The 43,356-nt window shown below is 46.7% G+C and carries 32 protein-coding genes and 1 tRNA gene; 10 read left to right on the top strand and 23 right to left on the bottom strand.

Going from position 1 to position 43,356, the window contains the following annotated elements; genetic code table 11:
• Positions 1-223 precede the first annotated feature (223 nt).
• From M2133_RS15205 to M2133_RS15145, 12 genes are all read right to left on the bottom strand, one after another.
• Entirely contained in the window at positions 224-2,074 is a 1,851-nt protein-coding gene (locus M2133_RS15205) for a glycoside hydrolase family 2 TIM barrel-domain containing protein (RefSeq protein ID WP_277467050.1), read from the bottom strand.
• A 133-nt stretch (positions 2,075-2,207) separates the two neighbouring features.
• Positions 2,208-4,016, bottom strand: a complete 1,809-nt coding sequence (locus tag M2133_RS15200) for a sugar-binding domain-containing protein (protein WP_277467049.1) — start codon at positions 4,014-4,016, stop codon at positions 2,208-2,210.
• A gap of 40 nt (positions 4,017-4,056) precedes the next feature.
• Positions 4,057-5,073, bottom strand: coding sequence for a family 43 glycosylhydrolase (locus tag M2133_RS15195; protein ID WP_277467048.1), 1,017 nt, complete (start codon positions 5,071-5,073; stop codon positions 4,057-4,059).
• A gap of 12 nt (positions 5,074-5,085) precedes the next feature.
• Positions 5,086-5,994 (bottom strand): aryl-sulfate sulfotransferase, encoded by a 909-nt coding sequence (locus tag M2133_RS15190; RefSeq protein WP_277467047.1) that lies wholly within the window; start codon positions 5,992-5,994, stop codon positions 5,086-5,088.
• A 12-nt stretch (positions 5,995-6,006) separates the two neighbouring features.
• The gene (locus tag M2133_RS15185) at positions 6,007-7,806 is read right to left on the bottom strand and encodes a c-type cytochrome (protein ID WP_277467046.1); all 1,800 of its coding nucleotides are present in this window, start codon (positions 7,804-7,806) and stop codon (positions 6,007-6,009) included.
• Positions 7,807-7,823: 17 nt separating this feature from the next.
• Positions 7,824-10,238 (bottom strand): hypothetical protein, encoded by a 2,415-nt coding sequence (locus M2133_RS15180; RefSeq protein WP_277467045.1) that lies wholly within the window; start codon positions 10,236-10,238, stop codon positions 7,824-7,826.
• A 128-nt stretch (positions 10,239-10,366) separates the two neighbouring features.
• Positions 10,367-11,068, bottom strand: a complete 702-nt coding sequence (gene deoC / locus M2133_RS15175; protein WP_277467044.1) for a deoxyribose-phosphate aldolase — start codon at positions 11,066-11,068, stop codon at positions 10,367-10,369.
• 12 nt (positions 11,069-11,080) lie between these two features.
• A complete protein-coding gene (locus tag M2133_RS15170; RefSeq protein WP_277467043.1) occupies positions 11,081-12,115 on the bottom strand; it encodes a zinc-binding dehydrogenase in 1,035 nt (344 codons plus the stop codon).
• A gap of 20 nt (positions 12,116-12,135) precedes the next feature.
• A complete protein-coding gene (gene xylB / locus M2133_RS15165; protein ID WP_277467042.1) occupies positions 12,136-13,656 on the bottom strand; it encodes a xylulokinase in 1,521 nt (506 codons plus the stop codon).
• Positions 13,657-13,734: 78 nt separating this feature from the next.
• A complete protein-coding gene (locus M2133_RS15160) occupies positions 13,735-14,214 on the bottom strand; it encodes a hypothetical protein (protein ID WP_277467041.1) in 480 nt (159 codons plus the stop codon).
• Positions 14,211-14,594, bottom strand: coding sequence for an electron transporter RnfD (locus tag M2133_RS15155; RefSeq protein WP_277467040.1), 384 nt, complete (start codon positions 14,592-14,594; stop codon positions 14,211-14,213). The genes M2133_RS15160 and M2133_RS15155 overlap by 4 nt, the downstream gene beginning before the upstream one ends.
• 69 nt (positions 14,595-14,663) lie before the next feature.
• Entirely contained in the window at positions 14,664-18,215 is a 3,552-nt protein-coding gene (locus M2133_RS15145; RefSeq protein WP_346843248.1) for a DUF4965 domain-containing protein, read from the bottom strand.
• Positions 18,216-18,441: 226 nt separating this feature from the next.
• Here M2133_RS15145 and M2133_RS15140 point away from each other — a divergent pair, with 226 nt between their 5' ends.
• Entirely contained in the window at positions 18,442-22,416 is a 3,975-nt protein-coding gene (locus M2133_RS15140; protein WP_277467039.1) for a hybrid sensor histidine kinase/response regulator transcription factor, read from the top strand.
• Positions 22,417-22,946: 530 nt separating this feature from the next.
• Here the strand turns inward: M2133_RS15140 and M2133_RS15135 are convergent.
• The 8 genes from M2133_RS15135 to M2133_RS15100 all read right to left on the bottom strand — a co-directional run bounded on the left by M2133_RS15135 (position 22,947) and on the right by M2133_RS15100 (position 35,365).
• Positions 22,947-23,630, bottom strand: coding sequence for a DUF3823 domain-containing protein (locus tag M2133_RS15135; RefSeq protein ID WP_277467038.1), 684 nt, complete (start codon positions 23,628-23,630; stop codon positions 22,947-22,949).
• 9 nt (positions 23,631-23,639) lie between these two features.
• Positions 23,640-25,493, bottom strand: coding sequence for a RagB/SusD family nutrient uptake outer membrane protein (locus M2133_RS15130; protein WP_277467037.1), 1,854 nt, complete (start codon positions 25,491-25,493; stop codon positions 23,640-23,642).
• Positions 25,494-25,498: 5 nt separating this feature from the next.
• Entirely contained in the window at positions 25,499-28,732 is a 3,234-nt protein-coding gene (locus M2133_RS15125) for a TonB-dependent receptor (protein WP_277467036.1), read from the bottom strand.
• Positions 28,733-28,857: 125 nt separating this feature from the next.
• Entirely contained in the window at positions 28,858-30,330 is a 1,473-nt protein-coding gene (locus M2133_RS15120) for a hypothetical protein (RefSeq protein ID WP_277467035.1), read from the bottom strand.
• A gap of 17 nt (positions 30,331-30,347) precedes the next feature.
• On the bottom strand, positions 30,348-32,099 hold the full coding sequence (locus M2133_RS15115) for a DUF6057 family protein (RefSeq protein ID WP_277467034.1): 1,752 nt from the start codon (positions 32,097-32,099) through the stop codon (positions 30,348-30,350).
• Positions 32,100-32,553: 454 nt separating this feature from the next.
• Entirely contained in the window at positions 32,554-33,549 is a 996-nt protein-coding gene (locus M2133_RS15110; protein ID WP_277467033.1) for a glycoside hydrolase family 43 protein, read from the bottom strand.
• A 258-nt stretch (positions 33,550-33,807) separates the two neighbouring features.
• Positions 33,808-34,695, bottom strand: coding sequence for an NAD kinase (locus M2133_RS15105; RefSeq protein WP_277467032.1), 888 nt, complete (start codon positions 34,693-34,695; stop codon positions 33,808-33,810).
• Between the two features lie 16 nt (positions 34,696-34,711).
• A complete protein-coding gene (locus M2133_RS15100) occupies positions 34,712-35,365 on the bottom strand; it encodes a CBS domain-containing protein (RefSeq protein WP_346843247.1) in 654 nt (217 codons plus the stop codon).
• 112 nt (positions 35,366-35,477) lie between these two features.
• Between M2133_RS15100 and M2133_RS15095 the strand changes: the two genes are divergently transcribed.
• The 5 genes from M2133_RS15095 (at position 35,478) to M2133_RS15075 (ending at position 38,810) form a co-directional block, all read left to right on the top strand.
• Positions 35,478-36,194, top strand: a complete 717-nt coding sequence (locus tag M2133_RS15095; RefSeq protein ID WP_277467030.1) for a pyridoxine 5'-phosphate synthase — start codon at positions 35,478-35,480, stop codon at positions 36,192-36,194.
• A 146-nt stretch (positions 36,195-36,340) separates the two neighbouring features.
• Entirely contained in the window at positions 36,341-37,000 is a 660-nt protein-coding gene (locus M2133_RS15090; protein WP_277467051.1) for a MotA/TolQ/ExbB proton channel family protein, read from the top strand.
• 1 nt (position 37,001) lies between these two features.
• Complete coding sequence (locus M2133_RS15085; RefSeq protein ID WP_277467029.1) at positions 37,002-37,412, top strand: biopolymer transporter ExbD; 411 nt, start codon at positions 37,002-37,004, stop codon at positions 37,410-37,412.
• Positions 37,413-37,415: 3 nt separating this feature from the next.
• The gene (locus M2133_RS15080; protein WP_277467028.1) at positions 37,416-38,252 is read left to right on the top strand and encodes an energy transducer TonB; all 837 of its coding nucleotides are present in this window, start codon (positions 37,416-37,418) and stop codon (positions 38,250-38,252) included.
• A 12-nt stretch (positions 38,253-38,264) separates the two neighbouring features.
• Positions 38,265-38,810: a DJ-1 family glyoxalase III gene (locus M2133_RS15075; protein WP_277467027.1), complete on the top strand. Its 546-nt coding sequence runs from the start codon at positions 38,265-38,267 to the stop codon at positions 38,808-38,810.
• An 87-nt stretch (positions 38,811-38,897) separates the two neighbouring features.
• Here M2133_RS15075 and menA read toward each other — a convergent pair whose 3' ends face one another.
• Entirely contained in the window at positions 38,898-39,782 is an 885-nt protein-coding gene (gene menA, locus M2133_RS15070; protein WP_277467026.1) for a 1,4-dihydroxy-2-naphthoate octaprenyltransferase, read from the bottom strand.
• Positions 39,783-39,854: 72 nt separating this feature from the next.
• Between menA and M2133_RS15065 the strand changes: the two genes are divergently transcribed.
• The 4 genes from M2133_RS15065 to M2133_RS15050 all read left to right on the top strand — a co-directional run bounded on the left by M2133_RS15065 (position 39,855) and on the right by M2133_RS15050 (position 41,149).
• Positions 39,855-40,259, top strand: coding sequence for a hypothetical protein (locus M2133_RS15065; RefSeq protein ID WP_277467025.1), 405 nt, complete (start codon positions 39,855-39,857; stop codon positions 40,257-40,259).
• Positions 40,260-40,380: 121 nt separating this feature from the next.
• Positions 40,381-40,578: a hypothetical protein gene (locus M2133_RS15060; protein ID WP_277467024.1), complete on the top strand. Its 198-nt coding sequence runs from the start codon at positions 40,381-40,383 to the stop codon at positions 40,576-40,578.
• Positions 40,579-40,602: 24 nt separating this feature from the next.
• Positions 40,603-40,800: a hypothetical protein gene (locus M2133_RS15055; RefSeq protein WP_277467023.1), complete on the top strand. Its 198-nt coding sequence runs from the start codon at positions 40,603-40,605 to the stop codon at positions 40,798-40,800.
• Positions 40,801-41,075: 275 nt separating this feature from the next.
• A tRNA-Thr gene (locus M2133_RS15050) sits at positions 41,076-41,149 on the top strand.
• 612 nt (positions 41,150-41,761) lie between these two features.
• Here M2133_RS15050 and istB read toward each other — a convergent pair.
• Together istB and M2133_RS15040 are read right to left on the bottom strand one after the other, a co-directional pair.
• Positions 41,762-42,502 carry an IS21-like element helper ATPase IstB gene (istB, locus tag M2133_RS15045; RefSeq protein ID WP_277467022.1) on the bottom strand — a complete coding sequence of 247 codons (741 nt, stop codon included), beginning with the start codon at positions 42,500-42,502 and terminating at the stop codon, positions 41,762-41,764.
• Between the two features lie 29 nt (positions 42,503-42,531).
• A complete protein-coding gene (locus M2133_RS15040; RefSeq protein WP_277467021.1) occupies positions 42,532-43,209 on the bottom strand; it encodes a hypothetical protein in 678 nt (225 codons plus the stop codon).
• Positions 43,210-43,356 lie beyond the last annotated feature (147 nt).

Here is a 43,356-nt window from a genome sequence, read left to right as displayed (position 1 = left end):
GGGCTGATGTATTACGCGCTTTCAGCGCTCATTGTCCTTTCAGGACGATCGTACACAAATCCTGACTCATAGTAAATCATTTAATCAGTAGAATCTGAGTTCGGAAATCTTCAAATTCTCTTCGATCCGAAGAAATAAAACTCGAGATCCCTTCTAATCCAAAAAAAATCCCGGTAACCGCCTTGAGGCAGTACCGGGATTTTCCCTTTTAATCGTTTATCATTTACTTTTCCGGTGTTTTACTGAAGATCGCGCGGATCCGTTCCATATCAAACTTCGAACTGCGGTCGTAATAGTAGATACCGTTTTGTTCCTGCTCGACATCGGTCAATTGGGTGTAGCAATAGCCCCAGATATCAGCCGATAAAGAAAGAACGACATCGACCTGGCCTTCCAGACGCTTATAGAATTCTTCCAACGAACGGGGCGGTTCACCGTACCCCCAGGAAGTATTCTGCGCACTTTCCAACTGTTGGGCCGGATTCCACTTGATACCACCGAATTCATCCACCAGATAAGGCATATCCTTTTTGTACTCTGGGAATTTATACTGGTTGGTGTATTTCAATCCGTTGAAACCGATATTGCGGGGAGCCAGTTCGATCGTCCAGATCGGTGTGCCGGCCAGTTTGCCTCCGTTGTAAAGCTTCTCTTTCAGTTTCGCGGGATCCTGTTCGTAGTCGTGTACGGTCCAGATATCGGTCGCGATATGCGTACCGCCGCTGGCGCCGTGGAACGGACGGGTCGGGTCGATCATCTTGGTGAGCTTATACAGATCGGTCATAAATCGGGGATACTGCGTGCGGTCGGGCCAGAACTCTTCGTTGGTCGGCGTCCAGATCAATAACGAAGGATGGTTGCGGTCGCGTTCAACGATCTCACACCATTCGGTGATGAAGTTGCGCGCCACGATCGGATCGTTACAGTCCATCCCCCAGCTCGAAGCTTCGCCCCAGGTGAGATACCCCATTTTGTCAGCCCAATAATAGAACCGTTCTTCAAAAACCTTCTGATGCAGGCGGGCACCGTTGAAACCGGCAGCCATCGAGAGTTCGATATCGCGTTTCAAAGCTTCATCGCTCGGTGCGGTCCAGATGCCATCGGGATAGAAACCCTGATCCAGTACCAGGCGTTGGTAATACGGCTGATTGTTCAGGTAGATCTTATTGCCTTCGATATGGATCTTACGCATACCCAGGTAGGCATCGATCCGATCGACTTCTTTCCCATTTTTATCCAATACCTTATACTCCACATCGTAGAGGAAAGGACTTTCCGGGCTCCAGGTCTTCATCTTCTTGACGGGCAAGACAGCCGTCGCATGGGCGTTGGCGGGAATGGTCTGTTGCGCCACCACCTTGCCGTTATCCTTCAGCGTGACTTGTAGTTTTCCGCCCAATTCTTTATAGAAGCGGGGACGGACAATCACCTGCTGCTGATCGATATCGGTAATCACCTGAGCGGAATGTAAGCCTTCCGGATGAACCGCTTCCATCCATACCGTCTGCCAGATACCGGTCGTACGGGTATAGTTACAGGCATACGATTCGAACTGCAGGTTCTGCTTGCCACCGGCTTGTTGCCCGCTGCGCAGGTCGCTTTCGGCATAAACCACCAGGTTATGGCTACCACCGGCTTTCACCAGCGAAGTAATATCCACGGAGAACGAAGAGGTACCCCCGAAATGACGACCGGCCAGTACACCGTCGATATAGATCTCCGATTGATAATAAACGGCGCCAAAGTTCAATAGGATGTTCTTTCCGTCCCACTCCTGCGGAATATCGAGGGTACGGTGATACCAGAAGTGTTCGATAAAATCTTTGTATCCGATGCCCGACAGCTCGCTCTCGGGGCAGAAAGGTACCGTGATCTTATCTTTGAAACCGGTCGATTTGAAAAACTCACGCTCCAACCCGGTACCGCTGAAGTCGAAAGAACAGGTCCATTCTCCATTGAGGTTGACCCATGCCGCCCGCTGAAACTGCGGACGGGGATACTCCGCGCGGGGCACAGCCGATAAGGTCGCCACACCCAACAACAGGGAGACTAATACTAAAGTTATTTGTTTCATAATATATATATTAGTAGTTGGTAGTTGGTAGTTGGTAGTTGGTAGTTGGTAGTTGGTAGTCGCAATGCAGTATTTTCTACTAACTACTAACTTCCAACTACTAACTACTGTAAGTATGAGGTTTTCCTCATACTTACTTTAACGCTTTAATCACCTCCTGATTGGCTTTGCGCACAGCCGCTTCGTTGATCTTGATCTCCTTGCGGTCGTAAGTCATCAAACCGTTCACTTCACCTTCCACATCGGTGGTCTGGGTATAGACAGCAGCGGAGAAGCCACGGTCGACCATGCCTTGCAGTTCTTTGGCGTACTTCACGTATTCAGCCGTTACCTCGTCGGCATTCTTGAACTGGATATATCCCCAGTTACGGTCGGTTTGCCACAAGTGGTTTTGCAACGGAAGACCGATACCGCCATACTCGCCCAATACATTCACGCGGGCAGCATCGTAGAGGAACATACTCGGTCCGGGATAGTTATGCAGGTCGAGGATATCGCCTGTCGCGCGGTGGTTACCTCCACTGGCGGGGTTCACCAGACGGGAAGGATCGTACGCTTTGGTCCAGTCGGATACGCGTTCGGTATCGAACTGTCCCCACGCCTCATTGAAAGGCACCCAAACGACAACCGACGGGTTGGAAACGCAAAGGTCCATAATCTCTTTCCACTCCTGGTCGTAGTTGGCGATAGAAGCCGGTGTACGTTTCTTGTCTGTTCCGCCGTTGTAGGTATGCGGTTGCCATTGGTTGCCCATATCGCCGCTCGGCATATCCTGCCAAACGAGCATACCTTCGCGGTCGCAATGGTAGTACCAACGTGCAGGTTCCACCTTCACATGCTTGCGGATCATATTGAAGCCCCATTCTTTGGTTTTCACTACGTCGTACAACAACGCTTCGTCGGTCGGAGCGGTGTACAATCCGTCAGGCCACCAACCTTGATCCAACGGACCATAGTGGAACAGGTTCTTGTTATTCAATTGCATACGCCAGATGCCGTTATCGTCTTTCTTCATCGAGATCTTACGGAAAGCGGTGTACGACTTCACATCGTCCAATACTTTACCGGCTTTGGCCAGCGATACCTGCATATCATACAGATAAGGATTCTCCGTATCCCAAAGCGTCGGGTTCTGAACACCCAGGCGGATTTCTTTACCTACTATACCTTTGGCAGTAGCCACGACGCGGCCTTTGTCCATCAGTTTCACTTCGATGATATTCGTCGGGCAAGCGCAAGTAGCATCAACCGTTACCGTAAGCGCGCCATTGTCGATATCAGGAATAGCCTTGATATGCGTGATATGTTCGGTCGCTACCGGCTCGATCCATACCGTCTGCCAGATACCGGTCACCGGTGTGTACCAGATACCGTTCGGACGGTTCACCTGTTTTCCGCGTGGCTGATAACCTTTGTCTGTCGGGTCCCAAACACGCACCACCAGTTTATGCTTTGTCTTTCCCGCCAGGTACGGAGTGATATTGAAAGAGAACGGCGTGTAGCCCCCTTGGTGCGAACCGATCATAATATCATTGATAAACACGTCGGCCTTCCAGTCTACCGCACCGAAGTTCAAGACGACGTCTTTGTTTTTCCAATTTGCAGGAACAGTGAACTCACGTTTGTACCACAATTCGTTCTGATCGCCTACCTCTTTCTGTACACCCGAAAGAGCAGACTCGATAGCAAAAGGAACCAGGATCTTGCCGTCGAAAGCGGTCGGCTCGATCTGCCCTTGGGGTTTGATGGCATAATCCCAAAGCCCGTTCAGGTTCACCCAGTCTTTACGTTCCATCTGCGGACGCGGATATTCCGGCAATACATTCTCCGGATTGATCTCAGTCGCCCACTTGGTTTTGAGCTTATCACCCACAGGCTGCCACTGCGCCTGCACACTTACCGCTGCGATCAGGGCGCAGCACATCAAAAACTTTTTTCTCATGATAGTAATTAATTAAAATGATAAATATATAATTCATAATTCATAATTTAAATATTGGAGCTTTTGCTCTGAGCGAAGGAGTCGATCCTTTAACTACCGGCCAGTCCTGTTCCCAGCGTACATGATCCATCAACAGGACACGTCCAGTGGGGTTATATAAATCCACAGCATGATAGAAAATCCAATCGTTGCCTTCATCGTCGGTCACGATCTCCGAGTTATGCCCCGTTCCCACAAAGCGCTCATTCTTCCCGATCAGGATCTCGTGGTGGTTTTCCATCATCGAACGGCCCGCCTTATCCAGGTAAGGGCCAAAGAGGTTATCCGATCGACCAACAACGGTGGTATAGGTACTTTTGGCTCCTTCACAACAAGAGCCGATCGAAGCAAACATATAATAGAAATCACCGTGGCGATGGATATATACCCCTTCGTAAGCCGTGCCGGCTACCTGGAGCTTCGCAGCACCTTCCCGGATCGACAAACCATCATCCGACAGCTCGATCGCATAAAGTCCGCGGAAGCTACCCCAAAAAAGATATTTCTTTCCGTCCTCTTCGATATAATACTGGTCGATTGAGTTTTGCACATCGATCTCATTGCTTCGGAAAAGCTTACCCTGATCCGTAAAAGGCCCTTCGGGTTGATCGGCAACGGCGACACCGATACCGCAAGTCCACTCCCCTCCCCAGACCGACATGGAATAGTACAACACATATTTCCCATTGATATAATTGATATCGGGCGCCCAAAGCCCTCCTTTGGGTTCGAAGGTGGGGCGTGTCTCAGCCGTAAAAGCCGTACCGATCTCCTCCCAATCGACCAAATTCTTCGAACGATGAATGGGCGTATTACGGATATCTTCGGTAGCATAAAGATAAAAGTAACCATCTTGTGCCTTGATAATCGTAGGATCGGGTAGACTATAAGCAATCACCGGGTTCTTATAGGTTCCTTCCGGTTGCTCCACAATTGGGGGGAGTGGTTCTTCGGCAGCATTCGTCGTGCTGCACGAAAAGAGAATGATAGCGGATAATAATAGACTTGTTATTCTCATATATTTATTTTATTAATGGAAAGAGTTTTCCTTTGTTACTCTTTCTTTATATCCTGTACAATACACAGACGACATCGTTTGCAAAGCCGGATGGTCTTTCAAGGTATAAACCACTTCTTTTTCTTTATTAATCATCAACAGATGGACTCTTTTATCCGGTTCCTTTTCGTGGCCGACCCAATTGGCGAACAACAGGTTTCCATCGGGCAACAAATGCATTCCTCCAAGAAATTTCAACGGAGCACCTTCGATATCCCGATTAGAGAATTGCCAAACGACATTCCCTTCTTTATCCAACTCGACAATGCGCGGATCACGAGTGATATCGGCTACGGCAACCAGTGTATTCCCATTTGACAAACGGATCACCGAATGAGGCCCGCCCGACACATCGGCACTCCAGACGACCTTTCCTGCCGGATCATATTCCTTCACTGTTTGCCCGCCATAATGGGCTACTAAATAATTCCCGTTGTCCAACCGGCGCGCATTACGCATAAAAGGGAAACCGGCATCAGCGGTTCCTTCCGGCAAAATGGAGACTTCTTTAACAATCTTCCCATCGGGTGCCACTTCGAGCAAACGCCCGGAACGACACTCCCCAATAAAGGTATTGCCATTGTTTTTCAACCGTTGACAAGCAAAGATAGGACTTTCTGACTGATAATGAAACACCGTATCATTTTGTCGGGTCATTTCCAATACGCCCCGGCCGGTTGTAAAAAGAATATTCCCATTCTCCAACACCCAGATATCGTTGGTTTCTTTCGCCGGATGCTGCCAAACAAGCTCATCATTCTCCATCACAAAAACAATGCCTTGCGAATAGTCACATCCCGCAAAAGAAAAGCCCTGTGCCTGCAGGCTGGACACCCACAGGCAAAGGACCGTTACACTTAGATAAAACAAGTATTTATACATTTACCATTCCGTTTATAAGGATAATACATACTCCGTCAGATCATCCAATTCTTTGGTCGACAGATCGGTGGTCGCGCCATGAATATCCAGCATCTCCCGCATGGAATAAACACGGCCATCGTAGAGATACGGAGCGGTTCGCCACACTTCAATCAGGGTTGGCACATCCATCTTCACCTCTTTTTCGCCTTCTGTCGCCCAAGACACATAATATTGTTTCATATCCGTATAGTTCGGACCGGAGTGGCAGTCCGCACAATTCTTCGCGAAAACCTCCTTCCCTCGCTTAGCCGTTTCCGACAATTCGCCATTCACCAGATAAGGACTGGGAAGCGGCCGTAACGATCGCAACCAAACGTCCATCGCATGGGTAATTTCTTCATTATCGGCTGCGAAAAGGATATGTTTGTATCCGGCACGAACGGCAGTTTCCGCATTCTTCCGGATACCGGTCACCATCGAAGGAGGTGTTTCATGAGAAAGCAATAACGACTTGGTATTCTTTGGATTCCCCAAGCCATCGTTCTTTTGATCCCAGTTCAAACCATCCATACGGGCATCGTTCGGATGACAAGAGATACAGCTTTGCCAGCCTTGAAAACACAAGGAAGCGTCATAGAAATACATTTCGCCCCGTCCTTCGATCGTTGCCGTCAGTGAGTTTGCCGAGGAAGGAACCCGGGTTTTCTCCTGGGTTTTCCAATCCAACGCGATCAGTTCACCGGTATAATAGTTTGCCGTATAAGCTTTGTTACCACCGATCACTATTTCACGCGGACCTTTTCCATCGGTCCCGATAAAAGAGACCAGGCCGTAAAGGAATCCGGCGTCATTCGGTATATCTTCCGGCCGATGAGTCGACGGAACTGTTTTCTCTCCACGCATGACCTTTTGAATACGTTCATGCATGCCTTCACGATCGATGCAAACAATCTCATGAGTTCCGGAAGCAACAGCCAGGATTTGTTTATCATCCGGTGTTACAACCACTCCCCAAGGGTTTGCCGCTCCTTTCTGAGGGGTATCGAGCAATACGGTAGTCAATCTGTCCTGCGTATCGAGGTCGATGATCGACAGAGCATTCGTACTCATCCATCCGCGATCGACCTGGTTGGTAGGCAATTGATAACGGGCAATCAGATGAGTTACATACGCATATTTCTGATCGGCCGATAAAGCGACCGCTTTGACATCGGTCGAGCCATTCGGTAGATAGATTCGTTTGACAACAGTTTTCGCTTCCGTATCAACCACCGTGAGCAAAGCCGTTACCGGGAAATCGGTCGAAGCCATTTCCGGCAGGTTGTTCACCACCAACAGATGTTTTCCCTGATTGAATGTCACCAAATCAACAGGTTCCCGTCCTATTTCCAGTCGGGTAAGTACCTGTTTCGATTGGGGATCGACTTCCCATAATGCATTATGAAATCGTTGAGTCACCCACAAGGATTGGCTCGCCGGATTATAAACCACAGCAGAAGGGCAAGCTCCCATCTCCGTCTCCGACAAAATGGAAAGATCATTCGCATTCAATTCATATAAAGAGCCGTTCGAGCCGTCGCAGACCACCCAAAGACGGTCGGCTGTCACTTCGATATCGTTTACCGGTTGTTCGAACGTCACCTTCTTTTCGATATTTTTCAGATCCGGTTGAAAGAGCATCAGCGTGTTCTCACTGCGATTATTCACCCAGATACGCCCCGACGCATCGGGTTGAAACACCCGGTCAGGAGCAAAGGTTCCTGTTGACAGATCGCAACCGGTCAAGAATAGGCAAAACATCGTTATATAGAGAATTCCTATCTTATTCATCTTCATCATTTCATTCCTCATTTTGCTTTACTCTGAAGCGATTCGACATACAACCGGATATTCTCTTCGTTCTGCCGGAGCGCCCGTTCCCGTTTTTCCTCGTAATAGGTATAGTACTTCTTTTCTTCTTCCGTCCAGTTGTTTGCTTCCCGGTAATCACCGATAAAAGGCACCAACAGGTCGATCCATAAAGCAACTGTTTCGATTTCATCTTTCGACAGTTTCACACCGCCATGCCCCTTTTCCAAACGTTTGATCAGGTTACTGGTTGCTGAACCGGCAAAATAAGGCGGTAAGAGGTTCGGTGTCGACAAAGCACTAATCCAGTTCACTTCCGGATGATGCGCATTTCCCTGCCAGGAATCATTCCCATCGGTCAACTTCTTTGCATGAGTCAGGTTCAGATAAGAGTCTGAAAATTTACGTTTCGTTTGTTGATCAACCACCTTCAGATCGCCTTTCAGGCTCATCTTGTGTTTTACTCCATCGTGACAAGAGATACAATTCGCATCCCAGATCGGTTGCACTTCCGCTATATAGCTGAAGTTACGCACTCCGATTCCTTCGGGTTTGATTCGCTGCACTCCGGTATCCACCGCCATCGAAACCGGATGGCCGTACACCGGCACCGTATTTTTATGTTCGTGACAGCCGACACAGCTTTGCGTCTCGCCCGGCTGAAGTGTCGACCAGCTACGCATGGTCTGTACTACCCGGTTGTTTTCGTCCAATGCCTGGAAGTAAACCGGCGTACGCGAAGGCACAGTAAAAAATGCCGATCCGTCGGGTTGCACATCGACTGTTCCGAGTATGCGTTTCACATCCCAGCTGGTATTGCCCACACCGACAGGGGTATTGGCATGTCCACCACCACCATCGTCCCAGCCATAAGCCGCTCCGATACTGGCTACGCGGTAGATGATCTCTACAATGCGCAGTTTCTTCACCGTTCCGGGTTCAATTCCTTCCAGTCCTCCCCCTTCATAGATATTCTGCATATAATAGACGCCTTCGTTCTTTGTGTAATCCACCATATTGGCTCGTTGGAATGGACGTTCCCGCTCGACCAGCATCACCGGCTGGTTGCAGGAGTTCGAGGGATCGGAAGCCAACAATTCACGTTCGCCATTGGCCGTCATCCAATAGATTCCAAAACGGATCGGCCGGCCGATATGATATCCCAACGGGGAATAAGAGATCAGGAATTCCTCTTCCGACAGCGGATAAGGGTGTTGAAACTGATCGCCATACTGTCCGTAGGCATCGATCTTCACCGCTTCCGCTTTGCGCATAGGCGCCAACATCGTGACACCATCGTTCTCATCGCGTCCGGCTTCAGGGTCGATAATTCCTAATTTCCCATGTTGGGGGGTATGATGTCCCAGGATGGTTGCCATGATCTTTCGTGTACCGGGGATCTGGCGCGCATGGGTGACGGTAGTCGGGAAGAAACTGTTCAATCCATAGTATTCGGCCTGTCCCGTACCGTCAGGGTTCATCTGGAATAATGGTTGAGTGAATACCTGGGCCCGGTCGTTGTATTCCCAGCGGGTATAAACGACCCGCCCGTCGTCGAGTAATGTCGGGTTTACGGTATGCACCTGGTCGTAACCGACCTGACGCATATATCGTCCGTCGCGGTCGCAGAGGAACAGGTTACTCACTTCTGTCGTATGACAATCCACCGCATTCCCGTTACGAGTCGAGTTGAATAAAATATTCTCATCGGGCAGGTAAATGCCTTCGATATCGGCAAATCCCAATTGATCGGTTATTTGTTTCACCTTACGCGAAGGCATCTCCATCTCATAAAGGTGGAAATCATCTTCTTTTAAGGATTTCTTCCAGGAGAACAACAGATGCTTCCCATCGAAATGCACATCCGGATCACGGATCACGCCTTCCGGTGTGTCGATCAAAGTCTCCTCTTCCGCCCAGATACCGTTCATACGAATGAGCGACAAAGCACCTCCGGCAAAGAAATTACATTCCGCCCGGGCATCCGACAGTCCTTCCGTATAAGCGAAGAAAGAAGGTTGAAGCACATCAAACTTGGTAAAAGCAATCTCCGGTCTGTCTTTTATAAATGCAGCCAATCGTTGCTCCCGCCGTTGTGTACAAGCATCGATATAAGCCTGAAACGCTTTAAGCCGACTTTCCGGCGAGTCGGTCAACTCGATGGTAAGATTCAATTTTTGTAACCGCTTAATCAGTTCCTCGTTGAAATCGCCAGCAAACCAATGAGCCTCATCGCCATCCTGCAACCACCAGTCGTAATAGACCGGATAATTGTCCAACAGATTCAGATGGGCTGCCCGAAGTTTTTCCATCCATTCATTACGCCGCATTCTTCCCCGAGGTTGCGACATCCTATCCAACAGGATTTTCAATGAATCTCCCGTTTGTTGTACCGAAATATGAGTCTCCCACATTTCTTGTACAAAACCCGCCACTTCGGGTGGCTGGTGTTGTTTCTTTTCCGGTTCATCTGTCGACTGACAACCAGCCAGTAAGAGAAGAAGCAGACTTATACATGGTATTAAACAGTGTCTGAACATTCTTATTTCCCTTCTTTCATTTTCATATATGCTTCCACAATAGCTACCCCACTGGAGGTACCGATACGGGTAGCTCCCGCTTTAATCATCGCCAATGCCGATTCCAGGTCGCGTACGCCACCGGAGGCTTTTACTCCAAGATCCGGGCCGACAACCCGGCGCATCAATGCGATATCGTGCACTGTTGCACCGCTTGTACCGAAGCCGGTTGATGTTTTCACGAAATCGACTCCTGCCTCTTTAGCGATGCGGCAAACTGTTTCTTTCTCTTCATCTGTCAGGTAACAGGTTTCAAGGATCACTTTACAGATCACACCGGCCGGCCGGCAGATAGAAACCATATCTTCAATTTCTCTTTTCACAATATCCAATTGTCCTTTCTGCAAGGCACGGATATTGATAACAGTATCAATCTCTGTAGCCCCTTTTTCAATGGAATCGCGTGTTTCGAACGCTTTACATTCGGTCGTTGTCTGCCCTAAGGGGAAACCAATAGCGGCTCCCACCCGGACAGCAGAACTCTTCAATAGAGAAGCACAAGTGGTTACTTCAGCCGGATTGATAGCGACCATAGCGAAACCATACTGATCGGCTTCGGCGCATAGTTTTTCAATGTCGGCAGCCGTACCATACGGTTTCAGAAAGGTATGGTCGATCATTCCGGCTAAATCTTTTACTGATAAATTTGCTACTACTTGTTCCATGTTGTTTTCTTTTTAAAATGTCATTACAGTTTTGATTACTTCACCTCTTTTAATCGCGTCGAACGCATCCAGAATCTGCTCCATCTTAAACCGATGGGAGATAAATTCGGATGCGGATAATTTACCTTCCCGGATCCATTGGGAGAGAGTCGTCATTGCAGCCTTCTCTTCCGAGCGAGTTGGCCATTGATGGATATGTAATTCAAAGTTCAAAGGTGCTTTCGTCAAGTCGATCAACGGGCTTTTAGTCATCACACCATAGACACACAGATCGCCCGCCATCTTCAATAATGCCAATCCGCTATTGACAATCGATTCCAACCCGACGGCATCGATCACCGCATCATACGAACGATTGGTAGCGGCTATAAATTCAGCACTTGCCACCTGATCGGGTGTATAGGTATTATCGGCTCCCATCCGCTTGGCTATGGCCAACTTCTCGGGCAACATATCAACAATATCGACCTGCCCTAATCCAAAGAGCTTGCCTAACTTCACAAAACTAAGTCCCACAGGGCCGGAGCCAAAAATTAACACCTTCTTTCCCGGTTCCAGGCGGAAATCCTTGAAAGCACCCAATACCTCACGCCATGTACAGGCAATCACGCCTTCTTCGGCAGGGATATCGGCAGGAATCCGATTCTGGATTTCGAAGCTATCCCAACAGCCCTGCTCGGGTGTTGCCAAACCTTCTTCTTTCAAGACCTCAAAGTCGTTCACCACGACATACTCGCTGAAGCCACCCCAGGCACTATGCGGCCCGTTTTCACCAAACGAGGAGATAAGGCCACCGATCACACGGTCGCCCACGGCGAAGTTTTTCACTTTACTGCCTATTTTTTCGACAATGCCTACATTTTCATGGCCCAATGCCATCGGATAGGTTTCTTCACCGGGGAATTTACCGGCGATCAATTTGCTGTCAGTGGCATTACAGAAAGCGACCATCTCGGTCTTTACCAATGCCTGGTAAGGGGATATTTCAGGAATAGCGACTTCCTGGATTTCTATATGGCCGGGGGTTGTTACAATTACAGTTTTCATTTTATTTCATAATTCATTATTCATAATTTAAGAGCAGCAAGCTCTGTATAAACGCCTGTCAGTGCCTGATAGGTTTGATCGAAGACCGGCATCAGCCATTTGTATTTCTCTACGTTTTCCGCAATAGGCGTCACTCGCTTTTGGATATGGATAAAGCGGTCGATCACGCTGAAGTCCTTAAATAGGCCGGAGCCAATGCCTGCCAATACAGCAGCACCCATCGAAGTGGCTTCCTCCAGATAATTAGGGATCAGGATTTCTGACTGATAGATATCCGCCATCATCTGCTGCCAGATCGGATTCTTCGCACCACCACCAATCACCGTCATTGTATCGATCGGCACATGGTTACGGAAGATGTTTACGATAAGCCCCAGGTTCATCGTGATGCCTTCCATCACCGCCCGTAACATATCGCCATGGGTATGTCCCAGTGTCAGACCGACAAAAGCACCTTTCGCATCCACATTCCAGCGTGGCGTACGTTCACCTAATAAATAAGGAAGAAATACTAACTTATTAGCACCCAAAGGAGACTTCCGGATTTGCTCGTCGATCACTTCATACACATCCAATCCGATGGTTTTCGCCTGTTGTTGCTCGAAGGCGCAGAGCTGGTTTACCATCCAGTTGTAGGAAGCACCTGCCGTTTGCATCGTACCCGAGGGATGTAACATCCCGGGCACCACATGCGCCCAGTTCATCGTGCGTCGTTGTTCGTCGACAATGGGTTTTTCCACTGTCAATGCCACCCAAGACGAAGAACCCAGGTAATTATAAGAACTACCCGGAGAGACACAACCGACACCCACACCGGCACAACTACCGTCACCTCCTCCACAAATCACAGGCGTACCGACTTTCAACCCGGTCTCTTTAGCCGCCCCGGCTCCTACCTCTCCAATCACGTCGATCGAAGAGCGTACTTCGGGAAATAATGACAGGTCTAAACCCGCCTGTTCGATAATTTCTTCACTCCATTGCCAGCGATTCAGATCGTAGGCATTCGTGCCCGACGCATCCGAAGGATCGGTAGCCATCACACCACACAAACGATAATTGATATAATCCTTGGCGTTGAGCATCTTATAGGTTTTTCGGAAAATATCCGGTTCGTTTTCTTTGATCCACATCAATTTCTCGATCGAATAGGAAGCACTGATTCGGTGTCCGGTAATCTCATAAAAGCGCAACGGATCGATCTTCGCAGCCATCTCCGCTTCCTGCTTTACCGAACGCTGGTCGCAATAGAGCATATGCGGACGAAGAGGATTCCCTTCTTTATCTACACAAAGGCACCCCATCATCTGCCCGCTCAGGGCAATTCCCGCGATATCATTCGGAGAAACAATACGCAAAAGCGACTGGGTGGTCTCCACAATGGCGCGCCACCAATCGTGCGGATCCTGTTCGGCCCGATTGCCCTCCTTATATACCGTATCGTAGGCCGCCACATGCGAACAGACCAACCGGCCTTCTTCATCAAAAAGGGTTGCTTTGTTGCCACTCGTGCCCAGATCGTGAGCAATTATATATTTCATTTTTGGACTATTACTTTATTTCTTACTAAATCCTTTTCAACAAAAGACCAGTGTGTTATTTGCAAAAGACTAATGTTTTTACAAGGCGGCATTCGTATAGCCGGTCAGCCCGACCAATACACCACCGACAATACCTCCGATAACAATCACCACCCAGCGAGGAAATGCCTCTTTCGTCAATGCCCAGCGTGTTCCTTTCGGGGCACACAATAGGTCGGCAAATACAAATCCCGTAGCAATGGCAAATCCCATATCGACCCAAGGTGCGGAGCCACGCGCTCCCTGATGGATCAGGCTGAATTGCATCGGCAGATTCTCGGCATCCAACAGCAATCCTGTTGAGAAACCATATCCCGGCAGTTTATGATTGATCACCCAGAAAGTACCAATAATAAGCGCGGCAGCAATAAAACCACCGATCGGCCCGAAGTCTTTTACTAATTTAGGCCAGCACATCAACACGGTAAACGTCACGGCAAAAGCGCCGAAGATGCTGGTTATAATCCCGGCATTATACATGCCCCATAACTCATTGTATGTTTGTAACCATTCACTCATATTTTACTCTCCTCCTTATCTAAACGGGTTTGACAAGAACGAATAACCCACACGGTAACTCCGGCCAATGCCCCACCGATCATACAGCAGATCAGCGTGGGAGCCGCTAAAAAGAAAGCAGAGATATCCCCCTGAAACCGCACGATGCCCCAGGCAATCCCGGCAGCGCCGATACACCATCCCTGGTCGAGCCAAACTTTCCCTTCCGGGTTTCGGATCGCTCCGTTGTAATGATTCAGATACCACATGATCCCAATGATCAATGTCGCGGCCAACCAACCGCCCATCAAGCCGTAGCTTTTCCATAATTCAGGCCAGATCCCAAAGGCAGCGCCTCCACAGATGGCGGACCCGGCGAATGTCGATAAATACTTTTTCATATAATTGTTAATTGTAAATTATTAATTATAAAACACATAACACGATCGTCTCTGATTACAATTGATAATTTATAATTCTATCTGTGCTATCGTAAAAGGCTTGTCATGTCCCGTATTCGTTTTGTCCGGGCCGGTGACGATATCGAAACAGGTGACAATCAGTTTGCCGTTCCAGACAATCGGTTCACCTGGCTGATCGAGGCCACCGTTACTTCCGTCGCAGTCGGGACTTTGGGCAATCCGTTGGATCTTACCTTGCTTGTCGACTTTGGCAACCGCGTTTTCTGAGAAATCGGCAATCCAGATATTTCCGTCGTCGTCGATACAGATCCCGTCGGTCGTACGCAACTGTGTCGGGTCTTGTGCCCAAACTTCGCTGGAGATCACTTTACCGGAAGCGTCCATCACCATCTTATGCAAAGCACCGTCACCGAAGTTACCGACATATAAATTGCCTTGCGGATCGAAAACAATCCCGTCCAGGCCGTATTGCACATCTTTGTTTTTAGTGATCACCGTAGTCAACAGGTTTTTATCTTCCAACGTATTATTCACTTTGATATTCCGATCGTTCGCATCGAAACAATACACACCGCTCACCAAAAGTCCGGAAGGATCCTTGATCTTCGACAGTGAGCTTTGCGTCACATACAATTTACCCTCACGGATACGAATACCATTGGGATGCTCCATGCCTGAAGCAACCACAATGGTTTCTGTCAACCTGTCATTCTCAAATCTCAGACGTAAAACACGTCCTTTATTCTGTGCTTTCTCCGCGCCGCTCCATCCCTGGTTGTCGCAGATATATAAATCGCCATTTTCATGGAAAGCAATTCCCATCGGGGAAGCCCAACCTGTTTCCGGCAACACAGGCACTTCCGTCCATTTCGTTACTTTTCCTTCTTTATTGATGCGTATCAGACAAGCCGGCTGGGAGATATCGGCAAAGTTCGGACAGGCAACCACCAAATCGCCATTCGGTGCAATCGCCATTCCGTCGGGGGTCGGGCAATAATCGGGCAGTTCCACAAACAACTTGCTCGTCTGTAACGGCTGTTCCACATCTGCCAGACGAGGAGCACTCATCGCTTTCTTCGGCTTCATCTTGTCTTCCAACATCTTCATAAAATATCCACCGACTACGGAACGCGCCCGGAACCCAACCGAATTGCCATTCGTCGTTTCATGCCAGTCGCTCAGCGGCATACGGGTAGTTGTTTCGTTGGCATATTTATAAATGAGTGAAACCAGTTGATCGAACTCCGTCAGATCATCCGTCAGGCAAGCCGACCACATGATCCAATCGGATTTGGTATAAGTCTTCCGGCTATCCAATGGCAGGCCATATTTGTTCTGATGGGTCAGGTAATAAGCCATTTCTTTCTGAGCCACTTCCGGCGGGAAGATGCCCAATCCGAAAAACTTATCCCAGATCAGGTTGTATTTCTGGCTCCAGGTATTCGGCTGATCGAATGTCAGACGGTAATGATCCCACGCATTTGCCATCAATACCCATTTGCGAGCCATCTCTTTGGCCTCATTCATATATTTATTGGCTGTTCCCTGATCGCCCAACATCTCCGCGAGCTTTCCATAACCGGCAATCCCCATGATCGCTTTGATCGACAGGTTGGTGTTATGCGCGAAATGGCCGGCAAAGTCATCCGTACACAACTGATTCTCCGGATCCAATCCTTCTTTCACGAGGTAATTTGCCCAGGTAGTCAATACCTCCCAATGTTTCTTCGCATAATTGGCATTTCCTTCCCGCATCGCCAGGATCGTAGTCAGGATCAACATATTACCTGACTCTTCCACCGGCATATCACCACCGTAGGTCTGCCCGTTCGCCTGGGGATAGGTACCCACATCGTGTGCCGCGAAAGGTTTGTTCCATTTTCCGCTTTCACTGTAATAGAAGATAGGATTCATCATTCCTTTCAGTAATTCGGGATTATAGATCAAGTACAAAGGAGACGAAGGATAGGTAATATCTACCGTTCCGATCGAACCGTTACTGAAATTTTCTTTCGACAGGAACAGAAGATTCCCGTTCTTATCGGTCACCAGTTTATGGGCAGCAACCGACTGGCGATAGGCCAAAGCGCAAAGTTCGGCATATTGTTTATTCCCGGCCTTCTCGGCATCTCGCATCAATTGCGCGTCGAACTTCCGGCAACGCTCCATCACGTTGGCATAGTTCGCATTCGCCTTTTCCAATGCCTGGACCATATCCACCTTGCCGTCCTGCTTCCAATAAGCCATCCGGTCGTCACCGAAATACTGGATCGCATAGAGATCGTCATAACCGATCATCATAAAACCGGCAGCCGAAGAAGATACTTTACCCAGATTTTCACTGAATGCCAACACATTGCCACCCAGGTTTTCTTTCTGAACAGGGACACCGAGCATCGACACTGTTCCGTCTTCCAGGAATTGTTTCTTCTTTCTGAAATAATTCCCGCTACTGACATCTACCTGATTCGTTTTTTCGGCAGCTATATAAAAATACCCCCAATCGATTCGTATATCATCTCCTTTTTTCTTCAATACAGGTTGTTCGACCGTTCCGGTACGGCTGTAAGCGATTTTGCTCGGGCCGCCTCCCAAGTAGCTGGTATCCTCCATTTCCTGATCCGCTGTATGTTGCGCCCATTGCGGCGTGGCATCCATATACATTTGTATGTCATGTGCCTTTCCGTCAGTCATCCGTACTTGGTAAGAGATATAATTGATCGGAGTAGACATCAATTCCAAATCATCCATCAATAAAGGAGAGGTAAATACCAGATCCAGCTCCACCGGTCCACATTCAAAGGTATAATAGGTTTGTGTTGGCATCACCGTGGCCGATTTCTGAACGGCTTTCGTTGTGAACACATCGCCTATATTTTCTTTCTTAAACAAACCAAAATCCACCAAACCGCCACCGGTCCGGTTATGACAATGCGCCGCGATGATATTCTTTCCAGGTTTCAGGGTTGCTTTGGCTTCATCCGAAAGTTCCAATAAGACATTGTCATTCCAGCAGTAATCCGTAGCCACCACCTGCACACCATTGACATAGAGTTCAAAGATATCATCATGTGAATATTCCAGATAGACCTTTTCTTTCGAATAATCTTCCATCAATTCGAAAGTGCGGCGCACCCAGATATCTTTACTCTTCCATATAGTCGACAGGTTTTTCATCTCAGGCGTACCAAATGCCGCCTTTCCCTTTTCCCAGGCTGATTCATTAAAATCAAGACCTATCCAATTGCCGACAGGAGACTTCTCCGTATATGCCGCATCCCATTTCTCGGCAGCAGCCGTAGGCAGGAAGGTCGTCAAAGGAATATCTTCAACGCCCATAAAGCGATACACCTTGCCATCGACTCGCAAAGCACCAACCAGCTGATGAGGTTTACCCGTCCAATGCCGGACCGGATCTTCATTCAATTGATCGGTAAACGACCAGGCACAGGTATAAGGGTCGATAGTAACCAAAGGGTATGCCGGAGCACGTAAGTTATTTTCTGCCGCCGGAGAAAAAAGATCTCCTTTCGGCCCACATCCAGTTAAGATACCCCAAACTGACAAACAAGAGATGATTAGTAAAACATGTGTTTTCATATCCGTAGATTTTTATGTTAACAAAGTAAACACCCTGCGTATAGAGATACATTCAATAATCGTTCAAATACTTTCATGAATCATGCAGACTAAATAGGAGTGCTACTATGTAACCCTCCTATTCACAGAAGTTAGAAGTTGCCATAAACATTTTCTATTTTTTTATCGCATCTATAAGGGTTATTTTATAGTTTTGCTCTTTGTACTTACTTTTACATAGTCATCCATGAAATTTCACACTCTACTTATCTCCCTGTTTTTCCTCTTTCCGGCGAACAGTATAGCCCAAAGTTCAGAAAGTTTCAACTTCAGGCACTATACGAATAAAGACGGATTATCGCACAATACCGTTTATCATTCGATCCAGGATCGGAGAGGATTTATGTGGTTTGCCACCGACGACGGGCTGAACCGCTTCGACGGGCAGGCTTTCACCGTCTACCGGAATAATTCATGGTTGCAGGATAACGACGGTCTGTTGCACGATCATATCCTTTCACTCTTCGAAGATTCAACGGGTCGGATCTGGATCTGTACGGAAGCGGGAACCTGCTATTATGATTATGAAACCAATACATTCTATTCCCTGCGCTTATTAACCGGAGGGTCTTCGGAGGAGTACTTTGACCGGGTCATCGAAGACAATCGAAAAAACCTCTGGTTTTCCAATTATACAAGAGTATTCAGATACAATATAGAAACCCATGAAATGAACAACTACCTGTCGTTCAACCCCATATCAGTAACCATTAGCGAAGATGGTTCTCCGGCTTTTGCCACCGTATACGACATTTATCAATACAATCCGGACGCGGATAACTTCACGGTCATCCCTATCCTCACGGAAGAAGAGAGAGTATCGGATTGCCATATTCAGAAAATTCAGGTGGTCGAACATGGCGGGTACCTGATCGGCACCGACCGTGTCGGATTGAAAATGTATTATCAGCGCAACGGTAAAATAGAAACCATCATTCCCGATGTGCATGTAAGGAACATTATGCAGTACCGGACGAATATTTACTGGATTGCAACCGAGTCGGGTCTTTACATCTATAATATGATTGATAAGACCATTACCAACCTGCGTAAATCGCTTACCAACGAATATACCATTTCCGACAATGCCGTGTATTCGCTGACGCAAGACCGGGAGGGCGGTGTATGGCTGGGTACTTTCTTTGGAGGGATCGACTATCTGCCGAGCAATCAACAAAACTTCAAGCATTATATCGGTGGCCGTACTCATCCCGAAATGTTGGGTAATACCGTCAGGGAAATCCACCGTGATAAATACGGCAACCTGTGGTTAGCGACAGAAGACAATGGCATCAATCGCTTCAATCCTCACACGGGTGAGATGGTCAACTTCTCGGCTAACAACCCTCTGCGGAAACTATCGGCCACCAATATCCACGGTATTTATCCCAAAGGCGACACACTTTGGGTCGGGACATTTAATACCGGGATCGACTTATTACATATTCCCACCGGGAAACTAATCAAACGATACGATCAGACAAGTACCCACGGAGGCATCAATAACTTTATACTCTGCTTTGCCGAGACATCCCGTAATGAGTTTCTGATCGGCACTTCTGTCGGTGTACGGATATACGATCCGAAAAAAGATAATTTTACCAGCTGGCATGATGTGGACGGAATGGTCCGGCAAATATTCGAAGACTCACAGAAACGGGTCTGGGTGGCAACCAATATCGGATTGCGCAAATACGATCCGTCAAAAAAAGATCCTATCACCTATTACGGTGCGACAGAGATCTCCGCCACGAATGGCTTGGGTAGTAACAATACCACTTCTGTATTCGAAGACTCCAAAGGAAGAGTATGGGTAACAACAGCTTATGGGCTTTCTTTATATAACGAACATACCGACTCGTTCAACCGGATCACCACACAAAACGGACTGCCGAGCAACTTTGTCTACCGCATCGTAGAAGATGATCATTCGAACTTCTGGATATCCACGGCGAACGGATTGGTAAAATTCAATCCGGAAACCCACCAAATACGAACCTTCACGCATAAAGACGGGCTGCACGAATCGCAGTTCAACTACAGTTCGTCCTACAAAGCCGAAGACGGTACGATCTATATGGGAACCATCGACGGGATGATATCGTTCAATCCGCGCACATTCAAGGAAGACACCTACTCTCCCCCACTCTATATCACCCGGGTGTATGTGCCCGACAATCCCCAAAAGAATATGCATATCCAGGCTTCCACCACGGATACAACCTATACACTGAAATTACCTTATAATACACCGACCTTCGCCCTTTCTTACATTGCGCCCAGCTTCACCTCCCCGCAATCCATCCGCTACTCGTATATGCTGGAAGGCTTCGATAAAGACTGGGTAGAGATGGGCACTACCAAAGAGGTTACTTTTGCCAATCTGTCGCCCGGCAATTATACCTTCCGGGTACGTTCCACCAACAGCAGCCAGGTATGGCAGGACAATGAACAACGGATGCAGATCATCATCACCCCTCCCTGGTGGCTGACGATCTGGGCTTATCTGTTCTACCTATTGTTATTGATCTCACTCGCTATCGTTTTTTACAAATACAAAAAACGTCAATTGATCAGAAGGCAACAGCACAACCAGCATATCTTTGAAACGGAAAAAGAGAAAGAACTCTACAATGCGAAAATACAGTTCTTTACCTTTATCACCCACGAGATACGCACCCCGCTGACGCTGATCAGCGCTCCTCTGGAACGGATCATCCGTTCGGAAGACGGAACGGAGCAAACCAAAAAGAACCTACAGATCATCCAGAAAAACACGTACCGCCTGCTCGATCTGAGTAATCAGTTACTCGATTTCCGGAAAACAGAAAGCAAAGGCTTCCGGTTAAACTTCGTGCAGACCGATGTGGCCTTGTGGATGGAAACCACCCTGCAACGTTTCGCTCCTGTTTATACCCAGGAAGGCAAAAATGTGAATATCCATATTCCGAACACGCATTTCCTGGCCTATATCGACCGGGAAGCATTCGTCAAGATCCTGAGTAACCTATTGACCAATGCCATGAAATATTCCCATAAGGATATCTCTATCACCCTGAATCCTCCTGTGGATAGTGAAAAACGCTTCTCCGTGGTGATCACCAACGACGGCCCATTGATCCCGGAAGACGAAAAAGACCATATATTCACCCCGTTCTATCGGGCGGGTGAAAACGAAACAAAACCGGGAAGTGGTATCGGGCTCTCTTTATGCCTTTCCCTAACGGAATTCCACAAAGGGACACTGCATTATCAGTATAGTACCGAAGGGCTCAATCAGTTCACACTCGCTTTACCCACCGAACAGGAAGAACATTGTTTCGAAACAGCTACCGAGAGCCTGGAAGATATGGCGATCGAGGTAGTCGCCCCGCCAACGAATAGTGGCAAGCCGGTGGTCTTGATCGTAGAAGATCAGAAAGATATGCGCCAGTTTATCCTGGACGAATTGGTCGACAGATACGACCTATTGGAAGCTGAAAACGGGAAAATAGCACTCGAGATATTGGAAAGTCATACGGTCAACCTGATCATCAGTGACATCGTGATGCCGGTGATGGATGGGTATGAACTCTGCAACGAAGTGAAAAACAACGTCCAGTACTCACATATCCCCCTGATCTTATTGACCGCGCAGCACAACCTGCAATCGCGCTTGAAAGGCCTCAATCAGGGTGCCGACGCCTATATGGAGAAACCTTTCTCCCTCGATCACCTGGCTGCCCAGATAGAAAACCTGTTCAAAAACCGGAAGACTCTCTATAAGTCGTACCTCGAAAAGCCCTATACCCCGCCAACGACATTAGCCATGTCGCCTGTCGATGATCTTTTTCTGCAAAAACTGAACACGTACATCGAAGAGAACCTGACCAACCAGTCGTTGAACGTAGAAATGATCGCCAACGAAGTGGGCATGAGTAACTCCAGCCTCTACCGCAAAGTAAAAGGCCTGTCCGACCTCTCTCCCATCGATTTTATCCGTATCGCCCGCCTGAAAAAAGCCGTGCAGATGATGCAATCCGGTGAAAAACAAGTAAGCGAAATCGCCTACCAGGTAGGATTCTCTTCCCCCGCTTACTTCTCCACCTGTTTCCAGAAACAATACGGTAAATCCCCCTCGGAATTTATCCGGGAGATGAAAGATGGAGGGGCAAGCCACTAATAATCTTCTCGCGAACCCCCAAAATAACCTCCGAACAGTGTTTTTCGTTTTTTTACTTACATCATACAGGATTTTTTCACACCGCTGTATATCAACCAGATAACTATTCCAAGCAGCAAAAAAAGCAGTAAATTTCCTGTAAGTAACCCCCGACACCTATGGGGAGAGCCCCGTCCGTGATCCGTTTAACAGGGTTGCCTGTTCCGGCTGTATGATGGTAGTAAAAAAACGAAAAACACTGTTCGGGATGATAGGTTTACCACCATTGGCAATTTATATTTGTTAACATTATCCATTTGACTACAAAAGCTGCCTCCTCCACTGAAAAGGCCGCCGGAGTTTGCCAAAGGGCCGCCGGAGTTTGCCAAAGGGCTGCCGGAGTTTTGTAAAAGGCCGGCAGGGTTTTTGCATACAGGGATCTCGGCAGATGGTGAGGTGAAAAGGGGGAAGGGGGGATGATCGGGTACAATGACATAAAAAAGAGTGAGCCCTTAGGGAGCCCACTCTTCTTACTTCGTATCGAAATGTATTTATTTCAATTTGACTACCGGTGAATAAATCGCCTGGTCGGCACCTTTGGCATAAACACCTACCCGACCATACAATGCTTTGGCATTGGCCACGTCATTGTTACCACTGATATCGGCTGATAAACTAACCGAACCGGCTGATACGTCCGAGAAATCCTGACGGAAGATGTTATTTACATCATCCGCAAACTGTGTTTTACTCAGAATCAACATCGCTCTGTCAATTCCTGCTGTAGAAACAATCTGATTAACTGTAAACGAAGCGTTCATTGTAGAACCCGACACAGAAATATTTTCTCCGGAAATGAGAAAATAAGGAGTTACATCCAAACTTACTTCCGTTGTTCCTTTCACATTCACGATGGTAGTATCCCGACTGTTAACCCAAGGTCCGTTACCATCACGTGTCACCATTTTGTATTGTCCGTCAAACAATTTAGCGGAAAAAGCGCCGTCTTGCCCGACAAATAGTTCAATAGCATCTCGTTTATCAAACCCGTCTTGGAAAAGCTGAAGGCGTATGGCTTCACCAGTTCCACGCACATTTAGTGGGCTTCCATTATAAGTTACTTTACCTACAAGGGTTGAAGTCGGAGCATCAAAATTATCAAATCCGCAACTGCTCAGAATAGCAAGCAGCATCACTACCGGTATAATTCTTGATATTATTTTCATTTTCTTCATATTTAGAAATTATTGATATGGATTCTTCACCATGTTCGGATTCGCATTTATCCAATCCATATTGAGGAAGTTGTAATAATTCTTCATCTGGAAGTAACGAGCGTTAGGAGACATAAACAAGAAGTCTTCCACAAACACCCATTTCCCATCATTCGGATCACCAGGAGCAACGACGCGGTATGGCCATAGACGGCGATGACGCGCTTGTTCGTCGTTATTATTACCGTTCCATACTTTGTCAGCCAAACGCCAGCGTTTCATATCCCAGAAACGATGATCTTCGAAAGCGAACTCAACACGACATTCATGTACGATATTCTCGAAAGTAACGGTTGCCAGAGGTTTCACACCGGCACGGGCACGTACAGCATTGATAAACTCGGCAGCTCTTCCATTACCCAATTCGAAAGAAGATTCTGCGGCTATCATATAAGCTTCTGAGATACGGAAACGAGGCCACCACATTTCAGAACCACGTCCACGAGTAGATGCCAAGCCGGTTTCATCCATATATTTACGGAAATAGAAACCACTCTTATTGATATACTGTTCATTGGATTCTTTCGGACCATTAAACGAAGTAAGCAGATTACCATTATCATCTTTAGAGTCCAAATCACCCACGACAGTAACCCATTGGCCGTTCTCTTTCACTAACTGACCGGTTTGCAAGACCACTTCTGCACCTTTAAACTCTGCTCCCGGATAAATAACCGAACCCCACAGGCGTGGATCACGTTCTGCAAACGGAGCTGAAGCGGATTCGTAGAATTTGTATGTGCCGTTTTCTTCTGTGACAAATTTTTGTCTTTGCCCCGGAGTAGCGGCATCAATCAATTCAAACTCTTCAACCAGGTTCAAGGTGGGTCCGTAAGCACTGTTGTCAATATCTTCCGCATGTGAACGAGGAATATTAATCTTCGTAAACTCAACGGTCTGACCCGGATATTTATAATCGCGTGCCCAAATGACTTCCGTATTGTTTTCTTTGACAGAAGTTGCTTCGTAGAAATTACGTGCCTTATTGTCCGGTTTAGCATCCTGAAGCGTATAAACACCGCTTCTGATCACTTCTTCTGCCGCTGCTAATGCTTTTGTATAATAACTCTGTGCTTTATCAGCAGAAATACCAACTTCCCCCCCTGCGGTTTTCACCGGGTTAGACATCTTATTGTTGTAATTAGCTAATGAAGCAGCATACAAAGAAGCACGTGCTTCCAACATTTTAGCCGTCCATTTGTTAGCACGAGCACTATTGGTTTGTTTGTCTACCGGAAGTAATTCTGCGATCGCGCTACATTCACTGATAATGTAGTCATACATCTCCGCTTCTGTTGCACGCGGTTTCTGTAACGTGGTGATATCCATACCCGATTCGTATTCGAACACCTCGTCTCCCACAATAGGCATTCCCCCCATAGCGCGACACATATTAAAATAAGCCCAGGCACGCAAGAAACGAGCCTCACCTTCTAAAGGTCTTTTTTCCGCATCCGTAAGCACAGTCGTCGCACGCAAGCCACGAAGGAATTCATTAATATTACGGATATACGTATAATCGTACGTACGGAAACGATCATCTTCAAAAGTAGAACGTTGGTCAGGGCCTCCGTCAAACTTAGCCACATCATCAATAACCGATTGATTGTAGATCTGATCACCATTATTGATATTCATACCCCATTCTTTGCCATCAATACGGCCATAATAGTTTGCCAAAACCGACTTAATCATTACAGCATCAGAAAAAATCTGATCATCCGTCATGATTTTATCCGGATCCTGGTCCAAGAAGCCACTACAGCTTGTAATAGCTGTCAGTAAAAAAGCGGTGAACGCTAAAAATATATAATTCTTTTTCATACTGTTTAAAATTTAAGATTTAAACCGATGTTTATCACACGCATGGTTGGATAAGCCAAACCATTTGATTCTTTTGTCTCCGGGTCGATACCTTTCACATTGGTCAATGTAAACAAGTTTGTACCGGCTACATACAGACGCAGGTCGGAGATCATAGCTTTAGAGGTTATATGCTTTGGCAAGGTGTAACCCAATTCAAAATTGCGTAATTTGGTATACCAAACATTGTGTTTCCAGAATGTACTTGCCCAGTAGTTACTATGGCTGCTATTTCCAATCAGCAAAGTCGGATATTTACCCGGGATCAATTCACTGTTGGCATCCCAGATATCAGCTAAATGCCAGGTATCATCCATATAATATTGTGGATTATTACCTCCGTCATGGAACGGATTACGTTGTTCCCATTCCTGGAACCAGCTTGCCATAGATCCTCCTGTGACATCGAATGCCAAATCAAAGCCTTTCCATCCGAACGAGAAGTTCAAACCGAAGTTCAAAATAGGAGTCAAACCATCCTGATCGTAACCAATTGGACGTTCGTCCATACCATTGATCACACCATCACCATTGATATCTTTGTACTTGATATCACCCGGACGAAGCGTCTTATTACCCTGACGGTCGTTGTCGATAGGCCATGAAGCAATTTCTTCCCAGCTCTTAAACTGTCCGTCGGCTTCCAATCCCCAGTTCACACGTCCGAAACGATGTTCTTTTGAGTTACGATACTCATCCCAGGAGTTGCTATAACGAGGTTTGTACTGATCCCATTCATAATACCGAGAGTAAGTAATATTAGCTCCAATAGAGTAAGACAGTTCATCGATTTTATCTGACCAGCGTACGGCAGCTTCCCAACCCATGTGAACATCTGATTTCAGATTCTCATAGGGAAGGTCAAAACCTGTTTCTTTCGGGATCAACACGTCATAACGACGATCGGGTAAACCTTCGCGTTTACGACGGAAGAAGTCGAACTGACTCGTCAAACGGTTATTCAGGAAGGTTGCGTCGAAACCAACGTCCAAGATAGTCGCTTCAATCCAGGATAATGTTCTTACCGGTAATCCACGGGGTTGAGATCCGATTGTATATTTACCGTCAATAACTGCTCCACCCTTCTTATAGTCGTAACCGGCCATATAGTCGAATGCATTATAATAAGGATTATTATTGTTATTCGGATTTTTCCCTAAGTCGTCATCTCCTAAAAGACCATACGACCCTCTCAGTTTCAAGTCACTGAATATATTAGATAGTTTAGAATTTTGCCAGAATGCTTCTTCCGAGATTCTCCATCCCACAGAGGCAGAAGGGAAGAATCCCCAACGATCTCCCGGAGGAAATTTCCATGATCCGTCGTAACGAGCAGAAGCTTCCAACAGATACTTACTCGCATAGTTGTAGTTAATACGTCCGATCCATCCCATACGTGCTTCCGTACGATTACCGTCATCGTTATACGTATCCATTGTTTCGTAATCGATCAATGACAATGAGTTGGCTGTAGGAATAGAGTGCAACCAAGAAGTTGGTTTATCTAACTTTATAGCCTCAAAACCTGCGATTGCAGAAATAGAATGATCCCCGAAAGTTTTGTCATAAGACAACTGAATATTAGCTGTCATTTCTTCATTATGCCCAACACGGCGTTCACGCCAAGGGTTATTATTTTCAAAGATAACCGGGTAAGTATCCGTTGCTTCATCGTATCCATACAATTTATAGGTATACTCATGATTATTGAGGTTTTGATAAGCCAAATTATATCCGAACAATGCTTTGGCTTTTAATCCTCCCCAAATATCATATTCCACATCGGCATTCAAACGCATCACACGCCATGTTTCCTTATATCTCCCCGACAGTTCATAATTCAACCAGGCAAAGTTTGTTTCTGAACTGGAAGAAGTCATTGTCGGATAATTGGGATTATCATTGGCATAAGGACGTTTAGTAGGCAAGTTTCTGTAAGTACCGAAACGTGGCAACCAATAGTCGTCACCACCCGGCACACCCGGATTCTCACGCTCTTCTATATATCCCTTCATACCGGCGCCAATACGTAAACGATCATTGATTTGAGTGGAGATATTCATCTGTACATTGGTACGAGTGAATCCACCATAATTTACAATCATCGCATCCTGATTCAGGTGCCCCACAGAGAAATAATAATTTGTTTTATCAGATCCTCCGGAAATATTCGCATTCAGATAATATTGAGGAGCCGTTTCAAAGATATAATCATACCAGTCGAATGATTGGTATCCTTTTTCTGTTCCTGCCTGCCATTTAGCCAAATCTTCTTTGGAATAGGTATAAGCAGAGCCGGTTTTACCTTGCAAAGTTTCTGACTGAATATAATTTTTGATATAAGTCAAAGCATCTGCCGGTTCAGGAAAACTGGAAGGACTTTGCCATCCGTAATACGTATTGATTGATACCGTATTCTTCGTATTCAATCGCCCTTTCTTTGTGTTTATAACCACAACCCCATTGGCAGCCCGTACCCCATAGATAGAGGCCGACGCATCTTTCAGGATAGATAAGGATTCAATATCATTGAAGTCCAGGTTATTAAACTGACCTGCATCTGACTGAACCCCATCGATTACATACAAAGGAGAACCCATGTTACGGATTTCCAATGCTGTTGTTGCACCCGGACGTCCATCCACCTGACGGCTATTCAAACCGGCGATCTTACCCACTAACGCCCCCGATGCTGTAGAGGCAGACGAACGACTGATGTCATCATTGCCAATCATTGAGATAGCCCCGGTCAACGTCGCTTTCTTCTGCGACATACCGAAACCGGTTACAACGACTTCGTCCAGCGTTTGGGTATCTTCCACTAAAACCACATTGATCACTTCACCTCTTACCGCTACATTCTGAGTGATGTAACCGATAAAAGAGATTTCCAATGTCGTTCCTGGGGTTACACTTAATGAGAATTCTCCATCAATATTTGTAACGGTACCATTGGTAGTCCCTTTTTCTACCACATTGGCGCCAATAACCGGTTCTTTGTAAGTGTCGATTACTGTACCTTTTATGGTCATTTTTTGTTGCTGGGATATGGGAGTCCCGCTTGCACTTTGTTTGGTCACTGTATTTTCTTCTGCTTTACTTATGCTAAACATCGTAGTAATCAAAAGAAAAGCAACTGCAAATAGTGGGAGTCTTCGTATTTTGCTCCCACTCGAATAATCATACATTTGTTTCTTCATAATCTTTAAGCAAGATTTGTAATTATAAGAATTGTTAATTAAATGATAAATAAATAATTCTGACAGGTTTCTTTTTCAGGTTTACATCATAGGCATATTAGTTTTATTGTTAATAATCTATTTTATTACTCAGTATCGTTTCGCAGGGTAAACCGTACTTTTTCGATCTGCGCCGGATCTTTGGCTTTCTTCATGATCGGGTAGGAACGGTTTTTGATTTTTCCGGTCACAAACTCGGGGATATTGTAAGAAAACAATAACGAAGCATAATAGGAAGTGTCTTTCTGTGGCAAAACGAAAGGTTTACCGGTCTTTCCTTCCGGATCGACGTAGACCAGATGCGGACGGGTGTAAAGTCCATCCAATCGACGGCTGCTGAAAACCACCCAACGACTGTTGGACGACCAGGAATGATAGCTGTCGGCTTCCTGACTGTTGACGTTGGTCAAATCAGATGTTTCGTTTGTCTGCAAATCAATCATAAACAAATCAGCATCCCGATGCCAGATCGGGAAGGTGGCATAGGATGAGAGGGTACACATCAGCCAACGTCCGTCGGGCGAGATGCGCGGAAAAGAAACGCTCCGGTTTTCCTCTATCGCATGGATCAAGGTGTCCACTTTATTTCCGAACGTGCCGTTCTGCGGATCAAAAGAAATGCTGCATAAGTTATATTTCAGGCTATCCACCTCTTCCGGCATCTTACGTGCCACGGCGCTACAGAAATAAAGCGTCTGCCCGTCGGGCGAGAAGGTGGGGAAAGTTTCGAATGCTCCTTTGGAGGCGATCACCGGAGTGGTCAGGATGGTTTTATTCTCCACATCATAGACAGCCACATCCGAAGCGGTATCGAACACCTCCGTGCGTTGCGTGGCATGGAAATCCTGTGTGGTATTATTGATGGAGAATGCCACGTATTTGCCCGAAGGATGCCACGAGGGGTACACCAGGGAACCGATGGTCTGTTCGGTCTTGGTATCCAGAAATACGATCTGGTCACCGTCGATCATCACCGTGCCGGGGAATTTTGCCCGCATGTGGAACAACATCTTATCAGGATCCTGCGCGCAGAATGAATGGCAGTTCACACAATTATATCCGGTCATTTTACTTTCGTAGACCACGCTTTGCCGGTAGCTCGCCAGCTCACGCTGGTAAATTCCCATCTTGTTCCACAAGGCATATCCGGGTTCAATCAGGCGATAGGCGATATAACTGTCTACCGGATCGGTAACGACCGTCATCCGGAAGGGTTCGTAAGCACTCCAGTTGCCATTTTCTTCCACTCCCACGACGATTTCAATATCCTGTCCACCGTTTTCGGCTAACAGCGTCTTCCATTTCTTTTCGGGAATCACAAAATGTCCGTCGGAAGCTGCCACTTCGAAAAGATAGTTTTTCCCTTTAAACAGGGCCACCGCATTCTTTTCGTTTACCAGGGAAAAATTCAACGGCGCTATATTCTGAGGGATCGTCACATTCGCGTAGTCGGGATATATTTCCGGCTGCCCGGACAATGAATCCGAGAAAGTTCTCTCTCCTGTACACGACAGGAAAGAGAACATAAGAAATACATACAAGTAAAGTTTGCTACGCATATAAGTCACTTTGTTATCTATACTTTTTTAAACACCAGATAATGCCAGAAAGAAGCGCCATGATCGGCCTGCATCTTCGTCGCGAAATCAGGTCGGATACGAGATTGATTCATCAGATCGTCAAAGGCGCGAAACCGCTTTTCCACCTTGGTGGTCACCCCATTCTGTATCCAGAAAAAAGGATTTTTCTGATTCAATACAATGACTGCCTCCTGCTGGCTGATCGCCATCGTGGGCCAGACTTCCGTTTTAGCATAGGTTTCCAATAAACGTTGGAAGTTCTTCAGGTCTTTGCGTGCCAGATACATGGATACCAGATACTGCATCGGCAGCGGATTCGCCGGGTTATTGACCGCCAGCTGTTCAAATACAACGGGGGTATTACCCGATTTCACATAGATTCCGTCCTTAACCAAACTTTTTCTTTTTGCCAGTAATGTCTTATTTTGCGCCAAAGCCTCTTCGTCGTACAGATAACGACGATGTTCTTTGGCCCAATCCTTATAAGCCAGGGTGTGCTCCAGGATGTTGATATATTTCTCGGCCACCCCGTAAGCGCCATAGATCAGATTGGTTTCGACCAGACGTTGCATCAGGCGCACGTTTCCGGTATATTGCGAGCTGAGACACCCTTCGAAGGCCAATTTCTGTGCCGCACCGATATCTCCGATCTGATAATAAACCTCACAGAGCGCGATCGCATGCGGGAAAGTACTGTCCCAATCCGAAATCAGCGTTTGCGATCCCCGTTGGTCATACTCGAACAGGCGATTGCCCAACTCTCCTTTTTTTGCTAACGCCAGATTCAACAGATTGATCGTATGGTTATTATATTTTTCCCGGGGAAAGGTCTGAATCACCTGATCCCATTGTTCATGACGCACGTAATAATCCTGTTCCATATTATCCAATATCACCCGCGTATCGCGCTCGGCCATCACATACAGAACGACACAGAACGGCAACAGCTGCAAACCATAAGACAAGATTGCCGTCTGCTTTTTCGGCTCTTTCATGTTCTTTATCAGACGTGCCAAAACCAAACTTCCTGCCATCGCCCACCAGGCATAATATAGTTTCTTCTCATGAAGCAGATGTTCAAAATAAAAGTCGGGGAATAAAAGCATCCGGTACTCTCCCTGCCACCCCATCCGCATAGACAGGTAAGCGATCAAGAGCATTTCCAACGGAAGGATCACAAACCAATAAGATTTCCGGGGGGCTGTCAAGCCCTCCCCTAACAGGGCGACCAAAGCAAACAGGAAAGCGACCGGACCGGCCAACAGGAATAGTACCGGAACCAGTACTACTCCTGCCACCAGCCTTCTGATAACATCTTTAATGCCTGTGAAAACTAATAAACCTCCCAACATAAATAAAAGGCCGATCGTGCCCTGCACCTTATAGTTCATATCCACATGAACAGTCAAGAGGGCTACGACCGGTAAAATACTTAATAAACAGGTCAGGGAAACGGGAGCCAACCTTCTCAAATTTGCCTGTAACAAAACACCAATACCTGTCAATAAAAACGCTGTAATCAAGGCTCCCACGCCTGGATATATATAGAGTTGAACACAAAAGAGCGAGATATACAAAGCCAAACCACCGGGTTGTAAGATCGTTTCCCGGGCAAACTGCGGCGTATAAAGGAATAATTGCAATTGTTCGATATAGTAGAAGTAATACGAATACTTCCACTGGAAGAACAGAAATAAACCGACAAATACAGCGATCCAAAAGATCACTATACCGAGATTCAGTTTCATATAATGGCTATTTCTATTCATCCGTTTGTTTTACTTGCTATGGCTTTACGTTGTGTCTTTTTACTTTGTATAGAAAAAAACGTTGATCCTCAACCGCGCTTTTCTCTTGAAAATATTCTTCTTATTTTCTTAAATAGTATTACACTCGTTAACGTCTTTCAACGATACAAAAGAAGTGTTTTCACTTCACTATGCTCTTCAATAATCGTTCAAATACTTTCACTATTTATTCATTGACAGGTTTGCCAACTCAGGACACACCGCTGACATTTAAGTAGATACACATTTACACATCAAAAATCCCCGATAAAAACGGGAAAAAGTAGAGTTATTTGTTTGTCCGCAACACACTATCCCATACGATAGTGAGAATACTAAATTTTTCATAAAAGTTTTTGTGTATGGCTTCATGCAAAAGAACGTCAAAAAGCAGCATTTGCTTCCAAGTAGTGATTTATTTCAAAGATGGAAAACTGAATGTACCGGGCACAACCTTAAACACCAGTGTTTCCCCCTTTTTCCCCGAAGCTTCCAACGTTACCAACGCCGTCCTTCTTGGGGATACCTTTTCGTTTGAATAATGGGTATGCAAGACATAATGCAACTGATTGTCTTTGTCGCAGAACAGGTCGCCATGTCCGGTTCCGTTGAAACCCAACAGATGACGGTCGATGATCGGATTGCCCGCATATTTTTTCCACGGTCCGTAGGGAGAGTCCGCGATGGCATACCCTACCGCATAGTCGATATTCCGGAAATCGTTCGTCGAATAAAAGAAATAGTAACGATCGTCCTCTTTGATAATGGTAGGTCCTTCCGCCACAGGCCATTCGACGTTTTGTGTATTCTCCCACTTCTCTTGGGCCGAAATACATTCTGTCAGGGTTTCCGCTTTGATCGAACGAAGATCCGGATTCAACTCGGCGACAAACAAACGGTTTCCCTCCGTCAGCCGCACATGATACAGATAGATTTTCCCATCCGTATCGAAAAAAACATACGGGTCGATCTGCCTGATCGTTGCCGGTAACTTTTCGATCTGCTCTTGTCGGAAAGGGCCTAACGGACTATCCGACGAAGCTATCGCGATAAACTCATCGGCCGTATAGGCCATATAATACTTATTATTATAGGTAAAGATCTGGGGCGCCCAAAAACCTTTCGTGCCAAAGCTATCCCCTTTCTTCAACGCATAGCCATCCGAAGCGCCATGCGGACCGGTCCATTCCTTCAAGTCGGTCGAGGTATACACCAAAAAGCCCTGGTCGGCATTCGCATGCGCCCCTCCACCCGTGCCATACAAGTAATATATACCGTCAGCATAAAAAATCGTCGGGTCGGCAAGATAAAGGCTCGGATCTTCCGCCTCTTCGCCAATCGTCGCATGGGCTCCCGAACAAACCAGGGAAAGAAAAAAGAAAAAAATGGGTGATAAAAACAGGATTCGCATGGCTCTCAATCTTAAATATAGGATTATACATGAATTGAACACCGGCAAAGGAAAACTATTTGCCGACTTTCCCTTTTCAATAATCTGTCAAATGCTTTAAGATTTTAGTCAGAAGAAAAGAATCCGAACCGCCGTGGAATATTTCATCCTACCGCCGGGAGTATATTGTCATTTTCGGGGGAGGAGTTGGTTGTTGATAACCGTCAACACATTTGTTGATAATTATCAACAAATGAATAGTCCCGCCAATGGGTTCATTTACTGGCTTGTATGTTTGCGCACATCGGCGCCCCACATAAGCTTCTCGCGGAGTGTTTCGTAGAAGGTGTGATTGTGGCGTTTGATCACTTGGGTCGTATGTTCGGCACGGCTGATCCGGAGCTCTGTTCCGGCCGAATACACCTCCGATCGGCCATCGAGGGCAACCAGAAACGTATCACTCCGGCTCTCGACCTGCAAACGGATATCGATCGAATCGGGAATAACCAGCGGACGCACATTCAGGGAGTGAGGCGCGATCGGGCTCAACACAAAGCTCCGGCTCTGCGGGACAAGGATCGGGCCATTCACACTCAGGGAGTAGGCGGTCGAGCCGGTCGGCGTAGCCACCACCAGGCCGTCCGACTGATACGAAGTCAGGTATTTTTCGTCTAAAAAAGTATGGATCGTGATCATGGAAGAGGAATCGCGTTTCATGATGGCGATCTCATTCAAAGCATAAGAATGATTATCCGCCGCCTCATTTCCCGTATGCAGGTGAAGCAGGGAACGTTCTTCGGTCTTGAAATAGTTTTTACTGATCTCTTCCAGCGTATTTTCGATCTCGCTGCTGTTGATATCGGCCAGGAAGCCGAGCCTTCCGGTATTGATTCCCAAGATAGGAATCCGTTGTTTGTTGATACGTGCGGCTGTGCGGAGGAATGTGCCGTCGCCTCCGACACTCAACGCGATATCCAGGTCTAAGGGTTCGGTTTCCGTCAGCAATCCTTCCACAGGCGGGGCATACTGTAACTGCTCGGCCAGGAACGTATAAAAAGTAATATCCACATACACTTTTGCTTCCAGGGCATAAAGTTTTTCAAACAAATGCCTGATCAGGCTTAACTTGCCTACCTGGTACTCACTGCCAAATATCCCGACTTTCATATTCTTTACTGATGGTTTACATATTCATATAATATAATAGCTCTTCCATCCGGTGTTGCAGAATCTCATCCACTATACCTTCTTCCATATAATGAAATAATACCGTATAGTTGAAACGCTCAAAACTACGGATCACCGGAGAAGCATCTTCCAGATCGATCTTCAGGGTGATGGACAGACGCCCCGTATCTTTATCGGTTAAAGAAAGCAGATTGAGGATGTGTGCATTGTTCGACTCGACGATCCGGGCGATATCGGATAAGGTATAGTCTTGCGGAAACATCTCCAATACGATCACACTACCGGCCGCGTCCGCACTACAAAATTCGGCCAGGGCATCCAGCATTTTTTCCCGGGTGATCGCTCCCAGATACTGCCCTTCGGCATCGACAACAGGCAAGAGGTGAAGCCGGTAGCGGGTCATCAGGTTCAAAGCGACATGCAAACTGGTATTTTTCCGTATGGCCGGCGCGAAAGGGATAGGTTCGCCTATCGGTTCGGAGAGTCGCGGCATGAGCAATAGATCTTTCTCTGCCACAAGGCTTTGGTAAATATTCTCGTTCACCAAAGGCAGGTGTGCCGTTTTAAAGTCTTCCATCAATGCCAGCGCATACTCCGCTGTGTCAAAACTTTTTAACACCGGAATTTCTTTTGTTATGAAATCTTTCATCCACATTATTCTGTTATATACTAAAATACTGCTAAATTTGCCGATACATTACTGCAAACACTCTATTTATGGAAGCAAATGTAATGAAAGAAACAGGATATAACCCTATAGAATGACAAATTTAAGTGTAAATATAAATAAGGTCGCGACGCTCCGAAATGCGCGTGGCGGCAATGCTCCTGATGTAGTAAAAGTAGCGCTGGATTGTGAAGCCTTCGGCGCCCAGGGAATCACGGTTCATCCCCGCCCGGATGAAAGACATATCCGCTACAGTGATGTGTATGCCCTGAAACCGCTGGTAAAGACAGAATTCAATATCGAAGGATATCCCGCCAAAGAGTTTATCGAGCTGGTGTTGAGAGTGAAACCGGAACAGGTGACCCTTGTTCCCGATGCGCCGGATGCCATTACGTCGAATGCCGGCTGGGATGTGCAGACGCATTTCGACGGGTTAAAAGAGTTGATCGACCGGTTCAAGACGGAAGGGATCCGCACCTCCATCTTTGTCGGAACCGATCTCTCTACGATCGAATGGGCGGCTAAAACGGGTACCGACCGGATCGAACTGTATACCGAGCCCTATGCCGCGGCCTACGCTGCCGACAGGCAGACCGCCGTGGCACCGTTTATCGAAGCGGCACGCTTGGCCCGCGACCTGGGTATGGGCGTCAATGCCGGACACGACCTGAGCCTGGAGAACCTGGCGTATATCCATCAGCAGATCCCCTGGCTCAAAGAAGTATCGATCGGCCATGCCCTGATCTGCGACGCGCTTTACCTGGGATTGCAGGAGACCATCGCGCAGTATAAGAAACAATTAATAGGCTAACGTTTGAAGTAGCGAGTGCAGAAGCCAAACTTGTTTGGATTATGCCGAGTCACGCCAAACGACTATTTTTAATGAATAATTAATAAATAAAAACAATGAGTATTTTACTGTTATTACAGGCCTTAGGGGCACAAGCAACAGACCAGATGCCGGAATTCACATCGGTCACCGTCCCCACGGAAGCAGAGATCAACATTATCGACCTCGCCTTTAAGGGTGGCTGGATCATGATCGTTTTGTTATTGATGTCGTTACTGGCGATCTATATCTTTATCCAACGGCTGATCGTTATCCGCCGCGCCGGCAAAGAGGATGTGAACTTCATGAACCGGATCAAGGATTATATCCATGAAGGGAAGGTAGACTCGGCCCTGAACCTGTGTAGAAGCACAAATACTCCCTCTGCGCGAATGATTGAAAAAGGAATCACCCGCCTGGGACGCCCGATGAACGACGTACTGGTGGCCATCGAGAACGTAGGGAACCTGGAAGTGGCGAAACTGGAAAAAGGATTTCCCGTGATCGCGACCACGGCTGCCGGCGGACCGATGATCGGTTTCCTCGGTACGGTAACCGGTATGGTGCGCGCCTTCTTCGATATGGCAAACGCAGGCTCTAATGTCGATATCACGTTGCTTTCCGGAGGTATTTATGAAGCGTTGGTGACTACCGTCGGTGGTCTCGTTGTGGGGATCATCGCTTTGTTTGCTTACAACTACCTGGTTTCACAGGTCGACAACGTAGTCAACAAGATGGAAGCCAACACCATGGAATTTATGGACTTATTAAATGAACCGGCTAACTGACATGGCTTTAAAGAGAAGAACAAAAATAGATCCCGGCTTCAGCATGGCTTCGATGACTGACGTTATCTTCCTGCTGTTGATCTTCTTTATGATTACCTCGACGATGGTCGTGCCCAATGCGATAAAGGTAACCTTACCCCAATCGCAGAAGCAGACGGCAGCCAAGCCGTTGACCCGGGTAACGATTGATTCGCGTCAGAACTACTACGTCGCCTTCGGCAGCCAGCGGGAAAGACAAGTATCCTTTGAAGAGATCACGCCTTTCCTTCAGGAGATGGCCATTCAGGAACCGGATATGTATGTCGCCCTCTATGCGGATGAGACGGTACCCTATAAAGAAATAGTGAGAATACTCAATATTGCGAACGAGAATAATTTCCGGATGGTACTGGCTACCAGACCAAAGAAATAATTTATGAATCTGAAGAAAGACGACATATACAGCTTAGTCGGCACGCTGCTTTTCCATCTGGTGATCTTCCTGATACTTTGGTTCACCGTATTGAAAACGGTGGTGCCCGAAGAAGATGAAGGGGTATTGGTGAACTTTGGGAATCTGAATGCTGCGGCAGGAAGCTTTGAGCCTCGTTATACGGGTGAGACCGTTTCACAGCCCACGACACCTCCGCCTCCCTCCTCGCCTTCCACGCAGACCCAACAGGAAGAATTGGTCACTCAGGATATCGAAGAAAGCATATCGCTGGCCGATGCCAAGAAGAAAGAAGAGCTGAAGCGAGAAGAGGAAAAGCGCCGTCAGGAAGAAATCGAACGGGAACGATTGCGCCGCGAAGAAGCTGAACGTCAACGCCTGGTTGAAGAACAACGCAAGCGGGAAGAAGAGATCACCAACCGGGTGGCCGGAGCTTTTGGCATGGGCAATACCGACGGGACAAGCCAGGGTGATGCCACCGAAGGAGAAGGAAATCAGGGTAGTCCCTTCGGTAATTCGGATCAGGGCGAGAACGAAGGTGTCGGCGGATATGGTACCTTCAACCTGAACGGACGTTCGATCGGATCGGGAGGACTCCCGCGTCCGGCCTATACCATACAGGAAGAAGGACGTATCGTGATCAATATCACGGTCGACCCCAGAGGAAACGTCATCTTTACCGAGATCGGCCGGGGTACGAATATCACCAACGAATCGATGCGTAAAAGCGCGATCGAAGCGGCGCGTAAGGCGAAGTTCAACAGCATCAACGGGACCAACAACCAGAGCGGAACAATCACCTATGTATATAAACTACTTTAAAAAAGGCATGATATGAAAAAAGCATTTGTATTCTTAGCAACCGGCTTCGAAGAAACGGAAGCGGTGGGTACCATCGACGTATTGCGTCGTGGCGGTATTGAAACGACTGTCGTTTCGATCACTGCGGAACGGACTGTAAAAGGAGCGCACAACCTGGATGTGGTAGCGGATGCCCTGTTTGACGAGGTGGATTTCTCGGAGGCTGACGCATTGGTTCTGCCCGGAGGTATGCCCGGCAGCAATAACCTGAATGCTTTCGAACCGTTGAAAGCGCTTTTAAAGAAACAATACGATGCTGGGAAATGGGTGGCTGCGATATGTGCTGCTCCATTGGTTCTGGGCGGCTTAGGCTTCCTGAAAGGACGGAAAGCCACGTGTTATCCCAGCTTCGAACCCACATTGGAAAGCGCCATAGCCACAGGTGAAGCCGTAGAAACCGACGGCAACGTGATCACCGGCAAAGGACCCGGCCTGGTCTTCCATTTCGGCCTGGCGATAGTCGAAGCGCTGCAAGGCAAGGCTATAGCGGATGAGGTGGCTGAGGGGTTGTTGGTTTAAAGAGTTTAAGGTCTTTTAGGTCTTTTAAGTCTTTTAGGTCGGTGGTAAGACTTAAAAGACCTAAAAGACCTAAAAGACCTTAAACTCTTAGATCACAAGCGCCACCGTCACAATCCCCGCAAAAAGAAAAACCAAAAGCGAAGTCTGCCCCAGGATCTGATTCAGCGCCCGGCCTTCCAACCGCTTAAACTTCGTCCAGGTCATCACAAACAAAGCAAAATACAGGGCAAAAAGGACATCCAGCCACACCTTCTCCCACAACAGAAAAGGGAGCACAATAACAAGTGCCAATAACCCGTTCACCAGATAGATGATACGCCCATACCTCTTCCCGAACAAGACGATCGTGGTGCGCTTATTCGATATCTTATCCTGCTCGTAGTCGCGGTAATTATTGACCACCAGAATATTAATCGAAAGGAAACCCATCGCCAGCGAGAGCAAAAAGGCCAGTAAAGAGAACCCATTCGCCTGCACATAATAAGTGAAACAAACCGGAACGATCCCATAGAACAACAATACGCACACATCGCCCCACCCCTTATAAGCCAAAGGATAAGGCCCGGCGGAATAAGCCAGTACACAAACTGCCATGCCTATGCCGACCGGCAACAGGATCCATCCCCCGTAGAACAACAGGAAACAGCCGCAAATGCAGGAAAGGATCAACGCGACCAACGTCCCGTTCAGCATCGCTTTCGGACGGATCCAACCCGAAGCGACCGCCCGGGCCGGCCCCAGACGGTCGTCCCGGTCGGCACCTTTCTTATAATCGAAATAATCATTGGCAAAATTACTGGCGATCTGCGCCAACAAAGCCACCGCCACGCAGAGCAAGGCCGGGATAAGTTGGAAAGCCCCCTCCCGCCAGGCAATGGCCGACCCGACCACAACCGGGCTCAATGAAGCAAATAATGTTTTCGGCCGGGCCGCTTCGACCCAGGCAATAAAGGTATTTTTGTTTGTTGTCATATTTCAGGCTACAAAGTAAAACAAAAAACCCCGAATAATAGCTTCGAGTGATAAAAGTGCTATCTTTGCTCCATGAAAAAGTTTCTTTTCATACTGGGGCTTTTTTTGGCACTTTTGCTGCATATTTCTTCCGAAACGGAAAGAGATGAGGCAAATGATTCTTTGACTGAATACGAACACAGTATCAAAGAGCAGCATGCGGCTGCCGATACCCAAAAACGTTTCGAGCAGATCGGGAAAGATATGCGAAACAGCAATTGCCTCACGCCCCGCCGGCATGTACAGACCAATTATAGCCCGGTTCCCCTGCGGGTCGTCCGCCATGCCGTGCGCATTATTCAGGATATTCGCCTGAAAGAAGCCAGCCAACTTCAACGGGTTTCCGAACAGGTTACCCTATGTCAAACCACTAACTATTCTATCCTTCTCAGCCGCTTGGGATATCGGATATATGCCTTGCGGAAAATCATTATTTAGCCGTTCACCGCGTAGTTAAAGTAGTGTCGTACTACTTCCCTTATTTTTCTTAATCAATTTATTAACAACTCTTCCAGGAGGTGTCACTACCCTATGGACAGAGACTAATCATATTGTAATCATGTCAAAAAAGAATTCAGGAAAAGTCCGCATATATCTGTTTGTACTGCTGACAATTGCCGGATGCGTCTTAGCATGCAGTTCCATCATCACCAACGATTATCTGAAACTGATCATCGTTTTGGCCGCCCTATGTATCGGTGTCGTAGGCATCATGAAAGGATTAAGCAATCCCGGAGAAGCCCATACGGAAGAATAGAAGTAAAATGTAAAACAGATAACAATGAAAATAAATAAAGATTTGGTAGATGCCGTGATGATGATGTCATTCATCTGCCTGGTATTGGTCGGCACGTCGGAATTCGACAGCGAAACGACCCAGCATACCATCATGATCCTATTGGGTGCGATAACCGTAGCCATGGTTGCCTTGCGTTTTATCGGCTCGAGAAAACAAGAAAACCAAGAACTAACTGACTAAATATTTTTTCTCACTTGCAAAAGGCTGTCTCCCCCAAAGAGGCAGCCTTTCTTTTTTTGCCATACATTTTTTAACACTTTTGATTTCGAAGAATATCAAGCGATTAAGAGCGAAGTACGGGGAAAGAGCCGAAAAGTGCTTGCTATATCGAAAAAAACATCTACTTTTGCGCCCGGGTAAGTCCTACACGGCATGCTCCCTCGGAACTCCCCCAGGGCTTGACCGCAGCAAGGGTACTTGGTTGTAGCGGCGCGATGTAGTCAGCTTACCCACCTGCCTCTTTAGCTCAGTTGGCCAGAGCACGTGATTTGTAATCTCGGGGTCGTTGGTTCGAATCCGACAAGAGGCTCAAAAAAGAAGGATCGGCGACAGCCAATCCTTTTTTTGTTTGAAAGAGGATCGGCGACAGCCAATCCTTTTTTTTATTTAGGGCAGCCTACACATAAAAGGGGTCAGTCCGAAAACCTGGTTGCAAACGCCTCAACTCTTCTGCTCAATTATTACCTTTGTAGGCATAATTCTGCAAAAAAGTGATTAAATGCGAAAAAGGATGAACCCGTTGATATTTAGTCTTATAGGCAGAGGTTGTCCGAAACTGTCTTAACCTGAAAAACGCAAAAAACAGTTGTTTTCGTTGCCTTTCCGTTACCAAGTCATTACCTGTTTTGGGTGGTGCAGAATACGGCAAAATGCTATCTATTAAGTTGGAATATAACTGATTGTGCAAATCTGAGCGATTCGTATCGAAATAACTTCTACGCTTGGCTCATTGATAGCAGACCGCTCATTTTTCATAACTCAAATAACTCTGGAAATTCCATCGAAAGTGACCCCCTTCGGCCAATTCAAAGTGACCCCCTAAAGTTGTGTTTCACAACGAGGTCATTTTTGTAGTTGTTTTTGAGGTTGGCAAACATTCTTTTTAGCCGGGGTTACATTTTAAATAATTTTACAAAAATAGTCATTTATTTTGGACTTTCTTTTTCCTGAGAGATTCTCCGTACAGTTCTATTCGGATGGCCTGATGGACAATGCGGTCCAGTATTGCATCGGCGACTGTTTTGTCTCCAATCATATCATGCCAATCTCCTACCGGTATTTGTGATGTAATAACGGTAGATTTCTTTCCATATCGGTCTTCTATTACATCCAGAAGGTTCATTCTGGCTGTTGCGTCAAATGGATGTAATCCAAAGTCATCCAATATCAACATATCCATTCTTTCTATTTTTCTTAGATCGGTCAATATCGTTCCTTTAGCTTTTGCCGCTTTAAGTGTTCCCATCAACCGGGAAGTATTAGAATATAATACTTTGTATCCTTTCAGGCAGGCTTGATATCCAAGAGCCGAAGCCAGGTAGCTTTTCCCTGTCCCTGTACTTCCGGTTATAAACAGGTCTTTATGCTCTGCCACAAAACCAAGCTCAGCTAAACGCTGAACCTGGTTACGGTCTAATCCCCGTTCTATGGAAAAGTCTATTTCTTCCACCGAAGCTTTATTACGAAAGCAGGCCTGCCTGATAGCCCGCTGGATGTTGCGATTACGACGGTCATCCCACTCTGAGATGATAAGCCAGGATACAAACTGATCGATAGTCATGCTTTCTTTGTGCAGCGATTCCAACGAAGTTTTAAAAGCATAATACATTCCCTGAAGACGCATTTGAGTCATCTTATCAAGAGTTTCTTTATTCATTTCCATTTTTTGTTCTTTTATATTGTTTTTTCTTTTTATTGGTAATACTCTTTTCCCCGGATATTCTCATGAGAAGGTATATCTTTGTTTATATCAGCTTCATTCTCCAACGGTAGTTCATCTTGCCGGTTACTAAGTATCCTTTCTATGGCCGGATAGTTATACAAACCGTAGCTTTCAGCCCAGCGACAGGCATTAATTAACCGCTTGGCTCCAACACGGCGAACGAAGCTTAAGATTCCGCTACAAGACTTATAAGCCTGCTCCGGATGCGCTTTAGATTCTATGACTTTGCCTATGTATGTGGCTACGTCAGGATGGATTACAGCGGCTTCCTGGATAAACTTCTCTGCACTCCAATCAGTTTGGAACCTGTGATGAGATGCCAGATGGTCCACATGGGTTGTATATCGGTAACGGGACGGATCACGAGGGTGCTCGGCAATCTTCTCGTATTTATAATAAACTTCCACAAGGAAAGAGGTATAGAGCAACTTAACCTTCTTTCCTATATATTTACTCGGCACGCTATAATAATGGGCATCTTCGCTTAAACGGATATGCCCGTTCTTCATGACAGTTACCTGGGATTGTTTTTTAAGTTCATAACGGATGGGATTAAGTCCGCTAAGATACATCCGCTCTATCTCCTCAAATTGCTCACGACGGCTATAATCACGGCCGGAGAATGGTGTATTGTTATGCACTTCCAATGCGACACGTATAGCGGCGTTTAATGAAGTCAGATTACTACTGATGCGTTATTTTTTTAATTTCAACCGTAACAGGTTGATTATATATAAGATACAAGCGTTCTTTGATTTTTTGATTTGAATTGACCGTAGCTTTGCATCCTTACA

This window comes from Parabacteroides sp. PF5-6 (assembly GCF_029504695.1).
GTDB lineage: Bacteria > Bacteroidota > Bacteroidia > Bacteroidales > Tannerellaceae > QVMG01.
Note: the sequence above shows the minus strand (reverse complement) of the source record. Positions and strands in the feature narration are given on the sequence as shown.

What these genes read in the sequence shown, in the direction of transcription:
- xylB (WP_277467042.1), bottom strand. Translation starts at nt 13,656, where the DNA reads ATGAAATATATAATTGCTCACGATCTGGGCACGAGTGGCAACAAAGCA.
- M2133_RS15155 (WP_277467040.1), bottom strand. Translation starts at nt 14,594, where the DNA reads ATGAAAAAGTATTTATCGACATTCGCCGGGTCCGCCATCTGTGGAGGC.
- M2133_RS15190 (WP_277467047.1), bottom strand. Translation starts at nt 5,994, where the DNA reads ATGTATAAATACTTGTTTTATCTAAGTGTAACGGTCCTTTGCCTGTGG.
- M2133_RS15100 (WP_346843247.1), bottom strand. Translation starts at nt 35,365, where the DNA reads ATGAAAGATTTCATAACAAAAGAAATTCCGGTGTTAAAAAGTTTTGAC.
- M2133_RS15075 (WP_277467027.1), top strand. Translation starts at nt 38,265, where the DNA reads ATGAAAAAAGCATTTGTATTCTTAGCAACCGGCTTCGAAGAAACGGAA.
- M2133_RS15060 (WP_277467024.1), top strand. Translation starts at nt 40,381, where the DNA reads ATGTCAAAAAAGAATTCAGGAAAAGTCCGCATATATCTGTTTGTACTG.
- M2133_RS15110 (WP_277467033.1), bottom strand. Translation starts at nt 33,549, where the DNA reads ATGCGAATCCTGTTTTTATCACCCATTTTTTTCTTTTTTCTTTCCCTG.
- M2133_RS15120 (WP_277467035.1), bottom strand. Translation starts at nt 30,330, where the DNA reads ATGCGTAGCAAACTTTACTTGTATGTATTTCTTATGTTCTCTTTCCTG.
- M2133_RS15125 (WP_277467036.1), bottom strand. Translation starts at nt 28,732, where the DNA reads ATGAAGAAACAAATGTATGATTATTCGAGTGGGAGCAAAATACGAAGA.
- M2133_RS15115 (WP_277467034.1), bottom strand. Translation starts at nt 32,099, where the DNA reads ATGAAACTGAATCTCGGTATAGTGATCTTTTGGATCGCTGTATTTGTC.
- M2133_RS15085 (WP_277467029.1), top strand. Translation starts at nt 37,002, where the DNA reads ATGGCTTTAAAGAGAAGAACAAAAATAGATCCCGGCTTCAGCATGGCT.
- M2133_RS15090 (WP_277467051.1), top strand. Translation starts at nt 36,341, where the DNA reads ATGCCGGAATTCACATCGGTCACCGTCCCCACGGAAGCAGAGATCAAC.
- menA (WP_277467026.1), bottom strand. Translation starts at nt 39,782, where the DNA reads ATGACAACAAACAAAAATACCTTTATTGCCTGGGTCGAAGCGGCCCGG.
- M2133_RS15130 (WP_277467037.1), bottom strand. Translation starts at nt 25,493, where the DNA reads ATGAAAAAGAATTATATATTTTTAGCGTTCACCGCTTTTTTACTGACA.
- M2133_RS15105 (WP_277467032.1), bottom strand. Translation starts at nt 34,695, where the DNA reads ATGAAAGTCGGGATATTTGGCAGTGAGTACCAGGTAGGCAAGTTAAGC.
- M2133_RS15080 (WP_277467028.1), top strand. Translation starts at nt 37,416, where the DNA reads ATGAATCTGAAGAAAGACGACATATACAGCTTAGTCGGCACGCTGCTT.
- M2133_RS15180 (WP_277467045.1), bottom strand. Translation starts at nt 10,238, where the DNA reads ATGTGGGAGACTCATATTTCGGTACAACAAACGGGAGATTCATTGAAA.
- M2133_RS15135 (WP_277467038.1), bottom strand. Translation starts at nt 23,630, where the DNA reads ATGAAGAAAATGAAAATAATATCAAGAATTATACCGGTAGTGATGCTG.
- M2133_RS15195 (WP_277467048.1), bottom strand. Translation starts at nt 5,073, where the DNA reads ATGAGAATAACAAGTCTATTATTATCCGCTATCATTCTCTTTTCGTGC.
- M2133_RS15095 (WP_277467030.1), top strand. Translation starts at nt 35,478, where the DNA reads ATGACAAATTTAAGTGTAAATATAAATAAGGTCGCGACGCTCCGAAAT.
- istB (WP_277467022.1), bottom strand. Translation starts at nt 42,502, where the DNA reads ATGGAAATGAATAAAGAAACTCTTGATAAGATGACTCAAATGCGTCTT.
- M2133_RS15205 (WP_277467050.1), bottom strand. Translation starts at nt 2,074, where the DNA reads ATGAAACAAATAACTTTAGTATTAGTCTCCCTGTTGTTGGGTGTGGCG.
- deoC (WP_277467044.1), bottom strand. Translation starts at nt 11,068, where the DNA reads ATGGAACAAGTAGTAGCAAATTTATCAGTAAAAGATTTAGCCGGAATG.
- M2133_RS15055 (WP_277467023.1), top strand. Translation starts at nt 40,603, where the DNA reads ATGAAAATAAATAAAGATTTGGTAGATGCCGTGATGATGATGTCATTC.
- M2133_RS15200 (WP_277467049.1), bottom strand. Translation starts at nt 4,016, where the DNA reads ATGAGAAAAAAGTTTTTGATGTGCTGCGCCCTGATCGCAGCGGTAAGT.
- M2133_RS15160 (WP_277467041.1), bottom strand. Translation starts at nt 14,214, where the DNA reads ATGAGTGAATGGTTACAAACATACAATGAGTTATGGGGCATGTATAAT.
- M2133_RS15170 (WP_277467043.1), bottom strand. Translation starts at nt 12,115, where the DNA reads ATGAAAACTGTAATTGTAACAACCCCCGGCCATATAGAAATCCAGGAA.
- M2133_RS15145 (WP_346843248.1), bottom strand. Translation starts at nt 18,215, where the DNA reads ATGAAAACACATGTTTTACTAATCATCTCTTGTTTGTCAGTTTGGGGT.
- M2133_RS15185 (WP_277467046.1), bottom strand. Translation starts at nt 7,806, where the DNA reads ATGAATAAGATAGGAATTCTCTATATAACGATGTTTTGCCTATTCTTG.
- M2133_RS15140 (WP_277467039.1), top strand. Translation starts at nt 18,442, where the DNA reads ATGAAATTTCACACTCTACTTATCTCCCTGTTTTTCCTCTTTCCGGCG.
- M2133_RS15065 (WP_277467025.1), top strand. Translation starts at nt 39,855, where the DNA reads ATGAAAAAGTTTCTTTTCATACTGGGGCTTTTTTTGGCACTTTTGCTG.